44 protein-coding genes and 1 pseudogene (1 of these 45 running past the window's edge) are annotated in these 57671 nt (G+C 61.2%); 25 read left to right on the forward strand and 20 right to left on the reverse strand.

Annotated elements, in window-relative coordinates; genetic code table 11:
• Positions 1 to 624, forward strand: a 624-nt coding sequence (locus BM026_RS23860) for an RHS repeat-associated core domain-containing protein (RefSeq protein WP_139217575.1), incomplete at its 5' end; no start/stop codon positions are given.
• Entirely contained in the window at positions 621 to 941 is a 321-nt protein-coding gene (locus BM026_RS23865) for a contact-dependent growth inhibition system immunity protein (protein ID WP_093530329.1), read from the forward strand. The genes BM026_RS23860 and BM026_RS23865, both read left to right, overlap by 4 nt.
• A gap of 166 nt (positions 942 to 1107) precedes the next feature.
• Here BM026_RS23865 and BM026_RS23870 read toward each other — a convergent pair whose 3' ends face one another.
• Positions 1108 to 2337 carry a M20/M25/M40 family metallo-hydrolase gene (locus BM026_RS23870; protein ID WP_093530331.1) on the reverse strand — a complete coding sequence of 410 codons (1230 nt, stop codon included), beginning with the start codon at positions 2335 to 2337 and terminating at the stop codon, positions 1108 to 1110.
• Between the two features lie 405 nt (positions 2338 to 2742).
• Here BM026_RS23870 and BM026_RS23875 point away from each other — a divergent pair, with 405 nt between their 5' ends.
• The 4 genes from BM026_RS23875 to BM026_RS23890 all read left to right on the forward strand — a co-directional run bounded on the left by BM026_RS23875 (position 2743) and on the right by BM026_RS23890 (position 6847).
• Positions 2743 to 3483: a response regulator gene (locus BM026_RS23875; protein WP_092250889.1), complete on the forward strand. Its 741-nt coding sequence runs from the start codon at positions 2743 to 2745 to the stop codon at positions 3481 to 3483.
• Positions 3480 to 4784 carry an ATP-binding protein gene (locus BM026_RS23880; protein WP_071490715.1) on the forward strand — a complete coding sequence of 435 codons (1305 nt, stop codon included), beginning with the start codon at positions 3480 to 3482 and terminating at the stop codon, positions 4782 to 4784. Before BM026_RS23875 ends, BM026_RS23880 begins: the two co-directional genes overlap by 4 nt.
• 186 nt (positions 4785 to 4970) lie before the next feature.
• Positions 4971 to 6221 (forward strand): ribonucleotide-diphosphate reductase subunit beta, encoded by a 1251-nt coding sequence (locus BM026_RS23885; RefSeq protein ID WP_093530333.1) that lies wholly within the window; start codon positions 4971 to 4973, stop codon positions 6219 to 6221.
• Positions 6222 to 6358: 137 nt separating this feature from the next.
• Positions 6359 to 6847 (forward strand): DUF1289 domain-containing protein, encoded by a 489-nt coding sequence (locus BM026_RS23890; RefSeq protein ID WP_092249136.1) that lies wholly within the window; start codon positions 6359 to 6361, stop codon positions 6845 to 6847.
• Between the two features lies 1 nt (position 6848).
• Here the strand turns inward: BM026_RS23890 and mdeB are convergent, their stop codons facing one another.
• Positions 6849 to 9515, reverse strand: a complete 2667-nt coding sequence (gene mdeB, locus BM026_RS23895) for an alpha-ketoglutarate dehydrogenase (protein WP_093530335.1) — start codon at positions 9513 to 9515, stop codon at positions 6849 to 6851.
• A 191-nt stretch (positions 9516 to 9706) separates the two neighbouring features.
• On the opposite strand from mdeB, the gene BM026_RS23900 reads away from it, so the two are divergent.
• The 3 genes from BM026_RS23900 to BM026_RS23910 all read left to right on the forward strand — a co-directional run bounded on the left by BM026_RS23900 (position 9707) and on the right by BM026_RS23910 (position 12449).
• Positions 9707 to 10621 carry a class I SAM-dependent methyltransferase gene (locus tag BM026_RS23900; RefSeq protein WP_093514471.1) on the forward strand — a complete coding sequence of 305 codons (915 nt, stop codon included), beginning with the start codon at positions 9707 to 9709 and terminating at the stop codon, positions 10619 to 10621.
• A 149-nt stretch (positions 10622 to 10770) separates the two neighbouring features.
• Positions 10771 to 11490 (forward strand): phosphatidylcholine synthase, encoded by a 720-nt coding sequence (gene pcsA, locus BM026_RS23905; RefSeq protein ID WP_058427603.1) that lies wholly within the window; start codon positions 10771 to 10773, stop codon positions 11488 to 11490.
• Between the two features lie 179 nt (positions 11491 to 11669).
• The gene (locus BM026_RS23910; RefSeq protein ID WP_092249127.1) at positions 11670 to 12449 is read left to right on the forward strand and encodes a TSUP family transporter; all 780 of its coding nucleotides are present in this window, start codon (positions 11670 to 11672) and stop codon (positions 12447 to 12449) included.
• Here the strand turns inward: BM026_RS23910 and nudC are convergent.
• Together nudC and BM026_RS23920 are read right to left on the reverse strand one after the other, a co-directional pair.
• Positions 12417 to 13250, reverse strand: coding sequence for an NAD(+) diphosphatase (gene nudC, locus BM026_RS23915; protein ID WP_093530337.1), 834 nt, complete (start codon positions 13248 to 13250; stop codon positions 12417 to 12419). The genes BM026_RS23910 and nudC overlap by 33 nt on opposite strands.
• 5 nt (positions 13251 to 13255) lie before the next feature.
• A complete protein-coding gene (locus tag BM026_RS23920; protein WP_093530339.1) occupies positions 13256 to 14068 on the reverse strand; it encodes a crotonase/enoyl-CoA hydratase family protein in 813 nt (270 codons plus the stop codon).
• 192 nt (positions 14069 to 14260) lie between these two features.
• On the opposite strand from BM026_RS23920, the gene BM026_RS23925 reads away from it, so the two are divergent.
• Together BM026_RS23925 and BM026_RS23930 are read left to right on the forward strand one after the other, a co-directional pair.
• Positions 14261 to 15529, forward strand: a complete 1269-nt coding sequence (locus tag BM026_RS23925; protein ID WP_093530341.1) for a chloride channel protein — start codon at positions 14261 to 14263, stop codon at positions 15527 to 15529.
• Between the two features lie 62 nt (positions 15530 to 15591).
• On the forward strand, positions 15592 to 16146 hold the full coding sequence (locus BM026_RS23930; RefSeq protein ID WP_092249115.1) for a UPF0149 family protein: 555 nt from the start codon (positions 15592 to 15594) through the stop codon (positions 16144 to 16146).
• A gap of 7 nt (positions 16147 to 16153) precedes the next feature.
• On the opposite strand, the gene BM026_RS23935 is transcribed toward BM026_RS23930, so the two are convergent.
• Positions 16154 to 16783 (reverse strand): lytic polysaccharide monooxygenase auxiliary activity family 9 protein, encoded by a 630-nt coding sequence (locus tag BM026_RS23935; protein WP_092249112.1) that lies wholly within the window; start codon positions 16781 to 16783, stop codon positions 16154 to 16156.
• 332 nt (positions 16784 to 17115) lie between these two features.
• Between BM026_RS23935 and BM026_RS23940 the strand changes: the two genes are divergently transcribed.
• Both BM026_RS23940 and BM026_RS23945 read left to right on the forward strand, forming a co-directional pair.
• Positions 17116 to 18372: a 3-phosphoshikimate 1-carboxyvinyltransferase gene (locus tag BM026_RS23940; RefSeq protein ID WP_093127724.1), complete on the forward strand. Its 1257-nt coding sequence runs from the start codon at positions 17116 to 17118 to the stop codon at positions 18370 to 18372.
• A gap of 32 nt (positions 18373 to 18404) precedes the next feature.
• Complete coding sequence (locus BM026_RS23945) at positions 18405 to 18794, forward strand: hypothetical protein (protein WP_092249106.1); 390 nt, start codon at positions 18405 to 18407, stop codon at positions 18792 to 18794.
• Position 18795: 1 nt separating this feature from the next.
• Here BM026_RS23945 and BM026_RS23950 read toward each other — a convergent pair whose 3' ends face one another.
• Positions 18796 to 19395, reverse strand: coding sequence for an NAD(P)H-dependent oxidoreductase (locus BM026_RS23950; RefSeq protein WP_093127716.1), 600 nt, complete (start codon positions 19393 to 19395; stop codon positions 18796 to 18798).
• Between the two features lie 69 nt (positions 19396 to 19464).
• On the opposite strand from BM026_RS23950, the gene BM026_RS23955 reads away from it, so the two are divergent.
• Entirely contained in the window at positions 19465 to 20058 is a 594-nt protein-coding gene (locus BM026_RS23955) for a TetR/AcrR family transcriptional regulator (RefSeq protein ID WP_093127712.1), read from the forward strand.
• A gap of 99 nt (positions 20059 to 20157) precedes the next feature.
• On the opposite strand, the gene BM026_RS23960 is transcribed toward BM026_RS23955, so the two are convergent.
• Both BM026_RS23960 and BM026_RS29455 read right to left on the reverse strand, forming a co-directional pair.
• Complete coding sequence (locus BM026_RS23960; RefSeq protein WP_071490574.1) at positions 20158 to 20823, reverse strand: GNAT family N-acetyltransferase; 666 nt, start codon at positions 20821 to 20823, stop codon at positions 20158 to 20160.
• Between the two features lie 22 nt (positions 20824 to 20845).
• Positions 20846 to 21016, reverse strand: a pseudogene (locus tag BM026_RS29455) (LysR family transcriptional regulator); the annotation flags it as partial.
• Between the two features lie 276 nt (positions 21017 to 21292).
• On the opposite strand from BM026_RS29455, the gene BM026_RS23975 reads away from it, so the two are divergent.
• Together BM026_RS23975 and BM026_RS23980 are read left to right on the forward strand one after the other, a co-directional pair.
• The gene (locus tag BM026_RS23975; RefSeq protein WP_092249097.1) at positions 21293 to 22144 is read left to right on the forward strand and encodes a CAP domain-containing protein; all 852 of its coding nucleotides are present in this window, start codon (positions 21293 to 21295) and stop codon (positions 22142 to 22144) included.
• A gap of 152 nt (positions 22145 to 22296) precedes the next feature.
• Complete coding sequence (locus tag BM026_RS23980) at positions 22297 to 24477, forward strand: GAF domain-containing protein (RefSeq protein ID WP_092249095.1); 2181 nt, start codon at positions 22297 to 22299, stop codon at positions 24475 to 24477.
• Positions 24478 to 24492: 15 nt separating this feature from the next.
• Here BM026_RS23980 and BM026_RS23985 read toward each other — a convergent pair whose 3' ends face one another.
• The 4 genes from BM026_RS23985 to BM026_RS24000 form a co-directional block, all read right to left on the reverse strand.
• Positions 24493 to 25659, reverse strand: a complete 1167-nt coding sequence (locus tag BM026_RS23985) for a GGDEF domain-containing protein (RefSeq protein WP_093530343.1) — start codon at positions 25657 to 25659, stop codon at positions 24493 to 24495.
• A gap of 51 nt (positions 25660 to 25710) precedes the next feature.
• Complete coding sequence (gene glgB, locus BM026_RS23990; protein ID WP_093530345.1) at positions 25711 to 27948, reverse strand: 1,4-alpha-glucan branching protein GlgB; 2238 nt, start codon at positions 27946 to 27948, stop codon at positions 25711 to 25713.
• Positions 27945 to 31307 (reverse strand): maltose alpha-D-glucosyltransferase, encoded by a 3363-nt coding sequence (gene treS / locus BM026_RS23995; protein ID WP_093530347.1) that lies wholly within the window; start codon positions 31305 to 31307, stop codon positions 27945 to 27947. Before treS ends, glgB begins: the two co-directional genes overlap by 4 nt.
• A 156-nt stretch (positions 31308 to 31463) precedes the next feature.
• Positions 31464 to 33452, reverse strand: coding sequence for an alpha-1,4-glucan--maltose-1-phosphate maltosyltransferase (locus BM026_RS24000; protein WP_092249086.1), 1989 nt, complete (start codon positions 33450 to 33452; stop codon positions 31464 to 31466).
• Between the two features lie 204 nt (positions 33453 to 33656).
• Between BM026_RS24000 and BM026_RS29240 the strand changes: the two genes are divergently transcribed.
• Together BM026_RS29240 and BM026_RS24005 are read left to right on the forward strand one after the other, a co-directional pair.
• On the forward strand, positions 33657 to 33815 hold the full coding sequence (locus BM026_RS29240) for a hypothetical protein (protein WP_170856115.1): 159 nt from the start codon (positions 33657 to 33659) through the stop codon (positions 33813 to 33815).
• 151 nt (positions 33816 to 33966) lie between these two features.
• Positions 33967 to 35370 (forward strand): M10 family metallopeptidase C-terminal domain-containing protein, encoded by a 1404-nt coding sequence (locus BM026_RS24005; protein WP_175507972.1) that lies wholly within the window; start codon positions 33967 to 33969, stop codon positions 35368 to 35370.
• 21 nt (positions 35371 to 35391) lie between these two features.
• Here BM026_RS24005 and BM026_RS24010 read toward each other — a convergent pair whose 3' ends face one another.
• Positions 35392 to 35880, reverse strand: a complete 489-nt coding sequence (locus BM026_RS24010; protein WP_093514481.1) for an MgtC/SapB family protein — start codon at positions 35878 to 35880, stop codon at positions 35392 to 35394.
• 121 nt (positions 35881 to 36001) lie between these two features.
• Between BM026_RS24010 and BM026_RS24015 the strand changes: the two genes are divergently transcribed.
• The 4 genes from BM026_RS24015 (at position 36002) to BM026_RS24030 (ending at position 39824) form a co-directional block, all read left to right on the forward strand.
• The gene (locus tag BM026_RS24015) at positions 36002 to 36241 is read left to right on the forward strand and encodes a DUF3203 family protein (RefSeq protein WP_092249082.1); all 240 of its coding nucleotides are present in this window, start codon (positions 36002 to 36004) and stop codon (positions 36239 to 36241) included.
• 183 nt (positions 36242 to 36424) lie between these two features.
• Entirely contained in the window at positions 36425 to 37834 is a 1410-nt protein-coding gene (ccoG, locus tag BM026_RS24020; protein ID WP_092249080.1) for a cytochrome c oxidase accessory protein CcoG, read from the forward strand.
• 31 nt (positions 37835 to 37865) lie between these two features.
• Positions 37866 to 39275, forward strand: coding sequence for a GntR family transcriptional regulator MpaR (gene mapR, locus BM026_RS24025; protein WP_071492582.1), 1410 nt, complete (start codon positions 37866 to 37868; stop codon positions 39273 to 39275).
• A gap of 93 nt (positions 39276 to 39368) precedes the next feature.
• Positions 39369 to 39824 carry a hypothetical protein gene (locus tag BM026_RS24030; RefSeq protein ID WP_256573002.1) on the forward strand — a complete coding sequence of 152 codons (456 nt, stop codon included), beginning with the start codon at positions 39369 to 39371 and terminating at the stop codon, positions 39822 to 39824.
• A gap of 9 nt (positions 39825 to 39833) precedes the next feature.
• On the opposite strand, the gene BM026_RS24035 is transcribed toward BM026_RS24030, so the two are convergent.
• The 7 genes from BM026_RS24035 to tpx form a co-directional block, all read right to left on the reverse strand.
• On the reverse strand, positions 39834 to 40580 hold the full coding sequence (locus BM026_RS24035; protein ID WP_092249074.1) for an SDR family oxidoreductase: 747 nt from the start codon (positions 40578 to 40580) through the stop codon (positions 39834 to 39836).
• 54 nt (positions 40581 to 40634) lie between these two features.
• Entirely contained in the window at positions 40635 to 42731 is a 2097-nt protein-coding gene (locus BM026_RS24040) for a putative bifunctional diguanylate cyclase/phosphodiesterase (RefSeq protein ID WP_093127678.1), read from the reverse strand.
• A 267-nt stretch (positions 42732 to 42998) separates the two neighbouring features.
• Positions 42999 to 44468 carry an efflux transporter outer membrane subunit gene (locus tag BM026_RS24045; RefSeq protein ID WP_092249070.1) on the reverse strand — a complete coding sequence of 490 codons (1470 nt, stop codon included), beginning with the start codon at positions 44466 to 44468 and terminating at the stop codon, positions 42999 to 43001.
• The gene (locus tag BM026_RS24050) at positions 44465 to 47572 is read right to left on the reverse strand and encodes an efflux RND transporter permease subunit (RefSeq protein WP_071490593.1); all 3108 of its coding nucleotides are present in this window, start codon (positions 47570 to 47572) and stop codon (positions 44465 to 44467) included. Before BM026_RS24050 ends, BM026_RS24045 begins: the two co-directional genes overlap by 4 nt.
• Positions 47569 to 50670, reverse strand: a complete 3102-nt coding sequence (locus BM026_RS24055) for an MdtB/MuxB family multidrug efflux RND transporter permease subunit (protein WP_093530349.1) — start codon at positions 50668 to 50670, stop codon at positions 47569 to 47571. Before BM026_RS24055 ends, BM026_RS24050 begins: the two co-directional genes overlap by 4 nt.
• Complete coding sequence (locus BM026_RS24060) at positions 50667 to 51968, reverse strand: MdtA/MuxA family multidrug efflux RND transporter periplasmic adaptor subunit (protein WP_093514485.1); 1302 nt, start codon at positions 51966 to 51968, stop codon at positions 50667 to 50669. The genes BM026_RS24055 and BM026_RS24060 overlap by 4 nt, the downstream gene beginning before the upstream one ends.
• Before the next feature lie 231 nt (positions 51969 to 52199).
• Positions 52200 to 52700: a thiol peroxidase gene (tpx, locus tag BM026_RS24065; RefSeq protein WP_092249064.1), complete on the reverse strand. Its 501-nt coding sequence runs from the start codon at positions 52698 to 52700 to the stop codon at positions 52200 to 52202.
• Positions 52701 to 52858: 158 nt separating this feature from the next.
• Here tpx and BM026_RS24070 point away from each other — a divergent pair, with 158 nt between their 5' ends.
• From BM026_RS24070 to BM026_RS24080, 3 genes are all read left to right on the forward strand, one after another.
• Complete coding sequence (locus BM026_RS24070; protein ID WP_093530351.1) at positions 52859 to 54148, forward strand: glycosyltransferase; 1290 nt, start codon at positions 52859 to 52861, stop codon at positions 54146 to 54148.
• 72 nt (positions 54149 to 54220) lie between these two features.
• Positions 54221 to 55126, forward strand: a complete 906-nt coding sequence (locus BM026_RS24075; protein WP_071490598.1) for an AraC family transcriptional regulator — start codon at positions 54221 to 54223, stop codon at positions 55124 to 55126.
• A 140-nt stretch (positions 55127 to 55266) separates the two neighbouring features.
• Positions 55267 to 57671 carry the 5' portion of a hypothetical protein gene (locus tag BM026_RS24080; protein ID WP_093530353.1) on the forward strand. It continues 3997 nt past the right edge of the window, so 2405 of the gene's 6402 nt are visible here — the first part of the coding sequence; it begins with the start codon at positions 55267 to 55269; its stop codon lies beyond the right edge, outside the window.

Below are 57671 nucleotides of genomic sequence, written 5' to 3' on the forward strand. Positions count from 1 at the left end.
GCCTACGGGGAAATCACCCGCCTCGACATCGGAAAAGTCGACAACCCGCTGCGTTTCCAGGGTCAGTATTTCGATCAGGAAAGCGGACTGCACTACAACCGCCATCGCTACTACAATCCGGATGTTGGTCGGTACCTGACGCCGGATCCGGTGAAGCTGGCGGGAGGGATCAATGCCTACCAGTACGTACCCAATCCGACTGCGTGGGTAGATCCGCTAGGACTGAGTTGTAAAGTTGTAAATTGCCCTGGCGGCGTACTAGAAGCACATGAAAATGCCGGCGGGCACTTAATTGAAAAGCATGTTGCACAGACGGAAGCACAACTGATTACAAGGCTAAATCTGGAACCGCACATACCTGCAGCATCAACGTTCAAAAACCTAGAAGAAGCAGAAGCACTAGTATCTAGGAGCTTAAAAAAACATCGGACCGAAATTTTAGAGTTCTTAGAAGGAGAAAATAACAAACATCTAATCAAAGACAGCTCTAACCGGCCCGTAGGCGTGAGTATTATTAGAGGCACTGAAACCCCCATACCCGTTTACAATTTCATTTTAGTTCTGAAGAAAAGAGCTAATATGCCGGATGGCTATCTATTACTGACAGGATACCCAGAAAAATGAATACTCCACTGACAGAGTTGCAGCAATTTTTCGGCGCTTACTTCAATCAAGATTGGACACTTGAACACTCATCAGCTGACGAAGTCATTGACTCCTTCCTACTTGACTCATCAGAAAGCACAATAATAATTGTAAAAAATGAAATTCTAGCACTATTAAATAACTATACAGACGAGTCCACCCTTCAAAATAACTTACTACACGAGCAGCACTGTTATTACTACTACCCCAGTCAATGGGCTTCAGGACGATCATGGTTGAATCACATTATTGTGAAATTTAATGAGCACTTGGTAAAACAAGAAAATCCTGATTGAAAAGCACCCTGTGGTGAGCAGGCTTGCCCTGCGTTGGGCCGCGAAGCGGCCCCACTCCAGGCGATGAGTGTTTTCTGATAAACCGGCATTGTCTGTTTTGGGGCTGCTACGCAGCCCAACGCAGGGCAAGCCTGCTCACCACAAAAGGGTGTCAATCAGCGGAAAATCACCGCTTCGAAAGCTCTATAATCATCCGACTCAACAAGTAAACCCGCGGCGCCACACTCTCCACCTCCGCATACTCCTCCGGCGTATGAATATTCCCGCCAACAATCCCAAACCCATCCAACGTCGGCGTGCCTACCCCGGCTGACAAGCTGGCATCCGCCGCACCGCCACTGCCTTCAATCGTCAACGTCTTGCCCAACTCCCCATAAATCCCCTGGGCAATCGCCACCAGCTTGTCCGACTCCGGCGTCTGCGGCATCGGTGGCAGCCCACGCTGCAGGCTGGTCTTCACTTCGGTCTCGGGGATCAGCTTGTTGGCCGACACCCGTGCCAGGTCCTTCTCGATGCGGTCAAACTCTTCCGGCAATGCCGCGCGCACGTCGGCCTTGGCGGTGGCCTGGTCGGGAATGACGTTGGTGCGGTCGCCCGCCTTGATCACGGTGAAGTTGATGGTGGTTTTCTTCTCTGCATCCCCCAGCTTGCCCAGTTGCAGGATCTGGTGCGCCGCTTCCATGGCGGCGTTACGGCCGAGTTCCGGGGCGACGCCGGCGTGGGCGGCTTTGCCTTTGACTTCGACCACGGCGGTAGCGCTGCCTTTGCGCCACACCACCAGGCCATCGGCCGGGCGCCCGGGTTCGAGGTTGAGGGTGACGTCGTGGGCCTTGGCGGTTTGGCGGATCAGCTCGGAGGCGGCGTCGGAGCCGGTTTCTTCGCTGGCATCGAGCAGGAAGGTGATTTGCGCGTAGTCCTTGAAGCCCTGGTCCTTGAGGACTTTGAGCGCGTAGATGCCGGCGACGATGCCGCCTTTGTCATCCATCACGCCGGGGCCATAGGCGCGGCCGTCCTTGATGTGGAACGGGCGCTCGGCGGCCGAGCCTTCCTTGAACACGGTGTCCATATGGGCCATCAACAGGATTCTGGCTTTGCCGGTGCCCTTGAGGGTGGCGACCACGTGGCTGTTGTTGGCGGCTTTGTCCGGCACCAGCTCGATGGAAAAGCCCAGCTGTTTCAGCTCATCCACGGCGATGTCGCGCACTTGGGTCAGGCCCGGTTCATAACCTGAGCCCGAGTCGATATTTACCAGGCGCTCCAGCAGTTTCAGGGCGTCGGCCTTGTAGTGTTCGGATTGGGCCTGGATCTGTTTATGGGGCTCGGCGCTGTAGGCCGGCACAGCGAAGGACACGGCCAGGGTGGCGGCCAGGAGGGTACGGCGGAAGGTGAAGAGCATGAACCGATCCTTGTTTTTGTTGGAAGGTGCCGTGACACCCTACCCCACAGACTGATCGCAACCAACCCTCGCGCACCGCACCGCCACACCCAGCAACAGAGCAGCCGTGATGCGTTGCATCAGAGGGCGTGAGCAAGTGCACCCTCAACGAAGCCCTCGACCGCCTGCGCGGGCGCAACCTGCTCGCTTCCAGCCAAGGCCGTGTCTATTCACTAGAAATATTAGAAATTTATTAGTACATAACCGTTTATCGGCTATGCAGCGGGATAAAACCTGTCGCACCAGCCTTTTTGCTTCGTCATGTATCTCCTTATCGCCAGATACACTGCAATACAAAGGGTACAAGGCAAGGCCGGCGCCAGTGGCTAGACTGCGCCCCAACGAGCATTTAACGAGGAAGGCAGCATGGATCATGTCGATCACATCCTGATCGTCGATGACGACCGGGAAATCCGCGAACTGGTGGGCAACTACCTGAAGAAGAACGGCTTGCGCACCACTGTGGTCGCCGACGGCCGCCAGATGCGCAGCTTCCTCGACACCACCCCGGTGGACCTGATCGTGCTGGACATCATGATGCCCGGCGACGACGGTTTGCAGCTGTGCCGCGAGCTGCGGGTGGGCAAGCATAAAGCCACGCCGGTGTTGATGCTGACCGCACGCAACGATGAAACCGACCGCATCATCGGCCTGGAAATGGGCGCGGACGATTACCTGGTCAAACCGTTCGCCGCCCGTGAGCTGCTGGCGCGCATCAACGCGGTGCTGCGCCGCACGCGGATGCTGCCGCCGAACCTGGTGGTCAGCGAAACCGGGCGGCTGATCCGCTTCGGCCGTTGGCGCCTGGACACCACCGCCCGCCACCTGCTCGACGAAGACGACACCCTGGTCGCCCTGAGCGGCGCCGAATACCGCTTGCTGCGGGTGTTCCTCGATCACCCCCAGCGCGTGCTCAACCGCGACCAGTTGCTCAACCTGACCCAAGGCCGCGACGCCGATCTGTTCGACCGTTCCATCGACCTGCTGGTGAGTCGCCTGCGCCAACGCCTGCTGGACGACGCCCGCGAACCGGCCTACATCAAGACCGTGCGCAGCGAGGGCTACGTGTTCTCCCTGCCGGTGGAAATCCTCGAGGCCGAGCAATGACCTTAAGGTTTGGCTGGCCGCGTACCCTGGCGTCACAGTTGTCGCTGATCTTCCTGATCAGCCTGGTGTGCGCCCATGGCTTGTCCTTCAGCGCGCAGTTCTATGAGCGCTACATCAGCGCGCGCACCGCCATGCTGGGCAACCTGGAAAACGACGTGGCCACCTCGGTGGCGATCCTCGACCGGCTGCCCGCCGACGAGCGCGCCAGCTGGCTGCCGCGCCTGGATCGGCAAAACTACCGCTACCTGCTCAACGCCGGCGAAACCGGCGAGCCGATGCGCAGCGACGACGTGCCCATGGCCGCCACCTCGATTGCCGATGCATTGGGTGAACACTACGCGCTGACCTTTCGCGACATCCCTGGGATGCAGAAGCACTTCCAGGCGCACCTGACCCTGGCCGACGGCAACCCGATCACCCTCGACGTGCGCCCCTCCATGCTGCCCGTCGCGTACTGGCTGCCGGTGGTGCTGGTGCTGCAACTGGCGCTGCTGCTGGGCTGCACCTGGTTCGCCGTGCGCCTGGCCATCCGCCCGCTGACCCGCCTGGCGCGCGCCGTGGAGACCCTGGACCCTAACGCTCACCCCACGCCGCTGGACGAAACAGGCCCCACCGAAGTAGCCCATGCCGCGGTTGCGTTCAACGCCATGCAACAACGCATCGCCGAATACCTGAAGGAACGCATGCAGATCCTCGCGGCAATTTCCCATGACCTGCAAACCCCGATCACCCGCATGAAACTGCGCGCCGAATTCATGGAGGATTGTGCCGAACGCGACAAACTGTGGAGCGACCTCGGGGAGATGGAGCACCTGGTGCGCGAGGGTGTGGCCTACGCACGCAGCGTCCACGGCGCCACCGAAGCCAGCCACCGCATCAACCTCGACGCCTTCCTTGACAGCCTGGTGTTCGACTACCAGGACATGCACAAACAGGTGAGCCTCAGCGGCAAAAGCGCGGTAGTTCTCGACACCCGCCCTCACGCCCTGCGCCGGGTGCTGGTGAACCTGGTGGACAACGCCCTCAAGTTCGCCGGCGCCGCGCAACTGGAGGTCGGTTCGACCGCCGATGGCGAGCTGTCGATCAAGGTGCTCGACAACGGCCCGGGCATTGCCGAGGACGAACTGGTGCAGGTGATGCAGCCGTTCTACCGCGTGGAAAGCTCACGCAACCGCGGCACCGGCGGCACCGGCCTGGGGCTGGCGATTGCCCAGCAACTGGTGGTGGCGATCGGGGGCTCGTTAACGTTGAGCAACCGGCCGGAAGGTGGGTTGTGCGCGCAGATCAAGATCAGCCTTTAAAGCAGGCCAACGTGATTGCTGCACGTTGACCAGTCTTGTTACACACCATATAGTGTGCCCACAAACAGATCAGACCACTACATAGTGTGCGGTCTCGGTATTTACCGACCACATTATGGGCAGTATTTCAATGCCTTGAAGCCTGCAAAAACACTTATTTTTCGAATACCAGGAAGGAGCATTTCCATGCTGAGTTGGGATGAAGTCGACAACGAAGACACCGGTGCAGCGGTGATCAAGGGCGCCAACGCCGGCCACGCCAGCGAAGCCAACATGGACCGCCTCGACGGTGCGGGCGCCGCGGCTGCGCTGGAAGCCCGTAACGTGACCGCCAACGACTCCGCCGCCATCGTGCGCGCCAAGGCTGCGCTGGACAAACTCGACGTCGCCGAAGGCCTCGCCGAACTCGAAGGCGCCTCCGCCCGCGTCGCCGTTGACGAAAAGCGCATGATCAACTGCCGCGCCGACCTCAACCAACTCGTGCCGTTCAAGTACGACTGGGCCTGGCAGAAGTACCTCGACGGCTGCGCCAACCACTGGATGCCGCAAGAGGTCAACATGACCGCCGACATCGCCCTGTGGAAAAACCCCGAAGGCCTGACCGACGACGAACGCCGCATCGTCATGCGCAACCTAGGCTTCTTCTCCACCGCCGACTCCCTGGTCGCCAACAACCTGGTGCTGGCCGTGTACCGCCTGATCACCAACCCGGAGTGCCGCCAGTACATCCTGCGCCAGGCCTTCGAAGAAGCGATCCACACCCACGCCTACCAGTACTGCATCGAATCGTTGGCCATGGATGAAGGCGAAATCTTCAACATGTACCACGAGATCCCATCGGTCGCCAAAAAGGCCGCCTGGGGCCTGAAGTACACCCGCTCGATCTCCGATCCGAAGTTCGAAACCGGCACCGTCGAAACCGACAAGGAACTGCTGCGCAACCTGGTCGCCTACTACTGCGTCCTGGAAGGCATCTTCTTCTATTGCGGCTTCACCCAGATCCTGTCCATGGGCCGTCGCAACAAAATGACCGGCGTCGCCGAGCAGTTCCAGTACATCCTGCGCGACGAGTCGATGCACCTGAACTTCGGTATCGACGTGATCAACCAGATCAAAATCGAAAACCCACACCTGTGGGATGCCGAGATGAAGGAAGAAGCGACCCAGATGATCCTGCAAGGGACGCAGCTGGAGATCGAATACGCGCGCGACACCATGCCGCGTGGGGTGTTGGGCATGAATGCGGCGATGATGGAGGATTACCTCAAGTTCATCGCTAACCGTCGTCTGTCGCAGATTGGGTTGAAGGAAGAGTACCCAGGGACGACTAACCCGTTCCCGTGGATGAGCGAGATCATGGACTTGAAGAAAGAGAAAAACTTCTTCGAGACCCGTGTGATCGAGTACCAGACTGGCGGCGCGCTGAGCTGGGACTGACTCCACATGTGGGAGGGGGCTTGCCCCCGATGACGTTCGTTCAGCTCAAGCTTCAGTGACTGATGCACCGCAATCGGGGGCAAGCCCCCTCCCACATCGGTTGCGGTGCGCGATAAATCTTTGCAAATTGCCTTCTTATGCCCAATCAAACCATCAAGACCCCCTGCATAGGCCTGTGTTCCACCGTCTACGGAGACCTGGTCTGCCGCGGCTGCAAACGCTATCACCACGAAGTGATCCAGTGGAACGGCTACAACGCCGAGGAAAAACAGGCGGTGTGGCTGCGCCTGGAGCAACTGCTGGTGCAGGTAATGGCCAGCAAGCTGCAGGTGCTCGACGCGCACCTGCTGCGCCAGCAACTGGAGAATCGCAAGATCCGCTTTGTGCCGCACCAATCGCCCTATTGCTGGGCGTACCAGCTGATTGCGCGGGGGGCTAGAGTGATTTCCAGACTGGAGGCGTATGGGTTGGGGTTGCTGCCGGAGTTTCGCGAGCGCAGCCTGGCGGATCTGCGCGATGCGATTGACCGGGAGTTTTTCCTGTTGTCCGAGGCGCATTACGAGCGGTATATCGCGCCGGGGTTTATCAGGGAGGCTTTTGGGCCTCCACTGATAGCCAGCTTTTAACTCAGCCGTTCCAGGCGGCTCCGCGCTCAGTCTGCACGTTGTAACGCTCGATAGCCTCCTGGCACACCCGCGCTTGCAGATGCCCCTGCTCCACCAACGCCGTCAACGCTGCCAGCACGAGATGATGGCGATCCACCTCAAAGAAATCGCGCAACGCCGCCCGTGTATCACTGCGCCCGAATCCGTCAGTACCGAGCACGGTGTAGCTGGAATCCAGATATGAACCGATCATCTGCGGCACAGCCCGCACGTAGTCGGACACAGCCACCACCGGCGCGCCCTTGGGCAAGCATTCAGCCAAGTGGCTGACACGTGCCTTCTGCTGCGGATGCAAGCGATTCCAGCGTTCCACCTCCCGCGCTTCCCGCGCCAGTTCGCTGAAACTGGTCACGCTGAACACCTCGCTCGCCACCTGCCAATCCTGCGCCAGCAACTGCGCCGCCGCTTGCGCCTCGCGCACCAGCGTGCCGGAACCCAACAGGCGCACCTTGGCATCGACCGTACCTTGCAAGCGATACATGCCCTTGATGATCGCCGTCTCCACGCCTTCCGGGAGGCTCGGCTGCGGGTAGTTTTCGTTCATCAGGGTCACGTAGTAGAACTCGTCCACATCGTGCTCCAGCATCTGGCGCATACCGTGGTCGAGGATCACCGCGAATTCACCGGCAAACGCCGGGTCGTAGGCGCGGCAGTTGGGCACGGTGGCCGCCGTGAGGTGGCTGCTGCCATCCTGGTGCTGCAAGCCCTCGCCACCGAGGGTGGTGCGCCCGGCCGTGGCGCCGAGCAGGAAGCCACGGGCGCGCTGGTCGGCCGCGGCCCAGATCAGGTCGCCGACGCGCTGGAAGCCGAACATCGAGTAATAGATGTAGAACGGCAACATGCGCAGGCCATGGACTGAATAACTGGTGGCCGCGGCAACCCAGGAGCTGATGGCGCTGGCTTCGCTGATGCCCTCCTCCAGGATCTGCCCATCGGTGGCTTCGCGGTAGCTGAGGATCGAGCCGATGTCTTCCGGCTCGTAGCGCTGGCCGACGCTGGAATAGATGCCGATCTGCTTGAACAGGTTGGCCATGCCGAAGGTGCGCGCTTCATCGGCGACGATGGGCACGATGCGCGGGCCCAGGGCTTTGTCCTTGAGCAGGTTGGTGAGCATGCGCACGAATGCCATGGTGGTGGACATTTCCTTGCCGTCGGCGGCCGTGGCAAAACCGGCGTAGCCCGATACCGCCGGCACGGCGACAGGCGCGGCGGCCTGGCTGCGACTGGGCACGTAGCCGCCCAATGCGTTGCGCCGCTGGTGCAGGTAGCGCAGTTCGACGCTGTCGTCTGCCGGTTTGAAAAAGCTCAGGGACTCGGTCTGCTCATCGGTCAGCGGCAACTGGAAGCGATTGCGGAAGGCGATCAGTGCATCGCGGTCGAGTTTCTTCTGCTGGTGGGTGGTCATCTTGCCCTGCCCGGCTTCGCCCATGCCGAAGCCCTTCTTGGTCTGGGCCAGGATCACCGTGGGCTTGCCCTTGACCTGCCGCGCCGCGTGGTAGGCCGCGTGAATCTTGACCATGTCGTGGCCGCCACGCTTGAGGCGGTCGATCTGTTCGTCGCTCAGGCCCTCGACCAGCCGGGCCAGGGATTCACTCTGGCCAAAGAAGTGTTCGCGGTTGTAGGCGCCGTCCTTGGCGGCAAAGGTCTGGAATTGGCCGTCAACCGTACTGGACAAGGTGTTGACCAGCGAACCGTCGGCATCCTTGGCCAACAACGCATCCCAGTCCGAGCCCCACACCAGTTTGATAACGTTCCAACCGGCGCCGGCAAACAAGGCTTCCAGTTCATCGATGATGCGCCCGTTGCCGCGCACCGGGCCGTCGAGGCGTTGCAGGTTGCAATTGACCACCCAGGTGAGGTTGTCCAGGCCTTCACGGGCGGCCAGGGTCAAGGCGGACATGCTTTCCGGCTCGTCCATCTCGCCGTCGCCAAACACGCCCCAGACGTGGCGGTCAGTGGTGTCCAGCAAGCCGCGATGCTGCAAGTAGCGCATGAAGCGCGCCTGGAAAATCGAACTGATGGGGCCGATCCCCATGGAACCGGTGGGGAACTGCCAGAAGTCCGGCATCAGCCAGGGGTGGGGATAGCTGGACAGGCCGCGTGCGCCTCCCTTGGGCCCGCCGATCTCCTGGCGATAGTGGGCCAGGTCGGCTTCACTCAAGCGGCCTTCAAGGAACGCCCGCGCATAAATGCCAGGCGCGGAATGCGGCTGATAGAACACCAGGTCACCGCCAAAGCTGTCGCTGCGGGCACGGAAGAAATGATTGAAACCTACCTCGAACAAGTCTGCCGCGCTGGCGTAACTGGCGATATGCCCGCCGAGTTCGCCATAGGCCTGGTTGGCGCGCACCACCATGGCCAGGGCGTTCCAGCGCACCAGTGAAGCCAGGCGTTCTTCGGTGGCGAGATCGCCCGGAAACGCCGGCTGCTGCTCGACGCGGATGCTATTGATGTAGGGCGTGCCGTGGCGCGGTTTCCAGTCAATGTGCGGGGCACTGGCATCCTGGGCCAGCACATCGAGGATCTGCCGCGCCCGTGCCGGGCCGGCGTTCGCCACCAGTGAGGCGAGGGCGTCGCGCCATTCATCCAGCTCTTGCTGGTCAATCACCGCTGTCGTGAAACCGTTCATGGGCACCTCCAGGCTTTTTTTCCAGTTTATGTCGGCACCGAAGGATTTTTTGCCTGTTCTCAAGCGCTGATTTCAGCATTTTGAGCATGAATCACTGCCAACTCACTTTTTTGCAGCACGTTGTGCTCAAGCCACCCGCAACCCTGCAACTGTGTTTAAAATGCCGCCCGCTCAATCAATGACGTTTAACGATGAACCCAGAAGCACTCGCCACCCTGCACGCTCATTTGCTCGCTGCCCTGCAGACTCCGCCGAGCGAAACCCGCCGCCTGTTCCACGGCCGTGGTCGTTGCTGGCCGGGCCTGGAGCAACTGACGGTGGACTGGTTGCAAGGCGTAGTGCTGGTGTCGTTGTTCAAGGAGCCCGACGCGGCACAACTGGACGCCCTGAAACAGCTGCTGCACGGCCAGTTCGACCGTTATACCGTGGCCCTGCAACACCGCTACCTGCCGCAAAGCACCACCGAATGGCTGGTAGGTGAGCCCGTCGAAGAGCAGATCATCGTCGAAGGCGGCCTGCGCTACCTGATCGACCTGGGCAAGAAACAGAATAGCGGGCTGTTCCTCGACATGCGTCATGGCCGCAACTGGGTGCGCGAACAGGCCAGGGGCATGCGTGTGCTCAACCTGTTTGCCTACACCTGCGGGTTTTCCGTGGCGGCCATCGAAGGCGGCGCCGAGCATGTGGTGAACCTGGACATGGCCCGCGGCGCCTTGAGCCGTGGCCGCGACAACCATCGTCTCAACGGTCATGACCTGAGCAAGGTGAGTTTCCTGGGCCATGACCTGTTCAAGTCCTGGGCCAAGGTTACCAACAGCGGCCCCTACGACCTGGTGATCATCGACCCGCCCTCGTTCCAGAAAGGCAGCTTTCTGCTGACCAAGGACTACCAACGTGTGCTGCGCCGGCTGCCGGATTTACTCACGCCACAGGGCACCGTGCTGGCCTGCATGAACGACCCGGCCTTCGGCGAAGACTTCCTGATCGACGGCGTGACCCGCGAAGCGCCGGGCCTGAACTTTGTGGAGCGCCTGGCAAACCCGCCGGAGTTTCCGGATATCGACCCGCAAAGTGGCCTGAAGGCACTGGTGTTCCGCCAGGGTTGATGCCGAAATGTCTTACGCTTGCTACGCTAAGTGATACGCCGGGGTGGTGAACCTTCTTACCCCCTTCCCGGTCGATACCTGCATTCCCCGGCCAGACTCGACGGCGTCACGTTGTCGGCTGCCCCGTTTCACCTTTTGGAGAACCGCCCGTGATATCGACCCTGCATGTAGCCAGACTCAAAGCCTGGGGCGCCCACGGCTTCACCGCCACCGGTGTGGTATTGGCCTTCCTGGCCACCCTGGCGCTGCTGGAAAACTCGCCGAAGGCCTGCCTGCTGTGGCTTGGCCTGGCATTGGTGGTGGACGGGGTCGATGGCTCGCTCGCGCGCCGGGTGAATGTCAGCACGGTATTGCCAAGCTTTGACGGCTCGGTGCTGGACCTGGTGATCGATTACCTCACCTATGTGTTCATTCCCGCACTGTTTATCTACCGCTATATCGACCTGCCGGACTTTACCCACCTGTTCACGGTGTCGGTGATCCTGGTGTCGTCGCTGTTCTGCTTCTGCAACGTCAACATGAAGAGCAAGGACAACTACTTCGTCGGCTTCCCCGCCGCCTGGAACGTGGTGGCGCTGTGCGTGTATATCATCCAGCCGGAAGCCTGGGTCACCTTGCTCACCGTGATTGGCCTGGCGCTGCTGACCGTGACGCCGATGAAGTTCCTGCACCCGTTCCGGGTGAAGCGGTTCATGCCGATCAACATCGCGGTGACCACGATCTGGTTGCTGTGCAGCTTCTTGATGGTGGTGGATTACCCGAATACCAACCCGTGGACGTTTGGGTTGTGGTCGGTGATGTCGGCGTATTTCCTCGGGATTTGTATCTGGCGCACGGCGTTGGAGTGGATCGAAACACATCGATCGTAAGTCGACGCAGTAACAATGTGAGAGGGGGCTTGCCCCCGATAGCGGTGGATCAGCTACAGATGAGTTAGCTGGAACACCGCAATCGGGGGCAAGCCCCCTCCCACATTTGGATTTGCAGACTCCCCGCGAGTAAGATGGCGGCCTTTCGCATAGTGCCCTGCCAAGAATAAGCCCTGCCCATGCCCTTCGAACTCAGCGTAGACCTCACCACCCTCGCCATCCTGGCGGTGGTTGCCTTCATCGCAGGTTTTATCGACGCCATTGCCGGTGGCGGCGGCCTGCTGACCACACCCGCCCTGCTCACCGCCGGCATGCCACCGCATTTGGTATTGGGCACCAACAAGCTCAGTTCCACCTTCGGCTCGGCCACCGCCAGTTTCACCTTCTATCGCCGCAAACTGTTCCACCCGCGCCAGTGGGTGCACGCCATCGTTGGTACGCTGGTCGGCGCACTGAGTGGCGCCGTGGTCGCCCATTATTTACCGGCCGAAACCCTGAACAAAATGCTGCCAGTGATTGTGTTCGCCTGTGGCCTGTACCTGCTGTTCGGCGGCACGCCCAAGGCGCCGCTGGATGCCGACGCGCCGATCAAGAAGAAGTGGCAAGCCACCCAGGGCTTCGGCCTGGGCTTCTACGATGGCGTGGCAGGCCCGGGCACCGGGGCGTTCTGGACGGTGAGCACGATGCTGTTGCACCCCATCGACCTGGTGAAGGCCAGCGGCGTGGCGCGCAGCATGAACTTTGTCAGCAACGCAGCGGCGCTGACGGTGTTCATCGTCAATGGTTCGGTGGACTGGATCGTCGGCCTGGCCATGGGCGTTTCAGTGATGTGCGGCGCATTCTTTGGCGCACGCAGCGCGATCAGCGGCGGCGCCAAATTCATTCGCCCGGTGTTTATCACCGTGGTCCTCGGCCTGACGGTGCGTCTAGCCTGGCAACACTGGTTCAGCGTGACCTAGTCGACGGGCCAGGTACAGGTCGATCAGGTAACGCGCAATCGAGCGTGACGCCGGCAACGGCGGCAGGTCGTGGATGTTGAACCACTGCGCGTCCTCAATCTCATCGGCCTGGGGCACGATGTCGCCACCGGCGTACTCGGCATGGAAGCCCAGCATCATCGAGTGCGGGAACGGCCAGCACTGGCTGCCCATGTACTGGATGTTCTTGACCTCCAGCTGCACCTCTTCGCGGACCTCGCGGACCAGGCAGTCTTCGGCCGACTCACCCGGCTCGGCAAACCCCGCCAGGGTGCTGTAGACCCCCGTGACAAAGCGTGGCGAACGCGCCAGCAGGATCTCGTCGCCACGGGTCACCAGCACGATCATGCTCGGCGAGATCCGCGGATAGCTGCGCAGGTCGCAGGCCTGGCAGTACATCGCGCGTTCCCGTGGCACCTGGACCATGGCCTGGCCGCAACTGCCACAGAACCTGTGCTCCCGTGCCCAGGTACCGATCTGCGCCGCATAGCCCAGCACTTTGTACAAGGTGTGATCGCCTTGCAGCATGAAGCCGCGCAGGCCCTGCCAACTGCAGCCCGGCACTTCAGCCGCCGAGTCGAGCTCCAGCAGGTACACCGGCTCGCCATCGAGGTGGCCGATGCCATGCTCGGCGAACACCGACAGGTCCTGGCGCTTGAGCCATTCCCTCGGGAACAGCGGGCCATTGGTGTCGTGCAAAAAGCCGTCGCGGCTGCGGGCGACGGCCCAGCCGCCAGGGGTGTCGTTGTCCAGCAGCGTTGTGGTAATCCAGCCTGGGGTCATGTCAGTCAATCCACGAATTCGGGTTTCTGCTTGCTCATATGGGCCGCGATGGCCACACGCAGGTCGTTGGATTGCAACATAGCCGAGTTCCAGGTGGCAACGTATTCCAGGCCGTCATTGACTGTATGGTCACGCATATAGCTGATCATGGCCTTGGTGCCGATGACCGCAATCGGCGATTTGCCGGCGATTTCATGGGCAATCTCCATCACGCCGGCCAACAGGCTGTCCTGATCGGCGTAGACGCGATTGACCAGGCCGATGCTGCGCGCCTCCTCGGCGCCGAACTGGCGACCGGTGTAGGCCAGCTCGCGCAGCATGCCGTCGCCGATGATGCGCGGCAGACGCTGCAGGGTGCCGACGTCGGCGGCCATGCCGATGTCGATTTCCTTGATCGAGAATTGCGCACCTTCGGCGGCGTAGCGCATGTCACAAGCGCTGATCAGGTCGATGGCGCCGCCGATGCAATAACCCTGGATCGCCGCCAGCACCGGCTTGCGGCAGTTGTCGACGGCGTTGAACGAGGCTTGCAGTTCGAGGATCTTGCGCCGCAGCAGGCGGGCGTTGCGACCGACATCCTTGCCAAAGTCATTGGCGACCGAGGCCAGCATCATCAGGTCGATGCCGGAGGAGAAATGCTTGCCGGCGCCGCTGAGTACCACGGCGCGCACGGCGTCGGTGTCTTCGACCCACTGGAAGATGTCGATGATTTCGGTCCAGAACGCGGCGTTCATCGCGTTGATCTTTTCCGGGCGGTTGATCTGCACATGGGCAACGTTGCCGGTGAGTTCGACGACGAAAGCTTGGTATTCGGACATGGCAGTGATCCCTGACTGGCGAGTGATAAGGCCCGAACTATAACAAGTGTGTGTGACGGCACATCGGCCAAAAACGGGACGGGCAAACGTAATGGAATGTTGTGGGCGCACGGTTCAGGCAGCACCGATACATTTGATCCCGGAGGCCCGGCTTATCGGCGATACAATCAGGGCCCTTGCCTGGAGCCGTCTATGCCGTCCACGTTGCGTTCGTCGCTGATTCTTGCCCTGGTGGTCGTGTTGACCGGCGTTGGCGCGGGCCTGGGCGGGATGCTCCTGGCCCTGCTGCTGCACGGTATTCAGCACCTGGCGTACGGTTACAGTCTCGACAGCCTGGTCAGCCACGAAACCTTTCTGTGGGGCGTGACCGCCGCCGCGCCGGAGCGCCGTTTGCGGGTGCTGGTGGTATGCGGCCTGGTTGCCGGGTTGGGCTGGTGGACACTCTATCGCTACGGCCGCCCGCTGGTGAGCATCAAGCGGGCGGTGTCGGAACAGATGCCGATCATGCCGCCCAAGACCACCCTCGCCCACGCGCTGTTGCAGATCATCACCGTGGCTCTCGGCTCGCCGCTGGGGCGTGAAGTGGCGCCCCGTGAGGTCGGTGCACTGGCCGCCACCTGGCTGTCCCGACACGCCCGGCTCGAACCGCCCATGCACCGCCTGATCGTGGCTTGCGGCGCGGGGGCCGGGCTGGCGGCGGTGTACAACGTGCCGTTGGGCGGCGCGGTGTTTGTACTGGAAGTGCTGGTGGGCGCATTCAGTTGGCCGGCGGCGCTGATTGCGCTGGCAACTTCGGCGATTGGTGCAGCAGTGGCATGGATCGGGCTGGGGGCGGAGTCGCAATACGTGGTGCCGCATTTTGTGCTGAGCCCGGTGCTGATCGCCTGGGCCGTGGTGTGTGGGCCAGTGTTTGGATTGGCCGCCTATGGTTTCACCCGCCTCACCGGCGCTGCGCGGGCGAACGCCGCCAGAGGCTGGCGCCTGCCGGTATTGGCGTTGATCAACTTCAGCGTCATCGGCGGGCTGGCAATGTTGCTGCCGCAGATTCTCGGCAACGGCAGAGGCCCGGCGCAACTGGGTTTCGACAATGAGCTGAGCATCGGCCTGGCCGCACTGTTGCTGGTGGTCAAGGTGCTGATCACCACCAGCAGCCTGCGCGCCGGGGCCGAAGGCGGCCTGCTCACCCCCGGCCTGGCGAATGGCGCGTTACTGGCGATCATCCTCGGCGGCGCCTGGAGCCTGGTGTGGCCGGGTGTGCCCCTCGGAGCGTTTGCAATCATCGGCGCGGCGGCGTTCCTCGCCGCCAGCATGAACATGCCCCTGACCGCGATTGTGCTGGTGGCGGAATTCACCCGCATCGACCATGACTTCCTGGTGCCGATCATCCTCGCAGTGGTCGGCGCGGTGTGCGTGGGCAAGCTGTGCCAACGCATGGAAACTGCTGGAAAAAAGCCTGACTAAGCGCCATCCTTCGCGCTTTAGGCCGCCCCGACAGCGGCGCTCGACGTTTAAAGGATATGCCCATGCACGCCCAACCCCTCACCGCCGCCGAATTCGAGTTCATCGAAGACACCCTGCTCAAGTACGGCGATGACCATTCGGTGCTGAACCTGGCCGAACTCGACGGCTACTTCACCGCGCTGGTGTCCAGCCCGGTGCAGGTGGACGTGGCCGAGTGGTTCCCGGCGATCTGGGGCGGCCAGAACCCGGAATGGGACAACATGGATGAAGCGCAGAGTTTCCTCGAACTGTGCGTACGCCATATCAACACCCTGGCCGGGCAACTGGCCACTGACGCCACGGGTTTCAAGGCGCGCTTCGACGATACCGAACACCAGGGCCACACCGTGACCCTCGCCGAGGAATGGTGCTTTGGCTACATCCGTGGCGCCGCCATCGGTAACTGGCCGGAATTGCCCGCCGAGCAGGCCGCGCAGTTGGAGAAGATTTCCTGGTGCGCCGAACAGGACAACTTCGAATTGCCGGCCGACCTGGATGTAGACGCCCATCAACAGCGGGTCAGCGAAATCGAACCGGCTGCGCGGGCGCTACATGATTACTGGTTGAGCAAGCGTTGACCGGACTTTATTTGAAGTCCAGGTCAAACGCCTGGTAGAACGCGTTGCCCGTGTTGGCCACGATCCACATCAGCACCACCACATGTCGGCCTTGCTTACCCTTGGGCAATGTCACCTGATGCTCGACCTTGGCTTTCAGTTCGTCGGCATGCTGGTAGTACGGCACTTGGGTGTAGAAATCCTCGAAGAACGGCTGGGTGTCCAATTGAGCGCGACTGATGCGCTGTTTCGGGTCCCAGCCATCCCTGGTGATGAACCAGCGGTAACCACGGGTAACGTGGGCGGCGGTGTACTCCCACTGCACCTTGAAGACTTGTCCGGCCTCCACATTCAGCAGTGGCCAGGTAAACGGCGTGTTGAGCTTTTTGCTCATCTCCTCATCGGTGTAGTTGATGCAATCGCGCTCGTCGGTTTTGCCGCCGCTCAAGATATGTCCATCGGCCGGCGGCGTCACACTCTGGTCGTCGGTTTGATAGGGTGCGGGGAACGGCCCGGCAGTCAGCGCCGGGAAGTTCTTGCCGCCTTCCATTTCGTTGACTTGCCAGTTGCCCAGCAGCCCGCGTTCAACAGCCACCGAGCCACGGCTGGCCGGGGTCACGACGCGGCCATGTCTGAGTTGAGTCTGGGGTTTGTTCATTTCAGTCACTCCTTGATTGAAAACGCCCCGGGGATGGGACGCGCTTTGAACTTACCCTATCGCCCCGGCTTGTCCATCGAGGCGCCGCGTATGAAAAGTTACACAACTCCTGCATTTCATTGACCGGACGCGCTTGTCCTGCCCCCTGTTGGGGCGCACGCCTACCCTGCCAAGGGCAATCCACCTACAGCGCGTCCCGATAATCGACAACCCTGCGGAAAATGCCGGCCGGCGGCGTTCCCTGCTCGACAAGTACTGTACCTATGCCCGATTATTCGAGTCCGCCCGTCGGCCACTCCGTGCCACCTTGCCTTGATCAGGAGCCCTGTCCCTTGAGTTCGCAGAAAACCGTGACCGTTACACCGCCCAATTTCCCCCTCAATGGCAAGGTCGCGCCCCCCGGCTCCAAATCCATTACCAACCGCGCCCTGTTGCTGGCGGCCTTGGCCAAGGGCACCAGCCGTCTCAGCGGCGCGCTCAAGAGCGACGACACCCGCCATATGTCGGTGGCCCTGCGCCAAATGGGCGTGACCATCGATGAGCCGGACGACACCACCTTCGTTGTCACCGGCAACGGCAAACTGCACCTGCCGTCGCAACCGCTGTTCCTCGGCAATGCCGGTACTGCCATGCGCTTTCTCACGGCTGCGGTGGCCACGGTCGAAGGCACCGTGGTGCTGACCGGCGACGACTACATGCAAAAACGCCCGATCGGCCCGTTGCTGGCGACCCTCGGCCAGAACGGCATCCAGGTCGACAGCCCGACCGGTTGCCCGCCGGTCACCGTGCATGGCGTGGGCAAGATCAAGGCCAAGCGCTTCGAGATCGACGGCGGCCTGTCCAGCCAGTACGTGTCGGCGCTGCTGATGCTCGCGGCCTGCGGCGAAGCGCCGATTGAAGTGGCGCTGACCGGCAAGGACATCGGTGCCCGTGGCTATGTCGACCTGACCCTGGACTGCATGCGCGCCTTCGGTGCCCAGGTTGAAGCCGTTGACGACACCACCTGGTGCGTGGCCCCGACCGGCTACATCGCCCACGACTACCTGATCGAACCCGACGCCTCCGCCGCCACTTACCTGTGGGCCGCTGAAGTGTTGACCGGGGGGCGCATCGACATCGGCGTGGCCGCGCAGGATTTCACCCAACCGGACGCCAAGGCCCAGGCCGTGATCGCGCAGTTCCCGCATATGCAAGCCACGGTGGTCGGCTCGCAGATGCAGGACGCCATCCCGACCCTGGCGGTGCTCGCGGCTTTCAACAACACGCCGGTGCGTTTCACCGAGTTGGCCAACCTGCGAGTCAAGGAGTGCGACCGTGTGCAGGCACTGCATGACGGCCTCAATGCAATCCGCCCGGGCCTGGCGACCATCGAAGGCGACGACTTGCTGGTAGCCAGCGACCCCGCATTGGCCGGCACCGCGTGCACCGCGCTGATCGACACCCACGCCGACCACCGCATCGCCATGTGCTTTGCCCTGGCCGGGCTGAAGGTTTCGGGTATTCGCATCCAGGACCCGGATTGCGTGGCCAAGACCTATCCCGAGTACTGGAAGGCCCTGGGCAGTCTCGGGGTGCAGCTGAGCTATTAAGGCGTCGGCGTCGGAATGGGGAGGCTCTGCACATGATCATTCGCCAACCCTGCCCACCCGGCGCCTGCGTCTGCGACCGCGAACAACTGTTGCAGACGCCGGGTGCCGACCAGCGCATCCTCCGGCTCACGCGCCAGGAAGAGAAGAAACTGCTCGACCGGCTTGAAGACCTCAAGAGCCTGCAGGACCTGGAGCGCATGCAACAGCTGATGTACCAGCAACTGGGCATCCGCGTGCATATCGCCCCTGGCCATACCGAGGTCAAGAGCATGCGCGGGATCCAGATCGTCATCGACGATTTGCCAGGGATGTGTCGCAAGACCCGCCAATCGATCCCGGCCGCGATCCGCCGAGGCATGGAAAAACGTCCGGAAATCGCCTACCGCCTGCTGGATGCCCACGACTTGTTTCGCGACGTTTGAATCAACCGGCAACCGCCTCGGTTTCAAACACTCCCCGACCAACGGCCCTGGCCTTGTCCAGATGCGCCTGCGCCCCACCGCTTTCCGACTCCAGCAACAATTCGGACGTCACCACCTGCGCGCCACAGTAATCAAAAATCCCGTAGTCGATCTGCGTGCGCATCGCCTTGGCATAGCCGTGCCGATCAAAGGCATCGTCATCCGCCGCGCCCAGGGCCAGCAGGTGGACCTGCAGGTGCCGCAGTTTTTTCACCATCGGGGTATCCGGGCCGTACTCGATGGCCCAGCCGTTGACGAATACACGGTCGATCCAGCCCTTGAGCAAGCCCGGCAGCGACCACCAATAGATCGGGAACGCCAGCACCAGCGCGTCGGCGCGGTCGAGGCGGGCCTGTTCGGCCAGTACGTCGGCCGGGGGCGTGGCGCGGCTGCGGTGTACCGCATGGTCGGCGGCGTTGTAGCGCGGGTCAAACCCTTCGGCGGCAAGGTCGGCGATCTCGAATGTGTGGCCGGATGCGCCGAGACCGACGGCCACCTGCGCGGCGACGCTGTGGGTGAGGGATTGCGGGTCGTGATGGGCAACAACAATCAACGCATGCATGACAAAACTCCCCTTCAGGGTTAGGCTGGGCTTAAGTTACGATCAGTAAGTTACTTTTGGTATATAAGCATGTCAAGCCCTGCATCCCCTGCCCCACGCCGTCGCCTGTCTCGTGAAGATCGCCTGCGCCAACTACTTGATGTGGCCTGGCAACTGGTGCGCGATGAGGGCACCGACGCCCTGACCCTTGGCCGCCTGGCGGAACTGGCGGGCGTCACCAAGCCGGTGGTTTACGACCATTTCGTCACCCGCGCCGGGTTGTTGACCGCGCTGTATGAAGACTTCGATGCGCGCCAGAACCAGGTGTTTGTCGACGCCATCGAGGCCAGCAGCGCTACGCTTGAGGATCGTGCCTGGGTGATCGCCGCGTCCTATGTGGACTGCGTGCTGTTGCAAGGTCGGGAAATTCCGGGGGTGATCGCCGCGCTCAGCAGCTCGCCGGAGCTGGAGACGCTCAAGCGCCAGTACGAGGCGATCTTTCTCGCTAAATGCCGCGATGCGCTGTCGCCCTTCGGCCGGATTTCCCAGCCGGGTCTAAGGGCAATGCTGGGGGCTGCGGAAGCGTTGTCCCAGGCAGCGGCCAGTGGTGAGATCAGCCGTGAAGAGGCGCAACAGGAGTTGCTGGCGACCATCCTGGCGATGGTCAATCGTGGGCGCGTCTAGAAAGTTTTGGGTGACGATGCAACAACCTACACGGCGGCGGCAACTGACAGCTCACATTGCCACATGGTAGTGAGCGGGCTTGCCACAAAAAAGATCCACTCAACGCCCGGCAACAAACAACTGCACCTTGCGCGCCAGTTGATCGAGGTGGCGGTCACGCTGCTTCTCCGCATCCACCATGGCGCGCTTGCCATGCTTTTGCAGCAGGTACGTATGAATCTGCCGCACCTCCAGCGAGCGGTAGATCGACGCCACATCCAGTACGCCCATCAGGCCATCGGTGCCGTAGTCCCGCGTGTTCATCAACACCTGGGTGCCGCGCGCACCACGCACTTGAAAGCCCATGCCCTCAAAGGCAGGCACCTTCTCCACCGAACAGGCCAATTCAGCATGGGGATAACGGCTCAACACGTCACGCATCATTGCGCGGGCCACACCCTGGCGCCGATAGCCGACCTGCACCGCCATGAACGCAACACCGCAGGCCTCTGGATCATCCTTCACGGGCAGGTACAGGCAAAAGCCAATCAGCTTGTCCCCGTCCATCGCCACCACCAACTCGACCGCAATGCCTTTGGCACCGTTGAGCGCTTCGAGGTACAGGTGCACTTCAAAGCCGGTGGCATATTGGTAGATGTTGTACAGCAGGTTGCTCGGCGGCAGCGCTACGCTGCTGATGTCAGTGAGGTTATCCACCACCAATTGCAGGATCTGGCTGTTGATCGGCTCGGGGCACGGTGTGGTGTAGCGGGTAAGGCTGTACATGCAAATTCCTGGGGGTTCAGCGTCAAGGCAGCGCGGATTGTACCTGTTCGGCGCATACCTCACGCAAACACCCGCGCGACCAACGGTGGGCAAGGTCGGCATCTTGCCGGGGATGCCAGAGCATCGCCACGGTAAAGCCCGGCAACGTCAGTGGCAGGGCAAAGCTGTACAGGCCTGCACGTTGACGGGTGGTGTGTTGATCGTCGGCACGTCCGTACTGGGTGCAGTGTTTGCCTGGGCCAGCCCGGACGTGACCCGCGCCCTGCCCCAATCCGTGGCCTATGGCCTGCATCCAACGTTCAGCGTGGCGCTGGGTTTGATCCTGCTGGCCGGTGTGATGGCATGGCGCCGCTTCAGCGCTTGTAACAGCCTCCAGAACACCCATTGAGGCAAAAAAACAAAAAAGGCGTTGCGCCAGACCGGGTTACATCGCGCATCATGGGCACTTTCAAGCTCAAGGGTAACGTCCATGCGCGTTCTGTCATTGATGATGGGTCTCACGACGCTGGCCGCCAGTACGGTGTTCTGCGCCAGCGCGATGGCGAATGAAGAAAGTCAGTTGGTACAACAGATCAACCAATACCGCAGCCAGGTGCAACGTTGCGGCGACCAGGGTTCCCAGGAACTGCCACCGCTGGCCAGCGACACCCGGCTGGTGCTGCCGGCCACCAATGTGGGCGACTTGCAGCAAGCGCTGGCACGCGCCGCGTACCCGATGGTCAACGTGCAGGCCATCAGCCTGTCCGGGCCCAAGGATGCCCAGGCGGCCATGAAGGCCGTGCGCGAGAGCTTCTGCCGCGTGGTGCTGGACCCGCAATTCGTCGATATCGGCGTGAGCAACAGCGGCCAGGACTGGCGCATCGTGCTCGCCCGCCCGCTGCTGACCAGTGGCCTGGGCGATTGGCAGACCGAAGGCAGGCAACTGCTCAACCTGATCAACGCCGCGCGATCGCAGCCAAGGCAATGCGGCCCCCAGGCGTTTACCGCCACCACGCCCTTGTCGTGGAATGACGACCTGGCCGGCGCCGCCAACAGTCACACGCGAAACATGGCCAACGGCAATTTCTTCGACCACCTCGACCACGACGGCCGTACCCCCGGCGACCGTGCGGAACTGGCCGGGTATATCGCGAAGAACATCGGCGAAAACATCGCCGCCGGCCTGGACACGCCGCGCAAGGTGGTCGACGGCTGGCTCGCCAGCCCGGGCCATTGCGCCAACCTGATGAACCCGCAGTTCCGCGAGCTGGGCGCGGCCTATGCGATGGACCCGAAGAGTGACGCGGGGATTTATTGGACGGCGGTTTTCGGCGCGCAATAAGCCGGTTTGCAGATCGCCACGAATGTACAGTGCATCAAATTGCTATCACCGCGATAATCCCGCTGAACTGCCAGCGGGGTTTCCGGTCTGTTGCTTGTCAGGCCCTCCCTTCAAGGCGTTACGCAGATCGCGGCAAACAAGGTGTTCTTGCAATGATGAATTGGCTGCAGAGTAGCAGCGACATGGCTGAGCGGGTTCGCCAGCATGATTGGGCGAATACGCCCCTGGGTCCGCTGGAACAGTGGCCGGATGTGCTCAAGACCACGGCCGCACTGTGCTTCGCCTCAAGCTTTCCCCAGGCCATCATCTGGGGACCGCAGTTGATCACGCTCTACAACGATGCGTTTATTCCGATCCTGGGCGATAAACCTGACGCATTGGGCCGCCCTTTCAGCGAAATCTGGCACGAAGTCTGGGACCAGATCAGCCCGATCGCCGACGCGGCATTCGAGGGGCACGCGACCTACATCGAGAATTTCCCCCTGGTCATTGAGCGTGGTGCGGGGCCGGAGCAGGCCTACTTCACGTTCTGCTACAGCCCGATCCGCGACCCCGATGGCAAGATCGTCGGCATGCTCGACACGGTCACCGAAACCACCACCACCGTATTTCTCACCCAGCGCCTGGCGGCCCTGGACACCATCGGCAATGCGGTCGCCACCGCCACCGATGCCGAACACATCATGGCCACCACCACGCGCCTGCTGGCGCAGCACATGCAGGTGTCCAACTGCGCGTATGCCGACATGGATGCCGACGAAGACGGCTTTACCATTCGCGGCAACTGGGCAGCGCCCGGCTCGCCGAGCATCGTGGGTCACTACAGCCTGGCCTCGTTCGGCGCAATGGCAGTGCAGCGCCTGCGCGCCGGCGAACCGTTGGTGGTGCAGGACAATCGCATCGAGTTCGCCCCCGAGGACGCCGCGAGCTATCAGGCACTGGGCGCGTTGGCCACTGTGTGTTTCCCATTGATCAAGCACGGCCGCCTCACCGCCTTGATGGCCGTGCATGACAAAAAGGCCCGGGTCTGGTCGCCCTATGACCTGGCGCTGGTAGGAGAAGTCACCGAGCGCTCCTGGGCCCATATCGAGCGCGTACGCGCCGACGCCGCCGTACGCGAAGGCCTGGCAGCCTTCACCGAGCTGAACGCCTCGCTGGAACAACGGGTACAGGAACGCACCGCTGCCCTCACCCAGGCCGAGGCCGCACTGCGCCAGTCACAGAAACTCGAAGCCATCGGCCAATTGACCGGCGGCGTGGCCCACGACTTCAACAACCTGCTGACCATCATTCGCTCCTCGGTGGACTTCCTGCGTCAGCCGGGGTTGTCCGAAGAACGGCGCCAACGCTACATGGGCGCGGTGTCCGATACCGTAGAGCGGGCCAGCAAACTCACCAGTCAACTGCTCGCCTTCGCCCGCCGCCAACCGCTGAACCCGGAAGTCTTCGATGCGGGCCAACGGGTCAAGAACATCGGCGAGATGCTCGAAAGCGTCACCGGCGCACGCATCCACGTGCAAGTAGAACTGCCTGATGCCCCTTGCCATGTGCGCGTCGACTCCAGCCAGTTCGAAACTGCGCTGATCAATATCGCACTCAATGCCCGGGATGCCATGGACGGCCAGGGCACGCTGGTCCTGCGTGTCGCCACGGTGGATGCAATGCCGCGTATTCGCGGCGACGCAGCGGTGCACGAAGGGTTTGTGAGCGTTTCCCTGACCGACACCGGCAGCGGTATTGCGGGAGACACCTTCGAGCACATTTTCGAGCCGTTTTTCACCACCAAGGCCGTGGGCAAAGGCACTGGCCTGGGCTTGTCCCAGGTATTCGGGTTTGCCAAGCAGTCCGGCGGCAACGTCGATGTGTCCAGCCGCGTGGGCCAGGGCACGGTGTTTACCTTGTATCTGCCGGAAGTGGCCCCACCCGCGATGCCTCTCGCGCAGCGCCCAGAGGAGCTTGCACCGGTCCACACTGCGACGCCGCGCCATATCCTCATCGTAGAGGACAATCTGGAAGTGGGTCGCTTCGCCAACCAGATCCTCCAGGACCTGGGCTACCGCACCACCTGGGCCACCGATGCCGAACAGGCGCTCGCCCTGGCCGGTGCCGATGCCATGGGGTTCGATGGGGTGTTCTCGGATGTGGTGATGCCCGGCATGACCGGTGTGGCCATGGCCAAGGTGCTGCGCCAGCGACGCCCGGACTTGCCGGTGGTGCTCACCTCCGGCTACAGCGAAGAGCTGGCCGACAGTGGCTACGAAGGGTTCGAGTTCCTCGCCAAACCCTACTCCGCAGACCAGGTGGCCCGGGCATTGGCCAAGGCGATGCCCTAGCCGAGACCTGAAACCTTACTCTGCCACGGCCACTTGATTACGACCCAGGGCTTTCGCCCGGTACAGCGCCTTGTCGGCCGTATTCATCAGGCCGTGCAGGTCTTGATCCTGGGCATGGGTGGAGGCAACACCGAGGCTGGCGGTCAAGCCATGCACCGGCGCGGAAGACAGGCCGGAGATCGCCTTGATCAACTGCTCGGCGATAGCCCGTGCGGTTTCCAGCGAAGTGTTGGGCAGCAACACCGCGAACTCTTCACCCCCCAGGCGCCCGTATACATCGGCCTGGCGGAACGAAGCGCTGATCACTCCGCCAATCTGGCGCAACACCTGGTCACCGGCCTGGTGGCCGTAGGTGTCGTTGATTTCCTTGAAGTGGTCCATGTCCATCATCAGCGCACACAGCGGCTGACGATTGTGCCGGCATTGTTCATACAACACCTGGGCATGCTCGAAGAAGGCGCGGCGATTCATCAGGCCGGTGAGTTCATCGGTCTGGGCGGCGCGGGTGGAGATGTTGTGGGCACGTTCCATTTGCCGGGTCAGGCGAAAGGCCTTTTCCAGGGCATCGGACAGCTTGCGCGTGGCACTCACCACAAAGGTGGAAAACACCAATACCGCGATGGCCACGCCGATTTGCATCGGCGAAGGCTGGAACAGCAGCCAGAGGGTGCACGGGAACAAAACCAGGCCCATGGACCCCAGCGTCATATAGCGGTACGCCGAATAGCAAGACACTGCACTCACCGACATACCCACGGTAAACAGCATCACCAGGGCCTGGGACAGTCGGTCATCGGTGGGCATCACCGCCAGCGCGCCGAAGCCCCAGATGCCGGCCGACAGCATCAGCGTGATCCAGTAGCGGCGCTCCCAGCGATCCGGGGTGCGCTCGGCGTTGGGGCAGCGAAACCACTCCCTGAACATCTTGAGCCGCAGTAACGTCGAGGCTGCCAACATGACTAACCAAACCACGATGATCTGGTGGTCGAACCGGTCCCAGCAGAGCCAGCAGAGCATCATGGCGCCCAGGTAGCTGCCGAAGATGGCGGCAAACGACTGTCGGAACAGCTGGTGCAAACGATCAGTACGCACCTGCTCTTCTATAAAGCAATCCTGGTCCTGCCCACGCCCAAGGCCATTCATGAGATTCGCCTGATTCGACTGCCACGACAAAGGCGCCATTGTGGCACCCTGCCAGTAGCGTGGACAACAGAATCCAGCACGGTAGAGCCTTTAAAGCGGTTCCGGACGCAGAATCAGCACACCCAGGGGCGGCAAATTCAAAGACAGTGACACCGCTTGCCCATGACGGGGCTCTTCCTGGGTAAATACCTCGCCCCCGTTACCGTAATTGGAACCTGCGTACATATCGGCGTCACTGTTGATCACTTCGCTCCAGCGTCCAGCAAAAGGAACACCGACGGCATAACCCTCACGCGGCACCGGGGTGAAATTGGCCACCACCAGCACCGGCTTACCGTCCTTGCTCCAGCGCAGCCAGGCATAGACGCTGTTGATCGCGTCATCGCCGATCAGCCACTGGAAGCCCTGGGGCGCATCGTCCTGTTCATGCAACGCCGGCTCTTCGCGGTACAGACGGTTCAAGTCGCCCACCAGCTTTTGCACGCCTTTGTGTTCGGCATACTGCAGCAAGTACCAGTCCAATTGCTGATCGTGGTTCCACTCGCGCCATTGGCCGAACTCGCAGCCCATGAACAGCAGTTTCTTGCCAGGGTGCATCCACATGAACGCGAGATAGGCACGCAGGTTGGCGAATTTCTGCCAGCGGTCTCCTGGCATCTTGTCGATCAGCGAGTGCTTGCCGTGTACCACCTCATCGTGGGAGATCGGCAGGATGAACCGCTCGGACCAGGCATACACCAGGCCGAAACTCAGCTCGTTGTGATGGTGGGCACGGTACACCGGGTCCTGCTGGATGTAATGCAGGGAGTCGTGCATCCAGCCCATGTTCCATTTGTAGTTGAAGCCCAGCCCGCCCTGTTGGGTCGGCTGGCTCACACCCGGCCAGGCGGTGGACTCCTCGGCAATCACCAGCGCACCCGGCGCTTCCTGGGCCACCACGTCGTTCAGATGGCGCAGGAAGTCGATAGCTTCAAGGTTCTCGCGGCCGCCATGGCGGTTCGGCACCCACTCGCCGGCCTTGCGCGAATAGTCGCGGTAGAGCATGGACGCCACGGCATCCACGCGCAGCCCGTCGATGTGGAAATGCTTGAGCCAGTGCAGCGCCGAAGCCAGCATGAAGCCGTGCACCTCGGTGCGGCCCAGGTTGTAGATCAGCGTGTCCCAATCCTGGTGGAAGCCTTCCAGCGGGTTGGCATATTCGTACAGCGCGGTGCCGTCGAATTGCGCGAGGCCGTGGGTATCGGTGGGAAAATGCGCCGGCACCCAGTCAAGGATCACGCCGATATCGGCCTGGTGCAGCGCATCGACGAAGTAGGCGAAATCCTGCGGAGAGCCGAACCGCGCCGTCGGCGCAAATTGCGACAGCGCCTGGTAGCCCCAGGAGCCGCCGAACGGGTGCTCCATGATCGGCATCAGCTCGACGTGGGTGAAGCCCAATTGCTGCACGTAGGGAATCAGGCGCTCCGCCAGTTCACGCCAGTTATATTGGCGGGCCACTTCGCCTGCCTCGTCCAACTCGCACTGCCAGGAGCCGACGTGCAGCTCATAGATCGACAGCGGTGCCGTGGTCTTTTGCTTGTCGACCCGCGATTGCATCCAGGCCTGGTCCTGCCAGTCCACTTGCAACGGTTCGGCCACCTTGGAGGCTGTGTCGGGCGGCAACTGGGTGGCCAGCGCCACCGGATCGGCCTTGAGCGGCAGGATCCCATGGGCACCTAGAATCTCGTACTTGTAGGCCGCCCCCGGTTGCAGGCGAGGGATAAAGATCTCCCACACCCCGGAAGGATGGCGCAAGCGCATCGGATGGCGACGACCGTCCCAGATATTGAAGTCGCCCACCACCGACACCCGCCGCGCATTCGGTGCCCACACGGCAAAGCGCACGCCCGCCACGCCGTCGACGCTGGTCACCTGGGCGCCCAGGCAATTGCCGAGGTCGCGGTGATTGCCTTCGGCAAACAGGTAAAGGTCCATTTCACCCAGCAGCAGTTGCTGGAAGCTGTACGGGTCTTCGGTGATCTGTTCGCCACCGGCCCACTGGATTTTCAACAGGTACGGCTGACGGGTCTTGAACTGGCCGACAAACAGGCCCGGCACCTGGCTCGCGTCCAGGCTGCCCAGCTGCTCGCCGCCATCACGTGCCAGCACTTGCACACTCAAGGCCTCGGGCAGGAATGCGCGGATAAACTGGCCGCCGTGTTCATCATCGTGCGGCCCCAGCACCGAGAACGGGTCGTGGTGTTCGGCGCGGACCAGCGCTTCGACGTCCCTGGACGCCGGCAATGCAGTCAGTTTCGGTTGCAGCGGTTCTTTATGTGTAAAACTCATGACGTCTCCCCACCGCGTACAGTGTTCGATATAGGTGCTTCCTTTATAGAAGCAATCCCGCTCAGTAAACCGTGCAACCCTTGCAGGGGCACCGGCAACCAGGTCGGGCGGTTTTCCGCTTCGTAGGCCACTTCGTACGCGGCCTTCTCCAGGCTGAACAACGTCAGCGCGGCGTCCTGGCCTCTGGCATCCTGCCAGTCATGCGCCAGTGTAGCCGTCGCTGCCTGATAAGCCCGGATAAAGGCCTGCCGTGCTTCCTTGAGGTAACGTTCCGTTACGCGTCTGCGCGCCTGGTCCGCCTCGGGCGAGTGATCCACCCCTTGAACATTCAGGGCCATCGCCGCCGCATAGTCGAATGAGCGCAATACGCCGCTCACATCTTTATAGGGGCTGTGCTTGCCACGTCGCTCATGCAATGGCCGCGCCGGCTCCCCTTCGAAGTCGATCAGGTAAGCATCGCCCTTCACCACCAGCACTTGACCCAGGTGCAAGTCACCATGCACGCGAATGCGCAACCCGCCCGCCGTGGCTTTCGCCAAAGCCTGCACATGGCTGGCGATGGCTTTTTTCTGCGCCAGCAAATCACTGACCAGCGCTTGATCCGCCGGGTTCAACTGGCTTTGATGAAGTTTGAGCAAGTGCAGCGCACGCTCCAGTTGTGCGCCGACGTCCTTGGCCCAGGCCTGGGTGTCCTTGGCCGTGGTGATTTCGGGTTTAAAGGCCTTGTCGGTGGTATTTGCACCGAGCACCAGGTGCATTTCGCCCAGGCGCTGGCCGAGCAGCCCGGCAAAATCCGCCAGCTCGCCCAGGGCGTTGTAGTGTTGTTCCTGCTCGGAAATGGCCTCGGCCAGTTCGTCGCGGATCGCCCGCTCCAGGTTGTTCTGGGTCCAGCTCCAGGCATCGCCCTGGTTGCTCAGGTAGCCCTGGGCAATCATCAGCAGGTTGTCCTGGCCCTCGGCGTCGTGGCGCACCATCGACCCCAGCAGTGGCGAAATATTGGGGTAGCCCGCGGCCGTCAGATAGGCACTCATCTCCAGTTCCGGGTGCACGCCGGAGGCGACTTTGCGGATCAGCTTGAGCACCAGGCTCTCACCGACCACCACCGAGCTGTTAGATTGCTCGGCCGACAAGTAACGCACCTCGGACTCATCCGTCAGTTGCAACCTGTCCAAGTGCGGTGTGGCCGCAAAGCGCAGCTCACCGTCACTGGTCTCCAGCACGGTGCCCGCCTGCAAGCCCTGGATCACCGCACGAATAAAGTGTTCAAGGCTGAAGGCATCGGTCACCAACCCGACCTGGCGCACCCGACGTACACGGGCCAGCGCCAATTGTTGGGGCAAGGCGCTGGTGAACTGGTCTTCACCGAGGAATCCGAACGGTAACTGGTAGCGGCTGACCTGGCCTGCGGCCGTCACTTCGACCTCGCTGAGCAACACCGGATGCTGCGGATCGCCAAAACGCGCACCGTAGGCAATGCGCACGCTGTCGATGGCCGTGTCCTTGCCAGCAAACCAGCGGCGCTTGGGCAACCACGCCGGCAGAGCGGTCTGTTCCAGGGACGCTTGGCAAGGTTCTTCAAGCAGTTCTTCCATGCGTTTTTTCAATACCAGTGTGGTGAAGTCGGGCATGCTCTGGGCCGGTTCCACATGCCAGCTGGGCATCTGGTTTTCCGGCGCCAGCACAAACCAATAGAAGCCGTAGGGCGCCAGGGTCAGCAGGAAATTCAGCTGGCCGATGGGCGGGAAGGCATTACCGCCGAGCATTTCCACCGGCACCATGCCGGCAAACGCCGACAGGTCCAGCTCTGCCGCCTGGGCACTGCGCGACACGTTGGCCACGCACAAAATGATCTCGTTGCGCCCGTCCTCCCCGGTGAATTCGCGGGTATAGGCCAGGATCCGCCGGTTGCTCGGCGAGAGCATTTTCAGGCTGCCCCGGCCAAAGGCCTTGGACTGCTTGCGCACCGCCAACATGCGCCGGGTCCAGTTCAGCAGCGAATGCGGGTCCTGGGCCTGGGTCTCCACATTGACCGACTGATAGCCATATTGCGGGTCCATGATCGGCGGCAGTACCAGGCTGGCCGGGTCGGCGCGGGAGAAACCGCCGTTGCGGTCGATGGACCACTGCATCGGCGTGCGCACACCATCGCGGTCACCCAGGTAGATGTTATCGCCCATGCCGATTTCATCGCCGTAGTACAAGGTCGGCGTGCCCGGCATCGACAGCAACAGACTGTTGAGCAACTCGACACGGCGGCGATCGCGCTCCATCAACGGTGCCAGGCGCCGGCGAATGCCCAGGTTGATCCGCGCACGCCGGTCGGCGGCGTAGTAGTTCCACAGGTAGTCGCGCTCTTTGTCGGTGACCATTTCCAGGGTCAGCTCATCATGGTTGCGCAGGAAGATCGCCCACTGGCAATTGGCGGGAATTTCCGGAGTCTGGCGCAGGATATCGGTGATCGGGAAGCGATCTTCCTGGGCCAGGGCCATGTACATGCGCGGCATCAACGGAAAATGGAAGGCCATGTGGCATTCGTCGCCGTCGTCGCCCTTTTTGTCACCGAAGTAGAGTTGCGTGTCTTCCGGCCACTGGTTGGCTTCGGCCAGCAGCATGCGGTCGGGGTAATGGGCGTCGATTTCGGCACGAATCTGCTTGAGCACGTCGTGAGTCTCAGGCAGGTTTTCGTTGTTGGTCCCATCGCGTTCGATCAAATAGGGGATCGCGTCCAGGCGCAGGCCGTCGATGCCCATGTCCAGCCAGTAACGCATCACCGACAGCACGGCTTTCATGACCTGCGGGTTGTCGAAGTTGAGGTCGGGCTGGTGCGAGTAGAAACGGTGCCAGAAGTATTGGCCGGCGACCGGGTCCCACGTCCAGTTGGATTTTTCGGTGTCGAGGAAGATGATGCGCGTGCCGTCGTATTTCTGGTCGTCATCCGACCACACGTAGAAGTCCCGCGCCGCCGAACCGGGCTTGGCCTTGCGTGCGCGCTGGAACCAGGGGTGCTGGTCGGAGGTGTGGTTGATCACCAGCTCGGTGATCACCCGCAGACCGCGCTTGTGCGCCTCGGCGATAAAGCGCTTGGCGTCGGCCATGGTGCCGTAGTCACTGTGTACGCCTCGGTATTCTGCGATGTCGTAGCCATCGTCGCGGCGTGGCGACGGGTAGAACGGCAGCAGCCAGATAGTGTTGACGCCGAGGTCGGCGATGTAATCGAGCTTGGCGATCAGGCCGGGAAAGTCGCCGATACCGTCATTGTTTGAGTCGAAATAGGATTTGACGTGAACCTGGTAGATCACCGCGTCCTTGTACCAGAGCGGGTCTTTGATGAAGGTGGCAGCGTTGGGTTTCTTCGCCATTGGAAGCTCCTGAAATACTTGAACCACTCGGTCAATGTGGGAGAGGCGGTGCGACGATTCGACCTGCACCCGATGAGGGTGTGTCAGTTGATGAAGCGGTGGCTGACACACTGCTATCGGGGGCTAGCCCCCTCCCACATTTGTCTCGCGCAGGGTTTAAGAGGTGGTGATACGCCAGATCCCGAACGGCATCTGCGGCTCCAGCCGTGTCCACTGGTGCTTGCCATACCAGGTCCAGCGGTGGCCATTCATCAAGTCTTCGCCCTGGGTCTGGGCATCGTCCGGCAACCCCAACTCCCACAGCGGCAACTCGAAATTGGCCTCCTGGGCGTTGTAAGGGTCGAGGTTGACCGCCACCAGAATGAAGTTGCTGCCATCCTCGCTGCGCTTGCCGAAATACAGGATGTTGTCGTTCCAGGCGTTGTAGAGCTTCAGCCCCAAATGCGTTTGCAGTGCCGGGTTCTGCCGACGAATGCGGTTGAGCTGGGCGATCTCGGCGATGATGTTGCCGGGGGCGGTGAAATCCCGAGGGCGGATTTCGTATTTCTCCGAATCCAGGTATTCCTCTTTGCCGGGCACCGGGGCCGCTTCACACAACTCGAAACCCGAATACATGCCCCACAGGCCCGAGCCCATGGTTGCCAGCGCGGCGCGGATCAAAAAGCCCGGGCGTCCTGACTCATGCAGGAAGCCAGGGTTGATGTCCGGCGTGTTGACGAAGAAATTCGGCCGATAGCACTCACGCCATGGCGATTCATTCAACTGCGTAAGGTATTCGCTCAATTCGGCCTTGGTATTGCGCCAGGTGAAGTAGGTGTAGCTCTGGGAGTAGCCGACCTTGCCCAGGCGCGCCATCATCGCCGGCGTGGTGAACGCCTCGGCGAGGAAGATCACCTCCGGGTACCTGGACCGTACGTCGCTGATCAACCATTGCCAGAACGGCAGCGGCTTGGTGTGGGGGTTGTCGACGCGAAAAGTCTTCACACCCTCTTCCACCCAGCCCACCACGATATCGCGCAGCTCGGTCCACAGGCCTGGGATGGCATCCGCCGCATAGAAGTCGACGTTGACGATGTCCTGATACTTTTTCGGCGGGTTTTCCGCGTACTTGATCGTGCCGTCCGGGCGCCAGTTGAACCAGCCCGGATGCTCTTTGAGCCATGGGTGGTCCTGGGAACACTGGATGGCGAAGTCCAGGGCGATTTCCAGGCCGTGTTCGGCGGCGGCCTGGACCAGGCGGCGGAAGTCGTCGCGGCTGCCCAGTTGCGGGTGGATGGCTTCGTGGCCGCCCTCTTCGCTGCCGATTGCATACGGGCTGCCCGGATCATCGGGACCGGCGGTCAGCGAGTTGTTCTTGCCTTTGCGGTGGCTGCGCCCGATGGGGTGGATAGGCGGGAAATACAGCACGTCGAAGCCCATGTCATGGATCATCGACAGGCGCGAATGCACGTCATTGAACGTGCCGTGCCGTGCGGGATCGTCAGTGATCGAGCGCGGGAACAGCTCGTACCAACTGGCGAACAGTGCCGCCTCACGTTCCACATCGATCGGGTAAACCGTGCTGATGCTCAGGTAGGCACGGTGATCAGCCTGTGTCATCAAATGTGCACTGTCTTCGTGCAGGAACTGCGCAACCTGCTCGGTTTCCAGCAGGCCGGAGAGCTCATGATGCAGCAGCATCAGGCGGTCGCGAAGTTCATTGTCACTGCGTTCGGCGGCCTGCAGCACCAGGCTGCGGCCTTCCTGCAACTCCAGGCTGACCGGCACGCCGGCCTCGTGCTTCTTGCGCAGCTCGTAACAGAAGCTGGCGAAGGTATCGATCCAGGCTTCGATGCAGTATTCGTGGGGGCCTTGCTGGGTCACGGTAAAGGCGCCTTCCCAGCCGTTGTTGCCCACGTCGGTCATGACCACGCTGTGCCAGCTTTCGTCCTGCAGCGGGCGCCAGCGGATCAGCACGGCGAGCTTGTCATGGCCGTCGGCAAACACTTTGCTGGTGACGTTGACCCGCTGGCCGACCACGGCTTTGACGGCAAATTCGCCGCCGTCGATCACGGGGGTGGTGCTTTCGATCGCGATCCGGGGCAGCAACAGCGCCTGGGACAGCGGCAATATGGAGGTGTCTGGAACCTGTGTTTCAGCAGTCATCGAGCATCTTCCCCTTACGCCCTGTGGACGCTCTTTGCTTGATCCGAAATTGCGATACGGCTGAGCTCTCCCTGAGCAGCGCCGTATAGGTCCGAGCCTGCACGCTGGTTAAAAGTTCAGGTGGATGTGCTGCCATTGGGCGGGGAATCAATTCGCCCTGGCAGCTGTCCACCGATAGAGCAAAGCACAAAGGAGGCCACACCGATGAATATCCCGATCCCGGCTGAAACCCCGGACCCGAATATCGACAACCCCACCCTGCCACCCACCGAACCGGAACCGATTCCGGAAAAGGAACCGCCGGAGCATCAGCCACCGCCCGTCGAGGAACCCCCCACGACAATGCCACCGGTGATCGTGTAATCAAGCATGTGCAGTGCGCAAATGCACTGCACAGCCACATCGCCCTACAGAAATGTCGGTAAACATCTCTCACGACTTTCGGAAAGTGCTTAGTACGCAGCCTATTCAACGCGAGCAAACTCTGGGCTCACGATTTTGAATAGGAACCCCCATGCCGATCAGCGCCATTTCCCCCCACGGTAGTGCCACCTACCAACAGGTCGACGACTTCAAGCACCGCGATGACCGCGGTGGGCATATTGAAAAAAATGGCCTGAAGTCAAAAACCTCGCAGGAAGCTATCCCGCGCTTGATAAGTCCGCATTTAGGTTGGCGTGACAAGAACGGTGATGGTGTCACGGTTGTCACCTACTCGTTCATACCCGGCTCCGATAAACCTAAAAAAGAGTACGGCCGCTACCAGGGCGTGAATGATGTGTCCGAAGCAAATAAGGCTAAAACCCGCGACGCACTCAACCAGTGGGCAGATGTGACGAACGTCAAGTTTGTCGAAGGACCAAGAAATGAGCAAAGCGAAGGCCATATCGAGTTCGGAAACTTTAAGACCATGCGCAACCCGAGAGGTGAACACGCGCCCTTCAACCCCCACGCCATTCAGCCGAAAAAAGAAAAGCAAAGCGCACAGGTCTGGACCACAGAAAAGGAAAGTTCAGGCCCGGGCGGCATGACGACGTTGGTGCATGAAGCCGGCCACACGCTTGGCTTGACCCACCCGGGACGCAACTACGGAAAAAAATATGAACAGAACAAACTTGGCTATTTGGAGGACTCCCGTAAACACACCATCATGAGCAAATATGAACATGGAAGCCCTACACCTATGCCCTTGATGGATGACATCACCGCGATTCAAAGCCGATACGGCGCTAACCATCAAACGCGCAAGGGAGACACTGTCTACGGCTTCAACTCGAACGCCGACCGTGACGTCCTGAAGCTCAAGTCCGACAAGGATGAACTCAGGGGTACCATCTGGGATGGCGGCGGCAACGACACGCTGGATCTTTCCGGTTACAAAAAGGACCAGAAGATCAGCCTGATGCCGGGCACCTTCACCAATGCCAATGGCCGTGACAGGAACCTTTCTATCGCCAATGGCGTCATCATCGAAAACGCCAAAGGCGGCAAGGGCAATGATTTGATCGTGGGTAACGACGCCAATAACATCCTGGAAGGCGGTGACGGTAACGACGTTATTCATGGCGGCAGAGGCTGGGACAAACTGTGGGGCGGGAAAGGCGCGGATACCTTTGTCTACGGCAGTCCGACTGATTCGAGCATGTTCAACGGCGTCGATACCATCATGGATTTCGAAAGCGGCAAGGACAAGATTGATGTGTCGGGTATACGCACAGTAACCGGTGGTAAACCTGTACGCTGGAAGGAGTCCGTCCTCGAGCTGGGGACGGGAGGCGGTCTGGAAGAAGGCGAAGGCGCCATTTACTATGACCCAAAAGCTAACGTCAGCACGCTGATGATTTTTTACAAGTTTGGACAACCGTCGCTTGAAGTGGAAGTACGAGGCCAATTGAAACCAAGCGATGTAGTGCTATGAGGCTGGCCGCCCAACATATGCCTACTTCTCCACCATTCGTACAAGCCTGGGCATCACGCTGAACACCGCCAAGGCCAGCAACGTACTCAGTACCGCTGTCGATTCCCGGCCCAACCCGGCCGAGACCCCAATCGCAGCGGTCATCCACAGGCCGGCGGCGGTGGTCAGGCCTTTGACATGCCCTTCTTCATCGTCCTTGCCCTTGATGATGGTCCCCGCGCCCAGGAAACCGATCCCGGCAATTACACCCTGGACCACCCTGCTCATTGCATCCGCCTGATTGCCGGACATCTGCGGCACCATCACAAATAACGCGGCACCCAGCGCCACCAGCATGTGGGTGCGCACCCCGGCGGCCTTGCCCTTGCTCTCGCGCTCAAAGCCGAGGATGCCGCCCAGGACCGCCGCGATCAGCAGGCGCACGGTGATCTGGGTGAGTTGCCTGGCGTCGCCGATATCAGCGAATTCAGCCTGCAGGGTTTGCCACACTTCATGCCACCAGGCGTCCATGGATGCCGTCCTTTATCGTTGTTGGTAAAGGATGGACAGCGGCGACCGCCAGTCAGTTGCCTGGAACCCCTGCACATTGCCTACCCCTAACCTTGCATAGCCCATGAGAAAGGAGATCGGCATGCCCATTCGTATCGACAACCAACTGTGCTACTTCATGCTCGACGACAACCGCCAGGAACAGAGCGTGCCAGCGACGCGGGTCACTGTCCTGACCGACACCGAAAAATCCATGTCCTACGTGGAATTGGCCGCCGAGCGGATCTATATCACTGAAGCCGAGGCCGACGCGCTGACGGTCGCCGGAGCCCACGATGGACGCCAGCATGTGAAGGCCGAAGAGCCTGGTTCGCTGATTTGATTGATCTGTATCAATACACCCGTCATAGCGCTGCACCCTAGGCGATACGGGGTGCAGCGCATTGTCGCAGCACACCTCGCGCAGCCTATCTGATCCGCTTTTTATCACGCTACCTGAGTCTGTTATGCAAACAGCCCCCCGCGCATAGTTCATTGGCCTGATGGAGGCTGATGAGCGAACGACATGAGCGAAAGAATCCCCACCGTGGAAACCTTTGAGCCCATACACCCGAAGAAGGTGAAGGCCAAATCCAGCGACAATCTGATTCATACCCGCAGTTTCACCGGCCTGTTCCGCACCTTGCGCGTAGGCGGTGCAGGCTTTCTGTTCCTGGCGTTTTTCGGCACCGTGTGGCTGAACTGGGGTGGCCGGCAAGCGGTGCTGTGGGACTTGGCTGAAAGCAAATTCCACATCTTCGGGGCGACCTTCTGGCCCCAGGATTTCATCCTGCTGTCGGCCTTGCTGATCATCTGCGCCTTCGGCCTGTTTGCGATCACCGTGTTCGCTGGCCGTGTGTGGTGCGGCTACACCTGCCCGCAGAGTTCATTCACCTGGCTGTTCATGTGGTGTGAAAAGGTCACCGAAGGTGAACGCAACCAGCGCATCAAGCTGCATGCCGGGCCCTGGAGCCTGGACAAACTGGCGCGGCGCTCGGCCAAGCACGCCTTGTGGCTGGGCATCAGTGTGCTGACCGGGCTGACCTTTGTCGGCTATTTCACGCCGATCCGCCCCCTGGCCAGCGAACTGCTGACCTGGCAGATGGGCGGCGTCAGCCTGTTCTGGGTGCTGTTCTTTACCGGTGCCACCTACATCAACGCCGGCTGGTTGCGCGAAGCAGTGTGCATGCACATGTGCCCGTATGCGCGGTTCCAGAGCGTGATGTTCGACAAGGACACCCTGACCATTTCCTACGACGTGGCTCGCGGCGAACGCCGTGGCCCGCGCAAACGTGAAGTGAAACCCGCCGACGTCGGCCTGGGCGATTGCATCGACTGCCAACTGTGCGTGCAGGTTTGCCCTACCGGTATCGACATCCGCGATGGTCTGCAAATGGAGTGCATCGGTTGTGCAGCGTGCATCGACGCCTGCGATTCGATCATGGACAAGATGGGCTACGCGCGCGGCCTGGTGAGCTATACCAGCGAACATCAACTGCAAGGCGGCAAGACCCATCTGCTACGGCCGCGCCTGATCGGCTACAGTGCGGTGCTGCTGGTGATGATCGCAGCCCTGGTGGTGGCCTTGGTGGAACGACCCATGGTCTCGCTGGACGTGACCAAGGACCGTGGCATGTTTCGCGAGAACGCCCAGGGCCAGATTGAAAACATCTACAGCCTCAAGGTGATCAACAAGACCCAGCAGCGCCAGGATTACCGCCTGGAATTGGTGGACGCCGACGGCTTCCAATTGCAGGGCAAGACCGAGATCAGCCTGGCACCGGGGGAAATCATCGATGTGCCGGTGTCGGTGGCATTGCTGGCGGACAAACCGACAAGCAGCTCGCAGACCTTGCGCTTCAAAGTCTCGGATGTGGATGAGCCGTGGATCCATAGCGCTGCCGACAGCCGCTTTGTGGCGCCGCTGAACCGCTGAAAAATACCTGTAAAAAGCTAATTGAGCCCCCATGAAACGCTACGAAAAATTCGCCGACGACATCGCAGAACTGATCCGCTCCGGCGTGCTCGGCCCCGGCCAGCGGGTACCTTCGGTACGCTACGCCAGCCAGACGTACGGCGTCAGCCCGTCGACAGTGTTCCAGGCCTACTACCTGCTGGAACGCCGTGGCCTGATCCGGGCACGGCCGCGTTCCGGCTACTTCGTCAACACCCACGCACCCAGCCCGTTTTCCGAGCCGGTGGTGAGCGAGCAGGTGCATGAGTCCACCGAAGTGGATGTGAGCGAACTGGTGTTCTCGGTGCTCGACTCGATCAAGGACCCCAACACCGTGCCCTTCGGCTCGGCGTTCCCCAGCCCGATGCTGTTCCCGTTGCCGCGCCTGGCCCGGTCCCTGGCCAGCGCCAGCCGCGAAATGGACCCGCGCCTGGTGGTCACCGACATGTCGCCGGGCAACCCGCAACTGCGTCGGCAAATCGCCCTGCGCTACATGGTCGGTGGCCTGATGCTGCCCATGGAGGAACTGCTGATCACCAATGGCGCCTTGGAAGCCCTCAACCTGTGCCTGCAAGCCGTCACCGAACCGGGTGACCTGGTGGCCATCGAAGCGCCGGCGTTCTATGCGTGCCTGCAAGTGTTGGAGCGTTTGAAACTCAAGGCCGTGGAAATCCCCGTGCACCCGCGCGACGGCATCGACCTCAACGCCCTGGCGCAATCCCTGCAGCGCTACCCGATCAAGGCTTGCTGGACCATGACCAGCTTCCAGAACCCCATGGGCGCGACGCTGCCGGAAGCCAAGAAGCAGGCCCTGGTGGAACTGCTGCGCGAGCATCAGGTGCCGCTGATCGAAGACGATGTGTATGCCGAATTGTATTATGGCCAGCAGGCACCCAAGCCGGCCAAGGCCTTCGACACCGAAGGTTTGGTGATGCATTGCGGCTCCTTCGCCAAAAGCCTGGCCCCCGGCTATCGCGTGGGCTGGGTCGCGGCCGGGCGTTTTGCGCAGAAGGTCGAACGTTTGAAACTGATGACGTCGCTATGCCCCTCAATGCCGGCCCAGGCCGCAATTGCCGATTACCTGCAACATGGCGGCTACGACCGGCACCTGCGCAAATTGCGCTATGCCCTGGAAGAACAGCAAAGCGCCATGCTGGCCGCCATCGCGCGCTACTTTCCGGCACAGACGCGGGTCAGCCAACCGGCCGGCGGGTACTTCCTGTGGTTGGAACTGCCGGAGCAGACGGACTCGCTGAAGCTGTTCCAGATGGCCCTGGCGCAGGGCATCAGCATTGCGCCGGGGCCGATCTTCTCGGCGACCCAGCGCTTTCGCAACTGCATTCGCCTGAACTATGGCAGCCCGTGGACCGAGGCGTCGGAAAAGGCGATGGAGACGTTGGGGCGGATTGTGCGGTCGTTTTGAACGGGAACCCGATAAAACAAGGAACCACATAAAGAAGCGCAAGTTTCTCACAAGGGAGAATGCGTTTACCCCATTTTGACCCGGAACTTTCCCATGAGCATGTCCGACAAGCCACTGCCGATCCCCCCCCATTACATGCGTGCAGTAGAACAGCAACAAATACGCGAGATGACAGGCCCGACGGGGCGTCCTGCCGGCGATCACCGTTCTGCAGACAGGATTATCGAACAGAGCCCTGTACTTAAGAATTTTTTGGACAATCGCGACAATTACCACTTGATTGATGACCTGAAACGCCAGGTGGGTGACTTCACCGAAGCCAACCCGCACCCGGAAGCCAGGGCCAATGCGCTCTACTATCTGGACCAAGTGTTGCGGTTTCTCGATAACCTGGACGATCGCTATCTAAACGGTAGCCATAGCCGCAATGGACAGATCGATGGTTTCAACAGCGATGGCTACAGCACCGTTTACAATTCGGAAGCCAGCCTGCTCCAGGCGTTTTCATTAAAGGGCTATGACGCACTGCGCCATTTGCGGACCCGATAGCACCGCCGTCTAACGGCCACCGCCCAAATCAAGGAACGTCCCGGTGGCATACGAAGCCTTATCCGACAGCAGCCAGATAATCGCTTCCGCCACCTCATCCGGGCGCCCGCCACGGGCCATGGGGATACCGGATTCGAGTTTGCTGACCCGGTCCGGGTCGCCGCTCAGGGCATGGAAGTCGGTGTAGATATAGCCAGGACGCACCGCGTTGACGCGAATGCCCTCACCCGCCACTTCCTTTGACAGACCAATGGTGAAGGAGTCGAGCGCGCCCTTTGACGCAGCGTAATCGACATACTCGCCGGGCGACCCCAGGCGCGCCGCCACCGACGACACGTTGACAATGCTGCCGCCCTGCCCGCCATGCTTGGGCGACATGCGCAGCACCGCGTGCTTGGCACACAGGATCGGCCCCAGCACATTGGTCTTCATGATTTTCAGGATACGGAACTCGGACATCTCATCCACACGGGATTTGTGCCCCACGGTACCGGCGTTGTTGACCAGTGCGGTGACGCGGCCAAGTTCGGTGTCGACGCGATGAAACAGTGCAATCACTTCATCTTCAATGCTCACGTCGGCGCGCACGGTAATCGCCTGGGCGCCCAGGGCGCGGACTTGTTCGAGCACACGGTGGGCAGCCTCTTCGTCAGACTGATAGTTGATGCAGATGCGATAACCCTGGCGAGCGGCCAGCAACGCCGTCTCGGCGCCGATCCCACGGCTGCCCCCGGTGATGATGACGACTTTGTCCATGCGTGCGGTCTCCTGATTCAACCTGATGTTTAGGGCTGGATCCAAGAATACCCGTCATGCACGGCTTTTGTCAGGCGCCAAGGTGTCTTCGGCACGCTGGATGTCGACCATGAACCCTTCCGCCGGCAACGGATGGCCCAGCAGATAACCTTGCAGGGAGTTACACCCCAGGCGCGTGAGAAAGGTCTGTTGCACATCGGTTTCCACCCCTTCGGCAACAATACGCAGGCCCAGGGCCTGGCCGAGGGCGACAATGGCCGAGACGATGGCGGCATCATCGCTGTCGTGCTCCAGGTCGCGTACAAACCCACGGTCGATCTTCAACTCGTTGGCCGGCAGGCGCTTGAGGTACATCAGGCTGGAATAACCCGTGCCGAAGTCATCGATGGAAAGATCGACGCCCATGTCCGACAACTGCTGCAACACCGTCATGCTCGCATCGGCGTCGCTCATGGCGGTGGTCTCGGTGATTTCCAGGGTCAGGCTGTTGGCTGGCAAGCGATGACGCTCAAGGGCTTGAGCCACGCTCTTGACCAGCCCGGCGTGGCAGAACTGCAGCGCCGACAGGTTCACGGCGATACGCCAATCTTCGTAGCCCTGGGCGTACCACAGGCTCATTTGGCGACAGGCTTCATCGAGTACCCATTCGCCGATGGGGATGATCAACCCGGTCTTTTCCGCCAATTCGATAAACGTCGCCGGCAACAACAGGCCCTGTTGTGGATGCTCCCAGCGCAACAGCGCTTCGGCCCCCACCGCAATGCCACTGGCCGCATCGTACTTGGGCTGGTAGTACAAGCGAAATTGTTGCTGTTCCACCGCATTGCGCAGGTCCTGCAACAACTGCAATTGCTTGCGCGCGTTGGTGTTCATCGACGCATCAAAGAAGCTGTAGCCGTTCTTGCCCATGCCCTTGGCGTGGTACATCGCGGCGTCGGCGTTCATCAGCAATTCCTGGGGGTTATTGCCGTTGCCCGGGAACACGGCGATGCCCACGCTGGCGGAGATCTTCAACTCATGTTCGGCCACCTGGAAGGCGCGGTTGATCAGCACCACCTGGCGCTCGGCCAGGCCGAGGGCATCGTCCGGCTGGGTCAGTTGCACCAGCAATACGAACTCATCGCCGCCGATGCGCGCCAGGGTGTCGTGACTGCGCAAGTCTTCACGCAGGCGCTGGCCGACTTCGCGCAGCAACTGGTCGCCCATATGGTGGCCAAAAGCATCGTTGACCGGCTTGAAGCCGTCCAGGTCGATAAACATCAGCGCAAAACAGCCGCCCTGCTCTTTTACCGCCTGCATGGCTTGCTGGATGCGGTCGGCGAGCAAGGTGCGGTTGGGCAGGCCGGTGAGCATGTCGTGCAGGGCCAGGTGGGTCAGTTCCTGGTTGGCCTGGCTCAGGGAGTCGGCGAGAACCGCTGTGCGCGCTTCCAGGCGTGCGTCGAGCAACGACGTCAGCAAAGCGATGGCCAGCACCGCCAGGGTGGTAACCAGCACCAGGTTATCCAGGCCCTTGCCGCTCAAACCGTTCAGTGCCGCGCCGCAGAAGCTCTCATCGGCAAAGCGTGCGGCTGCCATGCCGGTGTAATGCATACCGACGATGGCAAACCCCATCACCACCGCCGCCCCACCCCGGGCCAGGCGCACATACGGCGTATTGCGGCGCAGATTATGGGCGATCCACAACGCTGCACCGGAGGCCACCACCGCGATCAATAACGAAGCGCCAAACAGCGTCGGGTCGTAATCGATGCCCGGCGTCATGCGCATCGCCGCCATGCCGGTGTAGTGCATGCTGGCAATGCCGGTGCCCATGATCAGCGCCCCCAACCCCAGCTGCCAGGCCGGCAGGCGCGGTTGGCTGACCAGCCATAAGGCAAAGCCGCTGGACAGCACCGCAATCAGCAACGACAGCGCGGTAATCCCCAGGTCGAAGCCCAGGGTAAACGGCAAGCGCAAAGCCAGCATGCCGATGAAGTGCATGGACCACACCCCCACCCCCATCGCCATGGATCCGCCAGTGATCCATAAGTAAACGGCGCGCCCCTTGGCGGTGGCGATGCGGCCAGAAAGGTCCAGCGCGGTGTAAGAAGCGAGGATCGCAACGAACAGTGAGATCACGACCAGCGAGGGCGAGTAACTACCGATGAGCATGGGACTTCTCGTGCACAGCGAGCCCGAAAGGCCCGTGCGAAATGGCAAAGCGGGCGATTGTAGCGAGAATAATTCTTGAGTACTTGATTAATTATCAGAGCGCCATTAGTGGCATTTTGACGCCAATCGGATGACTCAAAACGAGGGTTTGTTGAGGCCAAATATGGCGGTGGGACTTGGTGAGCGGGCTTATTGTGGTGAGCGGGCACGCCAACCTCAACACGCCTGTTCATCACAGCAAGCCCACCCATTGGATCGAGTTGATCTTCAGTTTTTGTCGGCGATCGGTGTCTGTCCATCCCAGCCACCGCCCAACGCGGCGATCAATTGCACACTGGCCACCAGGCGCGTCTGCAGCAAGGTCAGCACCGTGCGCTCGTTGCTCAGGGCCGTGGCCTGCACAGTGACCACATCCAGGTAGGCAATCAGCCCGGCCTTGTACTGGTTCTGGGTCAGGCGCAGCGACTCACGCGCTGCCGCCAGCGCTTCGTTGCTGACCACCGCCTCGTCCTCCAGCACCTTGAGCTGCACCATGTAGTTTTCCACTTCGCGGAAACCATCCAGCACCGTCTGGCGGTACTTGGCGACGGTTTCGTCATAGGAGGCCACGGTGCGGTCGACTTCAGCCGAACGTTGGCCGCCATCGAACAGCGTCATGGCCAGCTTTGGCCCCACCGACCAGAAGCGGTTCGGCAGGCTGATCCAGTCGGCGTAGGTGCTGCTGGAGTAACCACCGGCCAGGCTCAGGGTCAGGTCCGGGTAGTAAGCCGCCTTGGCCACGCCGATATTGGCGTTGGCGGCGATCACCGAGCGTTCGGCCGAGGCGATGTCCGGGCGACGCTCAAGCAACTGCGAGGGCAGGCTCACCGGGATCTGCGGCAGCGCCGGGATGTCCTTGCTCACCGCCAGGTTGAAGTTGGCCGGCGCCTCGCCAATCAGTACCGCAATCGCGTTTTCCAGCTGGGCGCGCTGCCAGATCAGGTCGATCAGGCTGGCCTGGGTGGTCTTGAGCTGGGTCTGCGCCTGGGCCACCGCGTCCTTGCCGGAAACACCGGCGCGGTACTGGTTTTCGGTCATTTGCAGGGAGCGCTGATAAGTCTCCAGGGTCGCTTGCAGCAGGCGTGTCTGTTCATCCATGACGCGCAGTTGCAGGTAGCTTTGCACCAGTTCCGACTGCTGGCTCAGGCGCATCGCCGCCAGGTCCGCCGAGCTGGCTTCGGCACTGGCCTCATTGGCCTCCAGGCCCCGGCGCAGCTTGCCCCAGATATCCGCTTCCCAGCTCACGCCCAACTGCGCATTGAGGGTGTCGCGGATACCGCTGCTGGAACTGCTCAGGCTGGCGCTGCTGCTGCCAGTGCCCTGGCTGGCCCGAGTTTTCCCGGCACTCAGGTCGACGGTGGGGTAAAACGCCCCACGGGAACTGCGCACCAGTGCCTGGGCCTGGCGAAAGCGCGCTTCGGCCTGGGCCACGGTCTGGTTGGAGCTGTTCAGGCGCAGCACCAGCTCATTGAGCTGGCGGTCACCGTACAACTCCCACCAGGCGCCACGGGCCAGGGAATCACTGGGGGTGGCCTGGCGCCAACCCTTGGCTTCCTTGAATTGCGCCGGCTCGACCACTTCCGGGCGTTTGTAGTCGGGGCCGACGGCGCAGGCGCTGAGCAACACGCCGCAGAGCACCAGGCTCGCCACGCGGGAACCACGGAACAGGGCCAATCGGGCAAAGGTTGAATCGGTCATAGCGCAGTGTCCAGGGCAGCATCGGTACGCACGCCGCGCCAGGCGTTGAAGCGGTGGCGCGCGCGGTCGAGATAAAGGTAAACCACCGGGGTGGTGTAAAGGGTCAGGACCTGGCTGAACACCAGGCCACCGATAATGGTCAGGCCCAGGGGACGGCGCATTTCCGCGCCATCGCCGGCACCCAGCAGCAACGGCAAGGCGCCGAGGATGGCCGCCAGGGTGGTCATCAGGATCGGGCGCAAGCGCAGCAGGCAGGCACTGCGAATCGATTCGAGCGGCCCCATGCGGTCATTGCGCTCCAGCTGCAACGCCAGGTCGATCATCAGGATCGCGTTTTTCTTCACCACCCCAATCAACAGGAACAGGCCCAGCAGGGAGATCAGGCTGAACTCGCCTCCCGTCAGGTAAATGGCGAGCATGGCGCCGACACCCGCCGAGGGTAAGGTCGAGAGAATGGTCAGCGGGTGAATGTAGCTTTCGTACAGAATGCCCAACACCAGGTACACCGCCACCAGCGCGCCGAGGATCATGAACGGCTGGCCCTTCTGCGTGGCCGCGAAGGCATCGGCGGTACCGGCCATCTTGGCAATCACGTCTTCCGGCAAGCCGACCTTGGCAATCGCCCGTTCGATGGCGGCCGTACCCTGCTCCACCGTCACGCCGGGCGCCATGTCGAAGGCGATGTCTTCCGAGGCGAACTGGCCTTCGTGGCTGACGCGGTCGTCGGCCAGGCTGTTCTCATAATGGGCGATGGTCGACAACGGCACCCGTGCGCCCGTGGACGTGATCACCTGCATCTGGTTGAGGGTGATCGGGTCCTGGGCATATTTCGGGTTGACCTCCATCACCACCTGATACTGGTTGAGGCTGTCGTAGATGGTCGAAATCTGCCGCTGGCTGTACGCGTTGTTCAGTACGGCGGTGACCATGTTCATGTCGATCCCCAGGCGCTTGGCCTGGTCGCGGTCGACAATCAACGTGACCTGCGCCGCACCGCGACCTTCACGGGCGTCGATGGCGGTGAGTTCCGGCAACTCGCGCAGCGCCGCGACCACTTTCGGGTACCACAGGCGCAACGCCGCCAGGTCGCCGCTTTGCAGGATGTAGGAATACTGCGCACTGGTCTGGTCGCGGCTACCGCCGAATTGCAGGTCCTGGTCGGCCATCAGGAACAGACGCCCGCCCGGCACCAGCGGCACATCCTTGCGCAGACGCTCGATCACCGCCTGGGCGGAGACCTTGCGCTCGCTGATGGGCTTGAGGCGGACCAGCATCACCGCGTTGTTGGTGCCGTTGTTGCCGCCGATGAAGCCGGCCACGCTGAGCACCGCCGGGTCCTTGAGCACCGCCTTGCGGAAGGTCTCCATTTTCGGCTGCATCACGCTGAACGACAGGCCGTCGTCACCGCGCACAAAACCGATCAATTGGCCGGTGTCCTGCTGGGGCATGAAGGTTTTCGGCACCACCACGTACAGCGCCACGTTCATGCCGATGGTCAGCAACAGGCTGAGCAGGGTCAGGCGCCGATGGCGCAGCACCCAGTCCAGGCTGGTGGCGTAGCCGGCAACCATGCGGTCGTTGATCTTCTGGCTCCAGCGTTGCAAACCGGTCATCTGCGTTTTGACGTGGGGTTTCAGCCAGCGCGCGCAGAGCATCGGGGTCAGGGTCAGCGAGACAATCAACGACACAATGATCGCCGCCGACAGGGTGATGGAAAACTCGCGGAACAGGTTGGTGACAATCCCGCCCATGAACAGGATGGACAGGAACACCGCCACCAGCGACACGTTCATCGACAGCAAGGTAAAGCCGACTTCCTGTGCGCCCAGATACGCCGCCTTCATCGGCGGCACGCCTTCGTCGATGTGCCGGGAGATGTTCTCCAGCACCACGATGGCATCGTCCACCACCAGGCCGGTGGCCAGGATCAACGCCATCAGCGAGAAGTTGTTCAACGAGAACCCGTACAGGTACATCACCGCAAAGGTGCCCACCAGCGACACCGGCACCGCCAGGGTCGGGATCAGCGAGGCGCGGAAATTCCCCAGGAACAGGTACACCACCAGGATCACCAGCCCCACGGCAATCAGCAAGGTCATCTCGGCTTCATGCAAGGTGGCGGTGATCACCGGCGAGCGGTCCATGGCCAGGCTCAGCTTGACGCTGGACGGTAGCACCGCCTGCAACGCCGGCAACTGCGCCTTGATCTGCCGCACCGTCTCGATGATGTTGGCACCGGACTGGCGGTTGATCACCAGCAGTACCGCCGAGTCGTTATTGAAGAAGCCGCTGTTATAGCGGTCTTCCACACCGTCGCTGATCTTGGCCACATCCCCAAGGCGCAGGGCAGCCCCGTTCTGGTAGCGAATCAGCAGCGGCTCGTAGTCCTTGGCCTTTTCCAACTGGTCGTTGGCCTGGATCTGCCAGTTACGCTCATTGTCTTCCAGCGAGCCCTTGGGCCGGCGCTGGTTGGCGTTGGCGATGGTGTTGCGCACATCATCGAGGGCCACGCCGTACTGGTCGAGAGCCTTGGGCTCCAGCTCGATGCGCACGGCCGGCAGGGAGCTGCCGCCGATCTGCACTTCGCCCACACCCGGAACCTGCGAGAGGCTCTGGGAAAGAATGGTCGAGGCCAGGTCGTACAACTGGCCCTTCTGCAACACGTCCGAGGTCAGCGACAGCACCATGATCGGCGCCTGGGACGGGTTGATCTTCTTGTAGGTGGGCATGCTGCGCATACCGCTGGGCAGCAGGTTGCGCGAGGCGTTGATCGCCGCCTGCACTTCCCGCGCCGCGCCGTTGATGTCGCGGTCGGAATCGAACGCGAGGATCACCCGGGTGGAGCCCTGGCTCGACGAACTGCTCATGGTGGTGATGCCGGCAATCGCGCCGAACGAACGCTCCAGCGGCGTGGCCACGGTAGACGCCATCACTTCGGGGCTGGCGCCGGGCAAGCTGGCCGATACCACGATCACCGGAAAATCGATCTGCGGCAGTGGCGATACCGGCAGCAGGTTGAAGCTGACACCGCCGAGCAACAGGATCGCCAGGCTCAGCAGCATGGTCGCGACCGGCCGGCGGATGAAAGGTCCGGACAGGTTCATGACTCAACCGGCTCCAGGCTTTGCGGCTCTTTGCGCCAGCGGCGGCCAAGGCGATCGAAGTACAGGTAGATCACCGGGGTGGTGAACAGCGTCAACACCTGGCTCACCAGCAGACCGCCGACCATCACCAGGCCCAGCGGTTGGCGCAATTCCGCGCCGGAACCGGTGGCCAGCATCAACGGCACCGCGCCGAACAACGCCGCCAGGGTGGTCATCAGGATCGGCCGGAAGCGCAGCAGCGCCGCCTGGTAAATGGCGGTCTGCGGGTCGAGGCCCTGGTTGCGTTCAGCGTCGAGGGCGAAGTCGATCATCATGATCGCGTTCTTCTTGACGATACCGATCAACAGAATGATGCCGATGATCGCGATCATGCCCAGGTCATTGCCGCTGAGCAGCAAGGCCAGCAAGGCTCCCACCGCCGCCGATGGCAAGGTCGAGAGAATGGTGATCGGGTGGATATAGCTCTCGTAGAGCACACCGAGCACGATGTACATGGTGACCACCGCCGCCAGGATCAGCAGCAAGGTGCTCGACAGCGACGCTTCGAACGCCTGGGCTGCGCCCTGGAACTGAGTCTGCACGCCCACCGGCATGCCGATGTCTTTCCGGGTCTGGTTGATCAGCTCCACGCCTTTGCCCAGCGCGACGCCGGGGGCCAGGTTGAACGACATCATCACCGCCGGGAACTGGCCGATATGGGCAATCGCCAACTGCGCCTGACGCTGTTCCACATGGGCCAGACTGGACAAGCGCACCTGGCCGCCATCGGTGGTTTTCACGTGGATCTGGTTCAGCGCGTCCGGCCCGAGTGTCTCGCCGGACTGGGCCTGCAACACCACGCGGTACTGGCTGGCCTGGGTGTAGATGGTGGAAATCTGCCGCTGGCCGAAGGCGTCGTACAGGGCGTCGGTGATGGTCGATACGCTCACGCCCAGGCGCGAGGCCGCATCGCGGTCGATCACCAGGTACACCTGCAGGCCTTTGTCCTGCAGGTCGCTGGCCACATCAGTGAGTTCCGGCAACTGGCTGAGCGCATGCACCAGCTTGTCGCTCCACAGCGCCAGCAGCTCGGCGTCCGGCGAGGACATGCTGAACTGGTACTGGGTACGGCTCACACGGTCTTCTATGGTCAGGTCCTGCACCGGCTGCATGAACAGGCGGATGCCCACCAGCTTGTCGATCTGCGGCTGCAAACGGTTGATCACCTGGGCTGCGCTCAAGTCACGCTGGCCGTGGGCCTTGAGGTTGATCAACAGGCGCCCGCTGTTGAGGGTAGCGTTATCGCCGTCCACACCGATATACGACGACAGGCTTTCCACCGCCGGATCGGCCAGGATGATCTTGGCCAGCTCCTGCTGGCGCTGGCTCATGGCGGCGAAGGAAATCGACTGCGGCGCTTCGGAAATGCCCTGGATCACGCCGGTATCCTGCACCGGGAAGAACCCCTTGGGCACCACCAGATACAGGAATACAGTGAGGCCCAGGGTGGCGATGGCCACCAGCAGGGTCAGTGGCTGGTGCTTGAGCACCCACTGCAACATGCTCCCGTAACGCGCAATCAACCAATCGATCCAGGCACCGCTGGCCTTGTAGAAACGCCCCTGCTCTTCCTCCTTTGGCTCACGCTTGAGCAAGCGTGCGCACATCATCGGCGTGAGGGTCAGGGACACCACCAGGGAAATCAGGATCGCCACCGCCAGGGTAATGGCGAACTCACGGAACAGGCGCCCGACCACGTCGGCCATGAACAGCAGCGGGATCAACACCGCAATCAGCGACAGCGTCAGGGAAATCAGGGTGAAACCGATCTGCTTGGCGCCCTTGAGCGCGGCGGCCAGTGGTGTTTCGCCTTCCTCGATATAGCGGGAAATGTTCTCCAGCATCACGATCGCGTCATCCACCACGAACCCGGTGGCGATGGTCAGCGCCATCAGCGTCAGGTTGTTGATGGAGAATCCGGCCAGGTACATCACGCCAAAGGTGCCCACCAGCGACAGCGGCACGGCGATGGACGGGATGATCGTGGCACTGACCCGGCGCAGGAACAGGAACGTCACCATGACCACCAGGGCGATGGCGATGAGCAATTCGTGTTGCACATCCTTGACCGAGGCGCGGATGGTCTGGGTACGGTCGGTGAGCACCGTCACATCGAGGCCGGCCGGCAGGTTGTCGGTGATGCTGGGCAGCAATGCCTTGATGCGGTCCACCACCTCGATCACGTTGGCACCCGGCTGGCGCTGGATGTTCAGCAGCACCGCCTGGTTTTCATTGGCCCAGGCGGCAAGGCGTTCGTTTTCAGCGCCGTCGACGATCTGCGCCACGTCCTTGAGGCGCAATGGCGCGCCGTTGTTGTAGGCCAGGATCAGTTCGGCATATTGCGCGGGCGAGACCAACTGGTCGTTGGCATCGAGCATCGACACACGGGTCGGCCCGTCGAAGTTGCCCTTGGGCTGGTTGACGTTGGACGCGGCGATCAGCGTGCGCACATCGGACAGGTTCAAGCCGTTGGCCGCCAGGGCCTCGGGGTTGACCTTGATGCGCACCGCCTGGCGCTGGCCGCCGGCGATGCTGACCATGCCGACGCCGCTGATCTGCGCGATTTTCTGCGCCATCCGCGTATCCACCAGATCATTGAGCTTGGGCAGCAGCATGGTCTTGGAGGTGATCGCCAGGGTCAGCACCGGGGTGTCCGCCGGGTTGACCTTGTTGTACACCGGCGGCGCCGGCAGATCCTTGGGCAGCAGGTTGGTGGCCGCGTTGATCGCGGCCTGCACCTGCTGCTCGGCGACATCCATATTGATATCGAGGTTGAAACGCAGGGTCAGCACCGACGCTCCGCCGGAACTGGTGGAGGCCATCTGTGTGAGGCCGGGCATTTGCCCGAACTGGCGCTCCAGCGGTGCGGTGACCGCACTGGTCATCACGTCCGGGCTGGCCCCTGGGTACAGGGTCATCACCCGGATCGTCGGGTAATCCACCTGGGGCAAGGCCGACACCGGCAACAAGCGGTACGCGATGATGCCGGCCAGGACAATGGCCAGCATGCTCAGCGTAGTGGCGACCGGGCGAAGGATAAACAGCCGCGACAGGTTCATGAACCGACCTTTTGCGCCTTGCCGGCGGTGGCACCGGTCTCCCCTTTAGCCGCAGGCTTGCCTTGCAGGTGTTCGGTCGGGGTGGTCGGCACTTCGCTGCTGTCGTTGACCACTTCGATCTCGCTGCCGTCCTTCAAGCGGTCGGTGCCTTCCAACACCACGCGGTCGCCAGCCTTGAGGCCCTCTTTGATCACCGTGTTGTCGCCATCGGAATCACCGACCACCAGGGGCTGCATCTTGACCTTCTTGTCACCGTCCAGCACGTAGACGAAGGTTCCGGTGTTGCCAAACTGGATCGCCGCCGACGGCGCCAGCACCACGTTATGCAGGGTATCGGCCAGCAAGTGCACATTGACGAACTGGTTGGGGAACAGCGCCTGGTCCTTGTTATCGAAACGCGCCTTGAACTTCAGGGTGCCGGTGGTGACGTCTATCTGGTTGTCCAGGCTTTGCAGCACGCCGGTAGCCTGCTTCTTCACGTCGCCACGGTCCCAGGCCTCTACAGGCAGCTTGTTGCCGGCGTGGTAGCGGGTGAGCACGGTTTCCAGGGTGTTTTCCGGCAGGGTGAAGGCCACGCTGATCGGTTGTGTCTGGGTGATCACCGCGAGTGAGGTGGTGTCGTTGGCCGCCACCAGGTTGCCTACGTCGACCTGGCGCAGGCCCACGCGGCCGCTGATCGGTGCGCGGATCTTGGTGAATTCGAGGTTGAGCTTGGCGTCATCCACCGCGCCCTGGTTGGTCTTGACCGTGCCCTGGTATTGCAGGACCAGCGCTTCGGCGGTGTCCAGGGTCTGCTTGGCGATGCTGTCCTGGGCGTACAGGTCGCGGTAACGCTGCACATCGACCTGGGCGTTCTTCAACTGAGCCTGGTTCTGCATCAGCGTGCCCTGGGCCTGGAGCAAGGCGTTCTGGTAGCTGCGCGGGTCGATCTCGGCGAGCAGGTCGCCGGCCTTGACCATCTGGCCTTCCTCAAAGGCAATCTTCACCAGCTCGCCGCCTACCCGGCTGCGCACATTGATGGTGTTGAGCGCGGTCACCGTGCCCAGCGCCTTGTAGTACACCGGGAACTCCCCCAGCACGGCGGGCGCCACGCGCACCGGTACCGGGCCGGCGGAGCCGCCGAACCCCGGGCGCATCATCCCCGTCTTGCCGGCATGGCCCGCGGGCTTTTCGGCGCCATCCTTATGGCTGCCGGGCCAGAACTTCCAGCACAGGCCGGCGATAACCAGCAGCACAAGCAGGCCGAACAGCCAGCGGCGGGACTTACGGGGGGAGGATTGCATGGAGTGATCAACCATTGGGCGCGAGAGCTTCTTCTTTGGGAGGCTGAAAGATAAGCACTGGGGCGCATTTAGAAAAGCGCCTTTACCGGCTATTTACCTTGGGCTTACAACTTTTAACTTCTGATCTTAGTCTGCCCGCTATTTCGCTAAGCAGTTGAGACACAAATAAAAACGGCCTGGACTAGGCCAGGCCGCAATCATGCATCACGCGTGTTACTGCAAAACGACAGTAACGTACCGAAACAGTTACTTCAAAACAGCCAGGGCTGCTTCGTAGTTCGGCTCCTGGCCGATTTCCGCAACCAGCTCGCTGTGCAGCACAGTGTTGTTCTCGTCCAGTACCACCACGGCGCGGGCGGTCAGGCCCTGCAGTGGGCCGTCGGCGAGGGAAACGCCGTAGTCGACAGCGAAGTCGGCGTTGCGGAAGTCCGACAGGCTCAGCACATTGTCCAGGCCTTCGGTGCCGCAGAAACGCTTCTGGGCAAACGGCAGATCAGAGGAAATGCACAGCACGACCGTGTTGCTCAGGTCGTTGGCCTGGGCGTTGAACTTGCGTACCGAGGTCGCGCAGGTCGGGGTATCAACGCTTGGGAAGATGTTCAGAACCTTGCGCTTGCCGGCGAAGGTTTCCAGGGTCGCTTGCGACAGGTCGACAGCAACCAGGCTGAATTCAGGAGCGGTGGAGCCGGTTTTCGGCAGTTCGCCTTCAACCTGGACAGGATTACCACGAAGGGTGACTTGAGCCATGAACAGAATCCTTATGCTGGGTTTGATGAAACGAATTCGAGAGGCGGAAGTTAACCACAAAGTGCGATGGCTACCTACCGCCAGACATAAATTCTCATGCCGCCGGTTATGGTTTAATTGCGCGCCGATCGCCCTGCCCTTCAAGGAACCTGTTGTTGATGAATCAGCCTGCCACCAAAGTCCTGGTCATTGGTTATGTCTGGCCGGAGCCGCGTTCCTCGGCCGCAGGCGGGCATATGATGCAGATTCTTGAGAGCTTTCTGACACAAGGTTGGGACATAACCTTCAGCAGCCCCGCAACCATCGGCGAGCACAAGGCCGATTTGCCCGCGCTGGGCATCGCCGAATGCCTAATCGAACTCAATAACAGCAGTTTCGATGATTTTATCCGCGAACTCGCCCCGGATATCGTGCTGTTCGACCGCTTCATGATGGAAGAGCAGTTTGGCTGGCGTGTCGAGAAACAATGCCCCGATGCCCTTCGCGTCCTGGAAACCAGCGACCTGCAAAGCCTGCGCGATGCCCGGCACCAGCACCTCAAGGACCACCTGAGGACGCATCCAGACAGTAACGACTTCAGCGCCCTGTTCAATTTGGCCCTGGACGAAGAATTCCGGCTAATGGCCGACACTGACATTGCCAAGCGCGAAATCGCCGCGATTTATCGCTGTGACATCAGCCTGATGATCTCCGACGCAGAGGCGCGCCTGCTCACCGAGCAGTTCAAGGTGCCCGCCGCCCTGCTCCACTGGTGCCCGCTGATGCTGGAACCGCCGACCGAGCCCTTCGCGCCATTTGAAGACCGCGCCCATTTCCTCAGCATCGGCAACTTCCGCCACGCCCCCAACTGGGATGCGGTGCTGTGGATGAAGAACAGCCTGTGGCCGCTGATCCGCCAGCAACTCCCGGGAGCGCAACTGCACATTTATGGCGCCTACACCCCGCCCAAAGCCACGGCCCTGCACAACCCGGCGCAGGGCTTTCATGTAATGAACTGGGCCGAAGACGCCCTGCAAGTGATGTCCGCGGCGCGCATCTGCCTGGCACCCTTGCGATTCGGCGCCGGAATCAAGGGCAAGCTGGCGGATGCAATGCTGTGCGGCACGCCAAACGTCACCACGCCGATCGGTGCCGAGGCCATGGGGGATGAACAGCCGTGGCCTGGTGCCGTGGAACAAAGCGCCCCGGCCCTCGCGGCAGCCGCGGTGGCCCTGTATCAAGACTGTGAACGCTGGAACCAGGCCCAGGAGGACGGTCGCCGACTGCTGGCCAGACGGTATGACCAGAACATCCATGGCCCGGCGCTGGTGGCCTGCCTGGAGCAGTGCCGCGGGCGCCTTTCGGCCCATCGCCGCGATAACTTCACCGGCAGCATGCTGCGCCACCATGCCCACAAAAGTACGCAGTACATGTCCCAGTGGATCGAGGCAAAAAACCGCAACGTATAAACATCGACGCTGGCGAGGTCGTGCGCAAGGGGGCATTATCCTACGCAGCAACCACAATAAAGCGACGGCAGCATGACCCGAGCAACGCGCATCACCGACCCTTCCTACGAACTGATGGACGACCACAACGGCCTGTCCATTATTTATCGCCAACACGGTTTCCCTTGCCCGCTGGTGCGCTGGCACTTCCACAAGGAATACGAGCTGCACCTGATCGTCGCCAGCTCCGGCAAGGTGTTTATCGGTGACTACATCGGCAACTTCTACCCGGAAAGCCTGTTCCTCACCGGCCCCAACCTGCCCCATAACTGGATCAGCCAGGTGGAGGAAGACGAGGTGGTGCCCAAGCGCGACATGTTGGTGAACTTCACCGATGAGCTGTTCGAGCACGGCAGCCACATCTTCGCCGAACTCAAAAGCCTGGCGCCGCTGCTGGAGCGGGCGCAGTCCGGCATCGAGTTTCGCTGCAAAAAGACCATCGCCCAGGCCATGACCTTGATGCAACGCATCGAGGACGCCCAAGGCATGGCGCGCCTGGGGCACTTCTTTATCCTGCTGGACGTGTTGAGCGCCTGTGAGGACTACCAACTGCTTTCCGGTGTGACCACGCCGCAACTGGCCGATGAACACAGCATCGACCGCACCAACCGCGCCGTAGACTACATTTTCGCCCACTACGCGCGGGAGTTGCCGCTCGAAGAAGTGGCGGAATACTTGGGCATGAAGCCCACTTACTTCTCTCGCGTGTTCAAACAGGCCACCGGGCGCACATTCATCGAGTTCGTCAACCGGTTGCGTATCAGCAAATCCTGCGAGTTGTTGGCCGATGGGGATAAAGCCGTGACGGATGTGTGTTTCGAGTCGGGCTTCAACAATATCTCCAACTTCAACCGGCGCTTCCAGCAACTCAAGGGCATGACCCCTTCCCACTACCGTCGCCTGGCGGTGCAGCGACTGACTGAGCAGAACCTCGCCTGAAACAGCGACGCCTCCCTAGATAGATCTATAGGGGAATTCAAAAGGAACCTAACAGCGCTGGTTGCCACGTAAGAAAAGTGTCTTCCATTTTCCATTGCGCGGAATTTCCTGCCTATATCCGCTGCTGTTGAGGACTTCTTATGATCGGGCTTCCAGTCTCAAACCACCGCACAACCACTGCGCAGCGTGATAACCCGAAACCACCGGCTGGCCCGCTCCGCGTCTCGGTCACCTCCATCGTCATCGGACTTTTCGCTAACCCCATCGACCAACGCCAGACACCTTTCACCCCGCCGGTTGATCTGCCGGATCACACGCGTCAGCGCATTGAATCCTTGCTCAGATTCAGAGCGACAAAAGAACAATCAAGCCTGTTCGAGCAGATCAGGCAACACGTGATGAGTTCGCCTGATCCGCTGGCAGCTCCCGCAGTACGGGCAGAGGTCGAGAAACTTCTTGGTCAGCCAAGTGCGCTCGATCCGCAAAAAAACACCGACCAGTTGATTCAAGAAATCATTGATAGTCCCGTGCCCAGCGCGCCAAAAATTCGTCCTGTTTCTTCGCGCTTACGTCGAGATCTGCAGAACGCGCCCCCCAGCCAGGACACAGGCAACGCCTCGCTGCGCAAGTTCGCCGACACGTTGGTTGACAAGGCTGATGCGGAGTTGGCGATCAATACAGCCTACACCCTGATCAACGCGTTGCTTAACGATAAAGAGCTGGCTCTAAAAGGCACCCAATACACGGTTCACGTCGAGCCCGACTCCACTTTTGGCCTGGCCCTTGCCGAGCTGGATGATGCGCTTCGCTCGGAACCCTTCAAATCGTTTGCCCAAACCCATGACATCGATATTGAATCGTTGGTGATCGACCCCGCCGGGCGCCTCCTCCTGCAGCAGGAGGACCACGACATTGATATCAGCCAGTACGGCAAAGACAGTTTTTCAAAGGCAACATCGGCGGTTTTCAAAGCGGTCACAAAAGTGGCGGGCTCCAGTCGTGAACCTTTCAGATTTTTCGGGCGAGACCGGGCGTTTCCTGAGCTGATTACCAACTTCTATGGCATGCCACTGCCCCATGATTACTCCCGAAACTACAATGAGGATACGTTATTCAACATTGGGCAGTTGATTCGTGAGGGAACATTTCCTTCGCTACGTCATTCCGACCCGCTTTACGAGCAACAGTATGCCCCCGTCAAGCAACGTCAACAGCAAGCCAAGCAACAAATCGTCGATCTGCCAGCGGAGCAACTGGATCAACGCCTCGCTCGCTATGCGCCGTTGACCGCAGCCCAAAGGGTTCAGGAGGCCGACGAGGCGCTGGCATGGCAGTGCAGCGAGACGCTGCTGAAACAATTGCCAGCGCTGAATGGTGGAAATGACAATACGCCACCTATGCTCAATGAAGTGCCCGAGTACTCAACCTTCAACCAAGTTCGCCAGCAGCTTCTGAATGCGTTCACAAGCACCACTTTTACCGACTTTGCGCAGAAACAAGGCCTTGATCCCAAGACGGCCCGCATCAACCCCGACACAGGCACCCTGACCGCCAACGTGAAAGGCGTGGAAATCACGTTCACCCTGAACGATGTGTCAGAAAAGTCAGAAGAGTGGAGTAATGTCTGGCTCAAGATAAAGCAGGCGGTGCAGCAGATGGCCGCAGGCTCTCATGCCAATGTGCACTACCCTGCTCCGCCCACCGCAACACTGAACGAGGTGATGCGTTTCTACAATGAGCAAATGCCCCCTCAGCCAGACACCCGACAACCCGACTGGAAAGAACACCAACTGAACACCTTGCTAAATCGTGGCTTAGCATTGGTTCAAAATCAAACCTTCAGCGCACTGGTCGACACCTCGTTGAACGATCCCCAGTCTGTCGCCGTACGGCAAAACCAGCAGGCCGTGACGCAAATGCTGGCCTCTACGCCGCTCTCCCCCTCGCCACTTGAAAAACTGGCCGCCGCCATCAAAGCCAGCCGGGCGGCGCTTGTGGAAGCTGAGGACACCCCCGAAGACCTTTTGGCGCGCGCCGAAGGTGAGCTTGCCACCACTGTTCATCGTGCAATGCTTGAACTGAAACTCGCCCCCGAACAAGCCGCATCGAAAATCATCCAACTGATACCGCCCAACAGCCTGTTCGGTCAATGGCGGGCCTACCTGCACAAAGCCCTCAATAGCCAGGGTTTCAAGGCGTGGGCGCATGAGCAGAAGGTTGACCTGGCTTCCTTGCGTTATGACCCCACGGACAACGCGCTGGTTAGCAAGGTTGGGGCGCAAGAACAGCGTTTCACTGCCACCGCGTTCGCGCAAAAGTACCCCAATTACTTTGACGCGCTGGCGCCCGTGCTAACCGCAGCGCAGGCATTCGCGAATCAAACACAACCCATTGCACTGCTTCACGCCGAATCCAACGGTGCTCCCTACCAATGGGTGGCCAACTTTTATAGCCTCAGCGACACCCCCGGCAGCACGAGATTTGACCAACAGGCTGCCTTGATGGGCCGCACCCAACAATTTCCCAATCCACCTGATAACCCAGA

It is taken from the genome of Pseudomonas sp. NFPP24, from assembly GCF_900112095.1.
In the GTDB taxonomy this organism is placed as follows: domain Bacteria; phylum Pseudomonadota; class Gammaproteobacteria; order Pseudomonadales; family Pseudomonadaceae; genus Aquipseudomonas; species Aquipseudomonas extremorientalis.

Coding starts and splice junctions, on each gene's coding strand:
- BM026_RS23865 (WP_093530329.1), top strand. CDS start 621: ATGAATACTCCACTGACAGAGTTGCAGCAATTTTTCGGCGCTTACTTC.
- BM026_RS23870 (WP_093530331.1), bottom strand. CDS start 2,337: ATGCTCTTCACCTTCCGCCGTACCCTCCTGGCCGCCACCCTGGCCGTG.
- BM026_RS23875 (WP_092250889.1), top strand. CDS start 2,743: ATGGATCATGTCGATCACATCCTGATCGTCGATGACGACCGGGAAATC.
- BM026_RS23880 (WP_071490715.1), top strand. CDS start 3,480: ATGACCTTAAGGTTTGGCTGGCCGCGTACCCTGGCGTCACAGTTGTCG.
- BM026_RS23885 (WP_093530333.1), top strand. CDS start 4,971: ATGCTGAGTTGGGATGAAGTCGACAACGAAGACACCGGTGCAGCGGTG.
- BM026_RS23890 (WP_092249136.1), top strand. CDS start 6,359: ATGCCCAATCAAACCATCAAGACCCCCTGCATAGGCCTGTGTTCCACC.
- mdeB (WP_093530335.1), bottom strand. CDS start 9,515: ATGAACGGTTTCACGACAGCGGTGATTGACCAGCAAGAGCTGGATGAA.
- BM026_RS23900 (WP_093514471.1), top strand. CDS start 9,707: ATGAACCCAGAAGCACTCGCCACCCTGCACGCTCATTTGCTCGCTGCC.
- BM026_RS23910 (WP_092249127.1), top strand. CDS start 11,670: ATGCCCTTCGAACTCAGCGTAGACCTCACCACCCTCGCCATCCTGGCG.
- nudC (WP_093530337.1), bottom strand. CDS start 13,250: ATGACCCCAGGCTGGATTACCACAACGCTGCTGGACAACGACACCCCT.
- BM026_RS23920 (WP_093530339.1), bottom strand. CDS start 14,068: ATGTCCGAATACCAAGCTTTCGTCGTCGAACTCACCGGCAACGTTGCC.
- BM026_RS23925 (WP_093530341.1), top strand. CDS start 14,261: ATGCCGTCCACGTTGCGTTCGTCGCTGATTCTTGCCCTGGTGGTCGTG.
- BM026_RS23930 (WP_092249115.1), top strand. CDS start 15,592: ATGCACGCCCAACCCCTCACCGCCGCCGAATTCGAGTTCATCGAAGAC.
- BM026_RS23935 (WP_092249112.1), bottom strand. CDS start 16,783: ATGAACAAACCCCAGACTCAACTCAGACATGGCCGCGTCGTGACCCCG.
- BM026_RS23945 (WP_092249106.1), top strand. CDS start 18,405: ATGATCATTCGCCAACCCTGCCCACCCGGCGCCTGCGTCTGCGACCGC.
- BM026_RS23950 (WP_093127716.1), bottom strand. CDS start 19,395: ATGCATGCGTTGATTGTTGTTGCCCATCACGACCCGCAATCCCTCACC.
- BM026_RS23955 (WP_093127712.1), top strand. CDS start 19,465: ATGTCAAGCCCTGCATCCCCTGCCCCACGCCGTCGCCTGTCTCGTGAA.
- BM026_RS23960 (WP_071490574.1), bottom strand. CDS start 20,823: ATGTACAGCCTTACCCGCTACACCACACCGTGCCCCGAGCCGATCAAC.
- BM026_RS23975 (WP_092249097.1), top strand. CDS start 21,293: ATGCGCGTTCTGTCATTGATGATGGGTCTCACGACGCTGGCCGCCAGT.
- BM026_RS23980 (WP_092249095.1), top strand. CDS start 22,297: ATGATGAATTGGCTGCAGAGTAGCAGCGACATGGCTGAGCGGGTTCGC.
- BM026_RS23985 (WP_093530343.1), bottom strand. CDS start 25,659: ATGGCGCCTTTGTCGTGGCAGTCGAATCAGGCGAATCTCATGAATGGC.
- glgB (WP_093530345.1), bottom strand. CDS start 27,948: ATGAGTTTTACACATAAAGAACCGCTGCAACCGAAACTGACTGCATTG.
- treS (WP_093530347.1), bottom strand. CDS start 31,307: ATGGCGAAGAAACCCAACGCTGCCACCTTCATCAAAGACCCGCTCTGG.
- BM026_RS24000 (WP_092249086.1), bottom strand. CDS start 33,452: ATGACTGCTGAAACACAGGTTCCAGACACCTCCATATTGCCGCTGTCC.
- BM026_RS29240 (WP_170856115.1), top strand. CDS start 33,657: ATGAATATCCCGATCCCGGCTGAAACCCCGGACCCGAATATCGACAAC.
- BM026_RS24005 (WP_175507972.1), top strand. CDS start 33,967: ATGCCGATCAGCGCCATTTCCCCCCACGGTAGTGCCACCTACCAACAG.
- BM026_RS24010 (WP_093514481.1), bottom strand. CDS start 35,880: ATGGACGCCTGGTGGCATGAAGTGTGGCAAACCCTGCAGGCTGAATTC.
- BM026_RS24015 (WP_092249082.1), top strand. CDS start 36,002: ATGCCCATTCGTATCGACAACCAACTGTGCTACTTCATGCTCGACGAC.
- ccoG (WP_092249080.1), top strand. CDS start 36,425: ATGAGCGAAAGAATCCCCACCGTGGAAACCTTTGAGCCCATACACCCG.
- mapR (WP_071492582.1), top strand. CDS start 37,866: ATGAAACGCTACGAAAAATTCGCCGACGACATCGCAGAACTGATCCGC.
- BM026_RS24030 (WP_256573002.1), top strand. CDS start 39,369: ATGAGCATGTCCGACAAGCCACTGCCGATCCCCCCCCATTACATGCGT.
- BM026_RS24035 (WP_092249074.1), bottom strand. CDS start 40,580: ATGGACAAAGTCGTCATCATCACCGGGGGCAGCCGTGGGATCGGCGCC.
- BM026_RS24040 (WP_093127678.1), bottom strand. CDS start 42,731: ATGCTCATCGGTAGTTACTCGCCCTCGCTGGTCGTGATCTCACTGTTC.
- BM026_RS24045 (WP_092249070.1), bottom strand. CDS start 44,468: ATGACCGATTCAACCTTTGCCCGATTGGCCCTGTTCCGTGGTTCCCGC.
- BM026_RS24050 (WP_071490593.1), bottom strand. CDS start 47,572: ATGAACCTGTCCGGACCTTTCATCCGCCGGCCGGTCGCGACCATGCTG.
- BM026_RS24055 (WP_093530349.1), bottom strand. CDS start 50,670: ATGAACCTGTCGCGGCTGTTTATCCTTCGCCCGGTCGCCACTACGCTG.
- BM026_RS24060 (WP_093514485.1), bottom strand. CDS start 51,968: ATGGTTGATCACTCCATGCAATCCTCCCCCCGTAAGTCCCGCCGCTGG.
- tpx (WP_092249064.1), bottom strand. CDS start 52,700: ATGGCTCAAGTCACCCTTCGTGGTAATCCTGTCCAGGTTGAAGGCGAA.
- BM026_RS24070 (WP_093530351.1), top strand. CDS start 52,859: ATGAATCAGCCTGCCACCAAAGTCCTGGTCATTGGTTATGTCTGGCCG.
- BM026_RS24075 (WP_071490598.1), top strand. CDS start 54,221: ATGACCCGAGCAACGCGCATCACCGACCCTTCCTACGAACTGATGGAC.